Here is a 45371-nt window from a genome sequence, read left to right on the forward strand (position 1 = left end):
CTTCTATATTGTTTGTATCACTTCTTCGATAAATTCTTTGATTGTTGGAATATCTACAACAGGCTCATCTACACCAGCTGCATGCATTTTTCCAGCGATGATCAATCCACTAAAGTTTTCTTTACATTCTTTGATAGCTTTTGCGATCATCTTGTTTGTAACTCCAGTTCCAGGATTTCCTGTAAGACAAATAAACTGAAGACCTAATTCTTCGGCTGCCTTAAATGTTTCGGTTGTTGCCTTTCTTCCTGGGACGATTTCAATTTTTTCAGACATTAAAGAGATAGAATCATCTACTGGCTCTAGATTGGCTCCGACTGGTCTACCACAAAGTTCTCGTAATAATTTAATTGGTTCGTCGGTTTCTGGTAAGCCAGGGATCACAGGATCAAAACAATCCAATCCATTTAATAAGATCATGTCAGATCCAAAAGCAGATGCTACTTCGGCGTTTGTGATATTTCCTAAAAGGCATCCATTAAATACGGTCATTTCTGTCAATACTGTTCTACCTTCACTGGCAAGAATTGCTTGTTTTAGTTCTTTGCCATTCATCGCAAGAATTTCACTTGCTTGACAACTTAATAATCTTTTCATATGTTTCTCCTTTGTATGTTTATATTTTAAATTAACAAGGATGATTCATAACATAAATTCATTTCCTAACAGAGTGGATATTTTGTATTTGCCGTCAGACTTTTGTCACAATTGGTAGCTATAGTAGAAATTGAAGGGGGGTTAGGCATGCAAAACTAACTTCTATTCCATGAATTTTTCATGGCAGAACGTTTATATTGGTGTCGGGGCGTCTATGACTCTCGAAACGATACTTGGATTAATACTTATTTTGATGATGCTTAAAGAATTAAATAAATAACCGTATTATTCTTAAAAGGTATCGGGCATGAAAACAATATAGTCGAAAAAAAAGAGCAATGACAGCTGCTCGTTTTCTGTTGGCCTACTTATGTAGGGCCAGGTCGTCTATGTGCATATATACTAGTATGGTTTATAAATAAATTTAATGAACTCCGGGTATAAAACGCTTGTTATTTCTCTTGATGAATTAAGATCTGCATTTTATGAATCAGAAATAAAAATGCCTGTTGTAAAGTTAAAATGATTCATGTAGAATAAATGTGCAGAAGGAATTCTGTTGCTGTTTTTGGAGGTCTTACTTATGGTCTTAAGAAGATTTACAAAATTGAAAGAACACAGGCTGTTTTAAGCGTGCCCTTGATAGGTGCGCTTTTTTTAATGCAAAGGGAGGATAAAAATGGAAACTAAAGTGTTGGTAGTAATGGGTTCAAGAAGTGATTTACCCGCAATGGAAGGTTGTATGAAACAACTGGATGATTTCAAAATTGGTTATGAAGTACGCGTGTTGAGTGCGCATCGTACACCGAATGAAGTAATTAAATTAAGTTCTGAAGCAAAAAGTCGTGGAATCAAGGTTATTATTGCTGCAGCTGGAGGAGCGGCTCATCTAGCTGGTGTAATTGCTAGTTCGACACCACTTCCTGTAATTGGAATTCCAATGCAGACTAGTGCGTTAGGCGGTATGGATTCATTGTTGTCAACGGTACAGATGCCTCAGGGCGTTCCAGTTGCTACAGTTGCAATTGGAAAAGCTGGTGCAAGAAATGCAGCTATCTTAGCTTGTCAGATGATTGGATTAGCTGATGAAGCCGTTCAAAAAACAATCGAAGATTTCAAAAAAGAACAAGCTGAAAATGTTTTGGCACAATCTATTGTAGAATAAAGGAGAAAAAAATGGATACACGTATTTTTGTTCAGAAAAAAGAACAATTCCAAGTTGAAAGCGAGTCATTAGGCACTGAATTAAGACAGTCTCTATCACTTTCTGATGATTTTAAAGTCTCTTTATATAATATTTATGACATCTTTAACGCAGATGAAAATGATATTCAACTTTTGAAAAAGAATGTCTGCAGTGAAGTGGTAACAGATGTTGTATACGATTCTATCGACCTTGAGGGTAAAAAATATCTTGCCTATGAATATTTACCAGGGCAATATGATCAAAGAGCTGATAGCGCTATGCAGTGTTTGATGTTATTGAATAATAAACAGACAGTTCGTATTCATTCAGGAACATTGTTGGTATTTGATGGTCAAGTTTCAAAAGAAGATCTAGAAAAAATCACGGGTTATATCGTTAACCCTGTAGAAGCTAGAGTAAAAGATTTAAGTGTATTGGAAGATGATCAAGATGTAGAAGTAGCACCAGTTCCTATCTTGAATGGATTCATTAATATGAGTAAAGAAGAATTATCCGCTCTTCGTGAAAAAGAAGGATTGGCTATGTCACAAGAGGATATTGAATTTGTTCAAGATTATTTTAAAACACAGGAAAAACGTGATTGTACGATGACTGAACTAAAGGTATTGGATACATATTGGTCAGATCACTGCCGCCATACCACATTTGAAACAGTATTGGATTCTGTTGCTTTTAAGCTGGATACGCTAAAAGAACAGCTTCAAGAATCTTATGAAAAGTATCTTGCGTTACGCAATGAAGTACATGGTGGAAAAAAAGAACAGACTTTGATGGATATGGCAACGATTGCCGGTAAATATCTTCGTAAACAAGGTAAGTTAGATGATATGGAAGTCAGCGATGAAATTAATGCCTGCTCTGTAGAAATCAAAGTAGATGTCGATGGAAAAGATGAAGACTGGTTATTGATGTTTAAAAATGAAACGCATAACCATCCAACTGAAATTGAGCCATTTGGCGGTGCCAGCACATGTATTGGTGGAGCCATTCGAGATCCACTATCTGGAAGAAGTTATGTTTATCAGGCAATGCGTATTACCGGAGCCGGGGATATCACAAAACCAATTTCACAAACCATGGAACATAAACTTCCTCAATCAAAAATTTCTAAAACAGCTGCTCATGGTTATTCAAGCTATGGTAACCAGATTGGGTTGGCGACTACTTTTGTCGAAGAAATTTATGATGAAGGGTATGTTGCCAAGAGAATGGAAGTTGGAGCTGTTGTTGGTGCTGCGCCTAAATCTCATGTAAAAAGAGAAAAGCCTCAGCCAGGTGATATCATCGTTTTGATTGGTGGAGCAACAGGTCGTGATGGAATCGGTGGAGCAACCGGTTCAAGTAAAGAGCATAATGAAACAAGTCTAGAAAAATGTTCAAGCGAAGTACAAAAAGGAAATGCTTTGATCGAACGTAAGTTGCAACGCCTATTTAGAAACCCTGCCTGCACAAAATTGATCAAGAAGGCCAATGATTTTGGTGCTGGTGGTGTCAGCGTAGCTGTTGGTGAATTGGCTGATGGTCTTGATATTGATTTGGATGCCGTTCCAGTAAAATATCAGGGTCTTGATGGTACAGAGCTTGCGATCAGTGAATCACAAGAGCGTATGGCTTGTTGTATTGAGGCAAAAGACTTTGAGAAATTTAAAGAAGAAGCATATAAAGAAAATTTAGAAGCTATCAAAGTGGCTACTGTTACGGATACAAATCGTCTTGTGATGAAATTTAGAGGCGAAACAATTGTCGATATGTCGCGTGCATTTTTAGATACAAATGGGGTACGAGCTCATCAGGCTGTTGAGGTTTGTGAAAGTGAATACGATGAAAAACCATTTGATAAAAAAGACACAAATCTTGTGGAAGTGTTACATGATCCAAATGTAGCCTGCCAGATTGGTTTAGCAGAAATGTTCGATGCTTCGATTGGTAAGAGTACAGTATTGATGCCATTTGGTGGAAAATACCAGTTAACTCCTGAAGAAGGGTCTGTTCAAAAATTACCAGTATTCGGGATGACAAATACATGCTCAACCATGACATATGGATACGATCCGAAATTAACAAAATACTCTCCGTATTTAGGAGCGAGCTATTCTGTTGTTGAAGCTTTAGCTAAAATAACAGCTTTAGGTGCCGATTATTCAACATGTCGTTTATCAAATCAGGAATACTTTGAAAGAGTTGGAGACGATCCTAAAAAATGGGGAAATCCAATGCAGGCTTTATTAGGTCTAGTCGATGCACAGATTGCCTTTGAAACACCAAGTATTGGCGGAAAAGACAGTATGTCTGGAACATATAAAGATATTCATGTTCCACCTACATTGATCACATTTGCCATCACAACTCAAAAAACAGATTCCGTTGTCAGTGCTTCTTTCAAAAAAGCCGGTAATTATGTTTATTTAGTCAAACATGAAGCATTAGCTGATCATGTGCCTAACTATGAACAGTTAAAAGATAATTTTAAAACCGTTCATGAAAAGATGCAGGAAGGTAAGATCGTTGCGGCAAGCGCCGTTAAATTCGGTGGTATCGGATATGCGATTGCTAAGATGGCATTTGGTAATAAATTAGGTGTTGCGATTCAAAGCGATGAAGATGTTTATGGATTCAATACAGGATCATTGATCGTAGAGGCAACCGAAAGTATCATGGATCCTCATTTCACATTGTTAGGAATTTTGAATGAAGAAGACAAGATCGTTATCAATGATGAGGTGGTTACGATCGAAGATGCTTTAAAAGCTTGGAAAAAAAGATATGATGATATCTATCCAATGAATGTTGATCTAGGAAAAGAAACTTTAGATACACCTCTAACAGTTAAAGAACCTGTTTATTCTAAGGTGAAAGTAGAAAAACCAATTGTCGTGATTCCTATCTTCCCTGGACAAAACTGTGAATATGATACAACGGCAAAATTTGAGCGTGCCGGGGCTGAAGTGCATCAAATTGTATTCAATAACTTGACCGTAGAGAACATCAAGACAAGTATTGATACATTGGCAGATGAAATTGCCAAGGCACAGATCTTGATGATCGTTGGTGGATTTAGTTCAGGGGATGAACCAGATGGATCTGGTAAATTCATTGCCAATGTACTACGCAATCCTAAAATTTCAAAAGCCATTGATACGATGCGTGCTAATGATGGTTTGATCTTAGGTATTTGTAATGGATTCCAGGCTTTGATCAAATCAGGCTTGTTACCTTATGGTGATATTGCAGGATTAAATGAAGAAAATCCTACATTGTTCAGAAACAATATTAACCGTCACGTAAGTCATATTGCACGTACTCGTGTTACATCGAATGCTTCACCATGGTTCATGTCTATGACACCAGGAGAAATGCATTCGGTTGCGATGTCTCATGGAGAAGGTAAGTTTGTCGCATCAAAAGAAGTGTTAGAAGAACTTGTTAAGAATGGTCAGGTCGCAACACAATATGTCAATGAAGAAGGTGTTCCAACGATGGATGGGCTAGATAATATCAATGGTTCTAGCATTGCTATTGAAGGTATCTTCTCTAAAGACGGAAAGATTTTTGGAAAGATGGGACATAGCGAACGATATGAAGAAGGTTTGATGCAGAATATTTACGGAAATAAAGATCAGAATATTTTCGAAAATGGTGTTCGTTATTTCACACATAAATAAAGGAGAAAAACATGGATTATAAAAAAGCGGGTGTAGATATTGAAGCTGGTTATAAATCAGTGGAATTGATGAAAAAACACGTAAAAGAAACGATGCGTCCTGAAGTTTTAGGAGGACTTGGTGGGTTTGCCGGTGCCTTTGATCTTTCAAAGATCAAGGGCATGGAAGAACCTGTTCTGTTATCTGGAACCGATGGATGTGGGACAAAGGTAAAATTGGCTTTTGTTTTGGATAAACATGATACGATCGGTATCGATGCAGTCGCAATGTGTGTAAATGACATTGCATGTGCTGGAGGAGAACCACTATTCTTCCTTGATTACATCGCATGTGGTAAAAACTATCCGGAAAAGATCGCAACAATCGTAAGTGGAGTTGCCGAAGGATGTAAACAAAGCGAATGTGCACTAATTGGTGGAGAAACAGCTGAGCATCCAGGTTTGATGCCAGTGGATGAATACGATCTTGCTGGATTTGCGGTAGGTGTCGTAGATAAAAAAGATATCATTGATGGTTCAAATATCAAAGAAGGCGATGTGTTGGTTGGTATTGCATCTAGCGGTGTCCATTCAAATGGATTTAGTTTGGTTCGTTCTGTATTTGATATGACAGAAGAATCTTTAAATACGTATTATGATGAGCTTAAAAAGACATTAGGAGAAGCGTTGATCGAACCAACACGTATCTATGTCAAAGCTTTAAAAAATGTAAAAGAAGCAGGTGTCACGATTAAGGGATGCAGCCATATTACAGGTGGAGGTTTCTATGAAAATGTTCCTCGAATGCTTCCAGAAAACGCAAAAGCTATTATTAAAAAAGACAGCTATCCAGTTCCTGCCATCTTCGATTTGATTGCCAAGAATGGAAATGTAGAAGAAACGATGATGTACAACACATTTAATATGGGATTAGGTATGGTCATTGCCTTAGATCCAGAAGATGTGGATACAGCTATGGAGGCAATTCAGAAAGCTGGAGATACTTGTTATGTTGTGGGAAATATTGTTGAAGGTCAAAAAGGAGTTGAATTATGTTAAGACTTGCCGTACTGATTTCTGGAGGAGGTACGGATCTTCAATCCATCATTGATGAACATAAAAAAGGAAATATCAACTGTGAAATAGCTCTTGTGATCAGCAATCGTAAGAGTGCATATGGTCTTGAAAGAGCAAAACAGGCAGGTATTCCAACAGCATGTATAAAAGATCAAAAAGAACTTTTGAAAAAACTTCAGGATGAAAAGATTGATTTTATCGTTTTAGCCGGGTATCTAGCGATCTTGCAGGAAGATTTGATCAAAGCATATCCAAATAAGATCATTAATATTCATCCATCTTTGATTCCTTCTTTCTGTGGACCGGGTATGTATGGACTTCACGTTCATGAAGCTGCCTTGGCTAAGGGAGTAAAAGTAAGTGGAGCTACGGTACATTTTGTTAGTGAAGAAGTAGATGGTGGACCAATCATTTATCAGGAAGCGGTATCGATTGCCGATTTGGATACAGCTGAAGCAATTCAAAAAAGAGTTCTTGAGATAGAACATAAGATCTTACCTATGGTAGTTCGTTATTATTGTGAGGATAGAATAAGAATAGAGAAAGGAAGAGTGCATATTTTATGAAAAGAGCATTGGTCAGTGTTTCAGATAAAACAGGTCTAGTGGAGTTTGTTCAAGGGTTAGTTGACTGTGGTTATGAAATCATTTCTACAGGTGGAACTAAAAAAGCTTTGGAAAATGCAGGTATCAAAACAATTGGAATTAGTGAAGTAACAGGTTTTCCAGAAATTATGGATGGTCGTGTAAAGACGCTTCATCCAAAAGTGCATGGAGCTCTTTTGTGTGTTAGAGATAATCCGGATCATGTAAGACAGTTAAAAGAACTAGGTATTGAATATATTGATCTAGTGTGTGTAAACCTTTATCCATTTAAAGAAACTGTACAAAAAGAAGGCGTAAGCCATGAAGAGATTATCGAAAACATTGATATTGGTGGACCAAGTATGTTGCGCAGTGCTTCTAAGAATTATCAGAGCATTCCAGTTCTTTGTGATCCAAAAGATTATGAAAAAGTATTGAATGAAATCAAAGAAAATGGTGAAACGACATTAGAAACACGTGAACATCTTGCCGCAAAAGTATTCCGTCATACAGCTCGATATGATGCGATGATTGCCGATTATTTGACAAAACGCACTCATGAAGAATTCCCTGAAAGTTTAACAATTACATTTGATAAAGTACAGGATCTTCGTTATGGGGAAAACCCTCATCAAAAAGCTGCTTTCTATAAAGGTATGAATCCTAAGTATTCTTTGGCAAACGCAACACAGCTTCATGGAAAAGAACTTTCTTACAATAATATTCAGGATGGTAATGCAGCTATCGAAGTTTTGAAAGATTTTGAAGGTCAGTATGCTGCAGTTGGTTTGAAACATATGAATCCATGTGGAGTGGGTATTGGTGAAAATATTGAAGCTGCCTGGGATAAGGCATATGAAGCAGATCCAGTTTCTATCTTTGGTGGAATCGTTGCTTTAAATGATAAAGTTGAAAAAGGATTAGCTGAAAAATTATCTAAGATCTTCTTAGAAATCATCATTGCTCCTGATTTTAGTGAAGAAGCATTAGAAATCTTAACACGTAAGAAGAATATTCGTTTGATGAAACTGGATACTACATTATCTACATCTACTGCTTTGAAATATACAAACGTTAATGATGGATTGTTGGTTCAGGAAATGGATACACATGTAGTTCGAGAAGAAGATTTACGTTGTGTTACAAACCGCAAACCTACAAAAGAAGAAATTGAACAGCTTTTATTTGGATGGAAAGTTGTTAAGCACGTTAAATCCAATGCCATCGTTCTTGTAAAAGACAATATGACAATTGGCGTCGGTGCTGGACAGATGAATCGTGTCGGAGCAGCTAAAATTGCGATTGAGCAGGCACAGGAAAAAGCTAAAGGTTCTGTTATGGCAAGTGATGCTTTCTTCCCAATGCCAGATACAGTTCAAGAAGCAATCAAAGCAGGTGTTACAGCAATCATTCAACCAGGTGGTTCTATTAAAGATCAGCTATCTATTGATGAATGTAACGAACATGGTATCGCAATGGTATTCACAGGAATCCGTCATTTCAAACACTAAATAAAGTAAAAGAACTTATCGTGATTTCGGTAAGTTCTTTTTTTTGATTTATCAAGACATTAGATAAATAATATGAATAAAGATAATTTCAAAGAAAATAATTGTAAAGGCTTACATTCGCATTGAAAGTAACGCTTAAAAGTGCTTTAATTATATCAGAAAGAATATTGGGGTGAATGTGAATGAAAGAATTACAGGCAATTGATAAAGTGATCGAAGCATACTATGATATTACAGGTTTACATAGTTACTTTATCCAAAGCAAAAATGATATTACAGATAGTGCAAAAGAAAGAAATTTTTTCTGTAAGTGTTTAAAAACAAGTGCATCTGCCTTAAAGCAGTGTGATGAATGTACAGTAGAAAACTACACTATGGCTTTGGAGTCAAAAAAAGTTCAGACATATTCTTGTCATGCTGGCTTAGTTAAATGGTCTGTTCCAGTAAGAATCAATGAAGTAACAGGTGTCATTATTTCTGAAGGTGTTATTTCAAAACGTCAGGTGGAAGAGAGTGAAGATTGGATAAATTATCTAGCAGAAAAGTATAATGTTTCTAAAACAATCTTGATGAAAAATTACTCGAATGTACGTGAAATGACAGAAGAACAGGTTGATCAAGCAATCGCATTGTTGGAAAGCCTTGTTGCGTATTACAAGACAGAAGTTAAGTAAAAGAAATATTGATGGTCATGATCTAATGATTATGATCATCTTTTTTTGTCGTTTTTTCAATTGAATTGTATTGAAAAAACAGGAGGTATTAAAGAATGATAAATAACAGGTTCAATGACAAAATGATTCTACAATGGTATTTAGAAGGTGGGATTGGTCATGAATGCAGAACTTAAAAAAGTTTGATCATGTGATCAATGAATTTTGGAGCGATCCAGAGCATTTTGTGAGTTTTATGAATGCGAATCTTTTTGGCGGAAGCAGGTTAATAAAGAAAGAAGATCTGGTTATCCAATCTAAAACATAGAAAGAGATGTGGTGATGCGTTGGGATAGTGCATATGGGACGTATTATTTAGGCATATAAAATCAATTGAACGAAGATTATTCTATACCGTTTAGAGTGTTAAGATATGATTTTCTTTGGTATCAAAAACAGATGGACGCACTTGCGAAAAAAACATGATAAAGAAAAAGATTTACGTAATGAAGCTTTCTTATCAAAGATACAGCTAGGCGAAAAGATTATCCCATGTATAATAATCGTGGTCTATTATGAAGAACATTTTTGGAAAGGTAATAAAGATTTGTATGATTTGTTTATCAACACAAATGAGCACGTTAATAATTATTCAATGCGACAAGTTGAACTATGTAAAGATTCAACAAATTATGATAATGATGAAGTAAATCTGGTTTTTGAAACCACAAGATTAATGATTCAAAAAGGCAAAGAAGCAGCGATGGTAGTTGCATCAATGGTCAGGAGTGAAAGATTGTTTGATATTGTAGTCAAAGAAACAGAGGGAATGATAAATATTTGTGAGTCACTGGATAAATAGGAAAAAGAGACTTTATTAAAAATGGTTAAGGAAATGTTGGAAAAAGGCTTAAGCGAAGAGTTTATTTTGAGCTTTGCGAACATTAACAAAAGGGTATTAAGCCAAGGAATTGATACAAAGCTAAATGAAAAGGCCAGGATTGAACCTGGTCTTATATATAGATAAATTATTGATTTAAATCGGAGGCTTGAATGTAGCCAACGCTATCTTTTGTATAAGTGCTGTTAATATCGATTTTACCATCTTTAACAGGGGCTTCACTCATGATTTGATACCATCCATTATCTGAGTCGGTGTATACAAAGCTGATGATATCACCCTTTTCATAAGAATATAGGACAGAACCATCTACTTCATCATATACATTTAGGTCGTTTTTAAGTTTTTGTGTGATGATTTGAATCTCATTTAGATCTTTGCCATTATCTAAGCTATAGTAGAAACTTGCCGCCTTTTCACCCCAGTAAGGATCAGAAGCGTATTGAACGTTGATACCACTGGCTTTATTACCAAACCAGGATCCATGATATCTTTCATCTTCAGGATTTGCGTATCCTTGTTGAAGAAAATTATAGGCATGTTGATATACACAGTCTTCTAAAGAGTCATAGCTGTTGGCGTTATCTGGATTTGAATCATATGCAGCATGACCGAACAAGTTGTGATTTTCAATCGCATACTGACTTTGACCATAACCACTTTCATTTAAGGTAACCGCAAACATCATGGTTGCATTGATATAGGTTTGATCTTGCACCTCGGTAAAAATAGATCCATTCTCATAGAGAACACTTTCTGTATCTGCACATGGATAGGCATTGGCTGTGGCACTGATTCCAACACTGCTAAGATATTCGTTATAGTCTGAATCGTCTAAATTCGTTAAAGAGCGATGTGGAACATATTGATAAAAATTAAAATAAGCTTCAGAATTTATGGCGTTATCGTGTACATCATTGAGCACATCGCTGGATAGTTGATCCATATCGGTATAAAACCAGTTTCCATCATAAGAGAAATACGTTGTATTCTCTTTTAAAAAATCAGGAGCCTCTCCAATAGCCAATGTTTGATATTGTGCACTGTCGGCATCAATTAATATCGCATGAATCAAAGATCCGTTATTTACATAATAGTAGGATTGAAGATAATCATCATAATAAAATAATTGAATATCTTCAATAGAAACCCAGGCTTTAACTCCACTCATCATAAAGAGGACTTTAGATCCATCGTTACTAGTTTCAATATATAATCCATCAGTTCCATAACTGCCATTTAAATATCCATCTTCGTTTGTTCCATCAACGACATAAGATGTGTTTTCGGTGACTTCTTTTGTGTTAAAATTAACGATGGCATTATGCAGGGCAACAATTTTTCCGTTTTGATTGGAAATGACGATATTCTCATTTTCTTCAAGTGAGTGCATTTTCCACTTAGCGAATATAAAATGATTGTAGGTCCCATATTGTTCCTGAGTTTTTATATCGTATACTGTATATGTTCCGTTTTCTGTGATTTTAAGACCGATAAAGCCGATGATAAAAAGCGCCAAAAGAGCGCTCAAAAAGACTATTATCGATCTTTTTAATTTTCTTTGGGTTTGCTTCCTTCTTTTTTTCATATGATTATTCTAACATAACAAGAATGAGGTGTCATTTATTTCATTTTCATGGTATATTAGACTAGCGAAAGGGTGATTATATGTCAAAAATGGAAGATAGACTGGATTCTCTTGTTGAAAGATATAACGAAATCAATGAACTGATGATGTCCAGCAGTGTTGTGTCAGATCGAAAACAAATGGCAAAATTAGGACGTGAACAGAATGAACTGACACCAATCGTTGAAACATATGCAGAATATAAACAGGCAAAAGAAGAATTTGAAGAAGCAAAAACACTTCAAAAAGAAGATGATAAGGAATTAAGAGAACTTGCGAATGCAGAAATCGAAAGATTAGAACCTGCCATCAAAGAGTATCTAGATAGACTTGAACTATTGCTGGTACCAAAAGATCCAAATGATTCGCATAATGCATTTATGGAAATTCGTGGTGCAGCTGGAGGTGATGAAGCCAATATCTTTGCGGGTGACTTGTTTAGAATGTATGCGAAATATGCCGAAAGCAAAGGATGGAAAGTGGAAGTTACTGATTCAGAAGATAGCGAAGCTGGTGGTTTCTCATTGATCACATTCAAGGTAACGGGGCAAAATGCGTATGGTACTTTAAAATTTGAATCTGGTTCTCATAGAGTTCAGCGTGTTCCTAAGACGGAAAGTCAGGGACGTATTCAGACTTCAACAGCAACTGTATTATGTTATCCAGAATTGGATGAGGAAGATTTTGATATCGATATGAATGATCTTGAAATTGAAACAATGCGTGCTTCAGGCGCTGGAGGACAGCATGTTAATAAGACCGATTCTGCAGTTCGTATCGTGCATAAACCAACAGGGATCGTGGTTAAATGTCAGGACGGACGCTCTCAACATGAAAATAGAGCGACAGCGCTAGCTACAATTGCAGCTCGTGTAAAAGAGGAACATCAACGTGAATTGGATGAAAAAGCAGGAGCTGAAAGACGTACTAAAATTGGTACAGGAGATCGTGCTGAAAAGATTCGTACATATAACTACCCACAAAACCGTGTAACTGATCATAGAATTGGGTATAGTGTTAATCAGTTGGATCGTATCATTGATGGGCGCTTGGAAGATTTGATGAACGCGTTACAATTGGCTGATCAGCAGGCTAAACTTGCAGGAGAACAACTGTGAAATACAGAGAATATGTAAAAGAAGGAAAAGAGCGTTTATATAAGGCCAATCAGGGCGAACAGGCAGCTTTGTTATTGATGAATGAGCTTTGTGAAAATAAAGGTATAAATCTTTATATTTCTATGGAAGAGGAAGCCGACGAAGTTATTGCCACGGATTATCTTGAAGGTATTCATCAGATGGAGCTGGGTAAACCATTAAGCTATGTTTTAGGATATGAATGTTTCTATGGCTATAATTTTAAAGTTAATGAGGATGTGTTGATTCCTCGACCGGAAACAGAAGAATTAGTTGGTCTTGTCCTAAGTATGTTTGATGATAAATTTTCTGATCGAGAACATGTGAGCGTATTTGATGTAGCAACTGGCTCAGGGGCAATTGGAATCACTTTAAATCTAGAAGAAAGAAAAATGGATGTAATTGCTTCAGATATCTCGATGGAAGCACTAAAAGTAGCCAAAGAGAATAATGATGCACTTCATGCTAATGTAAGCTTTATTTGTGGTAGCATGTTAGATCCATTTGTTGACCGGGATCTACATTGTGATATCTTGGTCTGCAATCCGCCTTATATACCAAGTGAAGAAAAGATGGAGCATAGTGTTGTGGATTATGAACCACATGTTGCCTTATTTGGTGGAGAAGACGGACTGAAGTTTTATCGCGATGTCTTTGAAAAAGCACATCTTGTTTTAAATGAAAAAGCATTTTTAGCGTTTGAAATGGGATATCAACAAGGTGAGGCATTAACTGATCTTGCAAAAGAGTATTTTAAAGATGCAACGATTACTGTGCATAAAGATATGGCAGAAAAAGATCGTATGCTGACAATCGAACTTTAACAGCACAAATAAAATGGTGCTGTTTTCTTTTTGTTGGTGTATAATTCGATTTATGAAGACTAGACAAATAGATTTTTCAAGTGGAAAGATTTTAGAGAATATCATCATGTCAGCTACACCAATGTTGGTGGCTCAACTTTTGAATTTGATGTATAACATCGTAGATCGTATTTATATTGGAAAGATTGAAGATATCGGTGTTGTTGCATTAGGAGGAGTGGGTTTGTGTTTCCCGGTGATTTCTTTGATTACAGCTTTTACAAATTTATTTGGAGCCGGAGGAGCTCCTCTTTGCTCGATTGAAAGAGGGAAGAGGAATTTAGAAAAAGCAGGACGAATCATGAATATTTCTTTTTATATGCTTGTGATTACCGCTGTAATATTAACGATGATTGGATTGGTGTTGAGTGAACCTTTATTATATTTATTTGGAGCCAGTGATATAACGATCCAATATGCATTACCGTATATGCGCATTTATTTTCTTGGTACGGTTTTCTCAATGATTGCCTTAGGTATGAATCCTTTTATTAATGCGCAGGGATTTGCCAGTACGGGAATGATGACAATATTTATTGGAGCAGTTACTAATATTATATTAGATCCAGTATTTATATTTGGCTTAAATCTTGGAGTAAAAGGAGCAGCTATTGCTACGGTTGTTTCTCAAATCATATCTGCGGTTTTTGTACTTTTATTTTTGACAGGAAAGAAACCGGAATTAAAATTGCAGCGCCTAAAGGATGTGGAATTTCGTTTTGATGAAGTTGGCGATGTATTAAGCCTGGGGTCTTCAAGTTTTGTGATGCAGTGTACAAACAGCTTAGTTCAAATTGCTTGTAACAGCATGCTATCGCAGTTTGGTTCAGATCTTTATGTTTCCTGTATGACGGTTATTAATTCAGTGCGTCAGATTTTGGAGGTTCCTGTTCTTGCGATTGGAGATGGATCCAGTCCAATATTAAGCTATAATTATGGGGCAAAGAATTATAAAGGGGTAAAGAAGGCGATACGCATCATTACATGTGCCGGTGTACTTTATACTTTGGTGGCGTGGTTATTTGTCTTTTTATTTCCAAGTTTTTTTATTCATATATTTAATGATGATTCCAAGCTTTTACAGATTGCGATTCCTGCCATACATATGTATTTCTTTGCCTTTGTGTTTCAAGCCTTTCAATACTGCGGACAGACCGTTTTTAAATCATTGAATAAGAAGAAACAAGCCATTTTCTTTTCATTATTAAGAAAAGTGGTTATTGTTGTTCCGCTGACTTTTTTTCTACCATATTTAGGTTTTGGTACGATGGGGGTATTTATGGCGGAGCCTATTTCGAATTTTATTGGAGGTTCGATTTGCTTTATAACGATGTTGGTAACTGTTTATTTTAGACTGGATTAAATAGTTTATTTTTGTGGTTGGAAAAGTGTATAATGGACAAGTAGAAAGAAGTGATAAGAATGATCAGTAAGAATATGCCATGCTGGTGTGGTTCTGGTAAAAAGTATAAACATTGTCATGAAGAATGGGATAACACGATCAATGTCTTGAAACTACAGGGACAACAGGTTCCAAGTCATAATTTGATCAAAAGTCCTGATGATATTAAATGGATCAAAAAAGCCGCCAAGATCAACAATGAAATTCTAGATTTGGTTGAAAAAGAGATTCATGCAGGAATGAGTACAGAAGATATTGATAAAATGGTTTATGATTATACTGTAAGTCATGGAGCTATTCCAGCTTGTTTAGGGTATGAGGGATTTCCTAAAAGTGTATGTACTTCAATCAATAGTGAAGTATGTCATGGGATCCCAAATAAAAATATCATTCTAAAAGAAGGCGATATCATTAATGTGGATTGCACAACAATCGTACATCAACATTATGCAGATGCATCAAGAACTTTCTGTATTGGGCAGGTAAGCGATGAGGCTAAAAAATTAGTTGAAGTCACTAAAGAATGTTTAAGAGTTGGTATTGAAGCGGTTCGGCCTTGGGGTCATTTTGGCGATATTGGAGCAGCTATTCAAGAAGTTGCCCATGCTAATGGATATAGTGTTGTTAGAGATTTCTGTGGTCATGGAGTTGGAAATGCTTTCCATGAAGATCCATATGTACATCATGTTGGAATCAAAAATACAGGTATGGTCATTGCCCCAGGAATGGTATTTACGATCGAACCAATGATCAATCAGGGAACAAGTGAATTATATATCGACAAAAATAATGGCTGGACAGCTTATACAAGAGATGGTAAGTTAAGTGCTCAATTTGAACATACGATCTTGGTTACGGATAAAGGTGTCGAAATTATTGCGTATTAAAAAAGAATTGGTTTTCTATCAATTCTTTTTTTGTGTCTACAGATTGTGCATGCTATACTAATCTAGCTTAGACAAGGAGATCATGAATGGATAAAGAAATTATCAAACGCATCGCTAATGAATTAAATATAGGGGTGGATCAAGTTTCAAATACTTTGAAACTTTTAGAAGAAGGAAGTACGGTTCCTTTTATTGCGCGATATCGTAAGGAAATGACCAAAGGATTGGATGAAGAACAAATTCGTGTCATCCAGGAAGAATATAATTATCAAGTCAATTTACAAAAACGCAAGGAAGAAGTAATCAATCGTATCGAAACTTTAGGTAAATTGACAGATACGATCAAAAAACAAGTGTTAGAGTGTACAAAATTGTCCCAGGTAGAAGATATTTATCGTCCTTATAAACAAAAAAAGAAAACGCGTGCCAGTGTTGCTATCGCAAATGGAATGAAGCCATTGGCAGATTTATTATTGAAATCACCTAGACATTTTGAAGAGAAAGATGTGGAGACTTATTTGAATGATAAGGTGACAAATATTCAGGAAGCTTTGCAGCAAGCTAAAGATATCATTGCGGAAATGGTCAGTGATGATCATGATATTCGAAATAAGATCTATGATTCCATGATGAATTATGGAAGAATCGTAACAAAAGAAAAGAAAGGGCATGACGATCAAGCTAAGGTATATCGTATGTATTATGATCGTGTTGAAAAGGTATCTCATCTAGCCAGTCACAGGATCATGGCGATAGATCGTGCTGAAAAAGAAAAAGTAATCAATGTGCAGATTGAATTTAATGAAGAATATATCGAAAATTTTGTCAAACGTCGATATGTTCGTTATCCAAATAGTCCATGTGCTGTTTATGTAAATGAAGCCATAGTTGATGGATTAAAACGCCTTGCATATCCATCGATTGAAAGAATGGTACGATCTGAATTAAGTGCTAAAGCACATGAAAGCAGCATAGATGTTTTTTCGATGAACCTTGAAAAATTGTTGTTGCAGGCACCAATCAAAAATAAACGCATTTTAGGTTTCGATCCAGCTTTTCGAACAGGCTGTAAACTTGCCGTTATCGATGAGTCAGGAAAAATGTTGTGTGTAGATGTGATCTATCCACACCAGCCAAATGCAAAGATCAAGGAAGCAAAAACAAAACTTGTAAAGTTGATCAAAGATTATGATGTATCAATCATTGCGATTGGCAATGGTACAGCAAGCAGAGAAAGTGAAACCTTTGTCAGTAATGTCATTTCAGAATATGGATTAAATGTGCAGTATACAATCGTATCTGAAGCAGGAGCAAGTGTATATAGTGCCAGTAAGTTAGCGATTGAAGAATTTCCAAATCTGCATGTCGAACAAAGAAGTGCTATTTCCATAGCAAGACGATTAATGGATCCATTATCTGAGTTGATCAAGATTGATCCACAATCCATTGGTGTTGGACAATATCAACATGATCTTCCTGCTGCACGCTTAAAAGAGAGATTGGATTTTGCAGTAGAAAAAGCTGTAAACCTGGTAGGAGTTAATATCAACACTGCAAGTCCAACGCTTTTAAAGCATGTTGCCGGTTTGACAAGTGCCATGGCCAACAGCATCGTTACCTATCGACAGGAAAATGGAAAGATACTATCTCGTCAGGAAATTAAAAAGATTCCTAAAATTGGGACAAAATCATTTGAACAGTCTGCCGGCTTCTTACGAATTGAAGATGGCAAGGAAATGCTGGATCGAACAAGTATTCACCCAGAATCTTATAAGTATGCTAAGATTGTTTTAGATATTCTTGGTCTGGATGAACATGCAATGGGAACCCAGATTGCTCAAAAAGCTGTGGATTCTTGTAATAAAGAGGAATTGTTAAAACAAATGGAATGTGATTCATATACTCTGAATGATATCTTAGATTCAATCAAACAACCTTTGCGAGATTATCGTGATAAAAATGATGGTCCGATTTTAAGAAGTGATATCTTGGAATTAGAAGATCTTCATATTCATGATAAATTACAGGGAACGGTACGCAATGTAGTAGATTTCGGGGTGTTTGTCGATATTGGGTTACATGAAGATGGACTGATTCATATTTCACAGATGGCAGATCATAAAATAGGACATCCAAGTGAAATGGTTTCTGTCGGTGATATTATTGATGTTTGGGTATATAAGATTGATGAGGAAAAACATAAAGTACAGCTAACGATGATACCATAAAGAAAAGACTGCGTTGCAGTCTTTTTATACTTTTGTAGAAAATTAATATTTTACAGAAGTGTGTCGATATGCCATTTTGAACTTTCACTTTGCAAATCAACCATATGATGATAAAGTCCGTTTTGTTTATATAATGATTCAGGTGCTCCCTCCTCTTTGACTCTACCATTTTCTAAAACAATGATCTTATCGGCAGATTGTACAGTTCGCATACGATGAGCGATAACCAATACTGTCTTATTAGCTAACAAGGTTGATAAAGCTTCTTGAACTTTTGTCTCGTTTTCAACGTCAAGACTGGCTGTTGCCTCATCTAATAAAATGATAGGAGCATCTTTTAAAAGTGCTCTAGCAATCGAAATTCTTTGTCGTTCCCCTCCAGAAAGTTTGGTTCCATTTTCTCCTATGAGTGTATCATAACCGTCTGGAAGCTTATGAGCAAATTCATCACAATTAGCCGCTTTTGCAGCTTTATATACTTCTAAGTCTGTTGCGTCTCTTTTACCTAACCGAATATTTTCTTTTATACTATCATCAAATAAAACGACATCTTGAAATACCATAGAATAATCACTTAATAAAACTTCAGGATCAATTGTATTAATATCAATACCACCTACTTTTATAGAACCTTTATTAGTATCCCAAAGACGTGCGGCTAATTTTGCACAAGTGCTTTTTCCAGAACCAGAAGGGCCAACCAAGGCCGTTACCTCACCTTCTTTAGCTATAAAACTAACATCTTTTAAAACATCATGATTGTCATAGGAAAATGAGACATGATGGAATTCAATGTCATACCCTTTTGGCTCAAAAGTTTCTTTACCTGATGCAATAGGAGTGTCGTAGATTTCCATCATGCGATTTGCTGATACTTGAGAGACAAACATCTCTGCAATTAATGCCAAACTCTGATCAAAAGGAGCGTAGATTCTTGTGATAACAAGTAAAAACATAAATAAAATCATGAAATCAATTTGGCCATGAACGATAAGGTTTGCACCAACTAAGATTGTAGTTGCAACACCTAAACGCATGATAACACTTGCAGCATTTACAAATATACCTGATATAAGTTCTCCGCGAATCATCACACTCTCGTGGGCATCAATTTTTTTATACAATCCTTTAAGATAAGTATCTTCTTGGTTTGTAGCTCGGATTTCTCTAATATTTTCTAATGTTTCCTGAATTTCATCTGAAACTCTTATAGCAGATTGTTTAAGCATTTCTGAGGCGTTCGAAGTCCATTTTCTTGAACCAAACAAAAGGCCAAATGCGACAGGCACACCCCAAAGACAGGCAATTGCCAAACGCCAATCATAAATGAACAGGAAAATAGCAATGATAGCAGTAGAGATATAAGAACCATATAAATAACCCAGTACATGTGACCAGACATGTTCCATTCGATTGACGTCGCCCATAATTGTTTCTGTCAAATCTGCAATATCTTTTTTGTTGAAATATCCCAAAGGTAATTTACGAAGTTTTTCAGCTAATGCTATTCGGGTAACCTTTACTTCTCCATAAACAAGACCATAAGTGGTTTTATATTGTTGTAGATGTGTAATAAAAGATAAAATGACAAATAAAGTCAATAGAACTAGTATTGTTATTGTGTTTACTTTGAACTGATTGCCTTTGATAAGATTTACAAAATTATTCATTAATAAATACAATATACTGATACCACTCATAACCACAAGATTAACTATAACTGTCCAAAATGTTCCCTTTTTAACATTTTGAACACCTTTGTCTGTTAAGGCATACTTGCGTTTAAATTCCCTTCCGAACATCTATAAAGCCCCCTTTTCTACACTTGTAATTTTCCATTTTGCGGCTTGATTATAATCAGTCCACATTTTTTGATATAAACCCTTTTTATTTAATAATTCATCGTGAGTTCCTTCTTCAATTACATATCCTTTATTTAAAACAATGATTTTATCCGCGTTTATAACAGTGGATAGACGATGAGCAATCATGATCACTGTCCGATTTTGACATAAGACGTTTAGAGCTTTTTGAATTAAAACTTCATTTTCAGGATCTGCAAAGGCTGTAGCTTCGTCCAATATCACAATTGGAGCGTTTTTTAAAATGGCACGAGCTAAAGCAATCCTTTGTTGTTCACCTCCAGATAAATAAGTGCCTTCACTACCGATGATGGTATGGATGCCATTTGGAAGTTTCTCAATGATATCTTCACATCTAGCTGCTTTTAATGCATACATAACATCTTTGTCTGAAGCATTGGGATTAGAGATTTTAATATTTTCTAAAATTGATGTTTTAAAAAGTTTTGTATTTTGGAAAACAAAAGCAACCTTATCCATTAGAACATGCTGATCAATGTCTTTAACATTGACGTGTCCAATTTCAATAACACCTTTTTTTACATCCCAGAAACGAGGAATCAAGCTAGCAACTGTTGTTTTACCACCTCCTGATGGACCAACGAGTGCAACAGTTTGACCCGGTTTAACTCTAAAAGATATAGATGATAAGGCAGGTGTACTAGATCCTTCATAAGTAAAGCTTACATTTTTGAAAACCACGCTATTATCTATTGGTGTTTTTGGATGAATACATTCTTTTAGCGTAGGGGCTTTCATAACTAGATCAATACGATTTAGAGCTGTGTTCGCTAACATAATACCTGATGAAGCAAACATAATCTTTGCGAGTGCAGTTGAAATGATTGCAGAAAAAATAGCATAAAATACGAAGTTTGTAACAAAATTATTAAAATTGCCATTATTAAGTGCGGATGGAGCTAAAAAAATAACAACAGGTACTAGAAAAATAAAAGCTCCTTCTGTAAATGTTAAGTTAATTGATTGAGGAACACGACAGATTTTTCCCTGATAATATTCAGCTTTATCACTGTATTCTTCAATAGATTTTTTAAACGTTTTAAACGAATAGACTGTCTGTTGAAAAATCTTAACCACAGGAATTCCTCTTACATATTCTGTGCCAGCTTTTGTCATTTTATCTTGTGCAGCTTGATATTCGGCCATAATTTGAGCGTTTTTGCCACCCATCATTGAAAACAATGCGATTATTGATATTATAGATGACAATAAACAAGAAGCTCCCATACGCCAATCAAAAATAAACATTAAGACCACCATTCCGGTAAACAATACAATGGTTCCAACGATATCTGCCAAATTGTGAGCTAATAGTGTTTCTGTGTCATTGGCTGCACTATCTAGTCTTCCTCGAATAAGTCCTGAAGCATTATTGTCAAAATATCCTAATGGTGCCTTCATTAGATGATTCATCCCTATTTTTCGGATGTTTTCAGCAGTTCTAAAAGCTGCCAAGTGTGTACATAATAATCCAATAAAATAAATGATTATTCCACATACAGAAAAACTAAAAGCAACCCAACCGTAAGTTTCTATATTTTGGATATTTGAAAAGTTAGGGATAGCCTCAATCAAATCTCTAACTACAAGCCAAATACAAATGTACGGTACTATACTACAAAGCATTGAAATCGCAGATAGAGTAAGACCGATATAAGTCAAAATTCTAAAGTTTCCTGCATAGTTCAGTAAAGTAGTAATTGCATTTTTTTTCTTTTCTTTCATCTTAACCCTCCATTTTACGAATGACGATATAGTTAGTAATAACTAACTTGAGAGGCAAAAAAATTGCAGTCAGCAGCATCAGTTTATTTTTCTTCAATTAATGCTAACCAACCAGCAGTATAAAATGCACGAAGCTGTCCTACATCACGCATAGCTTGTTTTTTAGGAATATCATGGATGACAACCTCAAAAATACCACCAAACATACCACTTGCAATAATGTGACACAGAGTCTTGTCTAATCTAGGCACAGTATATCCGAGTTCTCTAAGAACATCCATATACTTTAGAGTGTATTCTACTTCGACCTCAACAATATTGTGGACAAAATTTTCGTAGCTTGTCCCTTCAGCCTTCGACAATAATAGTTTTATTGGATCACGGTGCTCACAAATATAGTCAACCATCCAATCTATACAAGAACTCGATTCAATCCCCATATGAGAAGGTTGTTCATTTTTTGGCAAATCGGCAAACCTTAATTGCGCTTCCATAAAATTAGCCATTATAGCCTGTGCATGCGGTTCTACAATTGAAGCAAATAAGGCTTCTTTGCTGGAAAAATATCCATAAAAAGCTCCAGTTGTTACACCGGCGTGTTTTACGATTTGGCGAAGTGATGCCCCACGAAAACCTTTTTCTAAAAATTCATCAATAGCAGCTTGTTGAATTTTATTGAGTGTTAAATTAGAAGTATCTTGCATTTTTTATCCTCTCATAACGGTGTTATATAACACTGTTATAATATACTTAATTTATTATCGTTGTCAATGGATTCTTATAATTAATGTGTTTTTTATGGATTAACATTATAAAATATCATTATTAAAAAAGGCTACATAATGATATAGCCTTTTTATACAGGTATCCAATCGGTTTCCCAACGTCTTTGAGTTGAATTCCAAAGTCTTTTGTATAATTTACCATTAATAAATTTATACTTCCATTCTTTGATGTCGGCACGAACTATGATGTTAGTGGTTTCCGTAGAGGAAATTTCACTAGCGGCAATAGGGGTAGGACATAAAAATGTCAACATACATAATAATAAAATAGTCTTTTTCATAATTAATCACTCCTTTATAATTGGGATTTCAGAAAAAGGTGAAACAGTAGGATCTTCAATGCTGCCTTGTTCTCCATCTATAAATAAGGTATATGTTCCATCTTTGTGTTGGATGATGTATGCGTTGTCGAGCGTATCTTCAGAAACTGTAACATAGGGTGTTTCTGCGGATGGTGCAGGAAAAGATGCTTCGAATATGATGCTGTTGGAAAAGAATACCAAACTACAGATTACCACTAATAGCAAGTAATTGGTTTTTTTCATGAAGGATTCTTCTAAAATATATCTAATTCTATATTCTAGTACATTGGAACTATCGTCAATTAAGAAACTGTAATATTCTTTTGCAAACGGATCTGTTTTATTCACAAGTGATTTCTGTACATGAATCAAAAGTTGTGCATAGTTTAATCGTTCTCTTTCGCTCATTTTCTTTACCACTTTTTCATCGACTCGAATTTCTAAAAATAAATCAATGTTTTTGCGAAGTATATATACTGGAGGAAACCACCAATATGTTATTGTTAGAAAATTTACAAATTGTTTGATGTAGTAATCATGGTTTTCAATATGTTTGATTTCATGCATTAAAATGATTTGAAGCTTATCCTCTTCGAAATGTATGTTTAGAAGAATGATTACTTTTTTTGAACCAAGAACTTTTGGTGAATCACAATAGGAGGTTATAAGCACATCATAATTATTGCCGTTATAGTCAGGTAATAAGTTTTTTATCTTACATATTTCAGATTGTTCTTCCAATTTCTTAAACATTCTGTTTAGATACAATAATTCACGAATATATCGCACTAGATTAAAAAGTATACCTAAGATCCATAATGAGATCAGTATGACATAAATAGGAATATCTAAGATCAATGGATATGTTAGAAATGTCATTAAAGGATTCATTAAAAAGGGAATAGGAATAGTTTTTGTAAATCGATATTCAATAGGAAGACAAAGACGGGCAATAATAATGAATGATAAAGCGATAATGACATTGGATCGCACGAATCGATAATTCTTTTTTGTCGTAAGCAGAAAATTTAATAAAACGATCAATAGTGTTGAGACAATACAAGTAATAAGCAGAGAGGACATTGAAAAATTCATAAATTAATATCTTACTAATTCTTTTTGCTTTGTCTCTAATATATTGATTATATATAGATTAGTGCCTTTGTTGTATTGTCTTTCAAAGGTTTTTTTATTCTGCTTGGATTGGATGTTTTGAGATAATAAACGTAATAAGATTTGCTTAGTAGAATGTGTTCTTGAATCAGGGCTTGTCAAAAATTGGTCTATATGTTTAAGAACATTTATTTTATCATCTTGTTTTTTGTATAGTTTGATCATATTGTTCCCCTTTCTTGAAGATTATATCAAAAATAAAGAAAAAGATTAAATGATAGAAAATAAAAAAATACAGAAAGACATAAAAAAAACTTACCGATCATTAATCGATAAGTTCTATGTTATGTATAACTATAAATTATTGCGATTACGATTTTTACGTTCTTTAACAGCTTTGGTCAAGATATATTCAATTTGCGAGTTAATGCTTCGAAAGTCATCGTTTGCCCAGGTGGCAATATCTTGCCAAAGGCTTGGGGCTAATCGTAAGATAATTTGTTTCTTTTGTTTTTCTTTTTGTTTGAGTGCTTTTTCTTTTTCCTGGATCTCTTTTTCTAGTTCTTCAAGTCGTTTTGCACGTTCTTGTAAAGCTTTTTCTTTGATATCTAAATCATTCATTAGTAGATAGATCCACTATTTACAACTGGTTGTGTATCCTTATTGGAACATAAAACAACTAAAAGATTAGAGACCATAGTAGCTTTTCTTTCCTCATCTAATACCACTACTTCTTCTTCACCTAATTTATCGATAGCCATTTTAACCATGCCCACGGCCCCATCAACGATTTTTTGTCTAGCGGCAATAATGGCAGAAGCCTGCTGTCTTTGTAACATGGCAGCGGCAATTTCTTCAGCATAGGCTAGATGAGTGATTCGAACTTCTTCAATATCTAATCCAGCAATCTGCACACGTTTGATCAATTCATCTTTCATGTCGTTGGCAATTTCTAAAGAACTTGAACGCAGTGTTTTTTCGTTCATGTTTTCATCTTCACAGTCTAAATCGTCATATGGATATTTTCTGGCGATGTTGCGAATAGTAGAATCAGTTTGGATTGATAAAAACTCAGCATAGTTATCAACATTAAAAACAGCTTTTGTTGGATCGGTAACTTTCCAAATCACAACTGCACCAATGATGATGGGATTTCCTAATACATCATTAACTTTTTGTGTTCCATTGTTTAAGGTAATACTTTTTAATGAGACAGTTTTTTTGGGCGTAATATCTGGAATTACGGTTGTTTTGTCATTGTTTTCGATCTTATTTCGATTGATATAAGCTTTATTAAAGATAGGGTTATTATAAGATACAAAAGGATTTACGTAGTAATAACCTGGTTTTAAAATAGTTCCATAATAGTTTCCAAATAAAGTTAAGACCAGGGCTTCATTTGGTCCTACGATTTTTAATCCACCATACATGATTGGGAAAATGACAACTAAAATGATACCTATTGCAAGAATGATTCCTCCTAAGACCGAATTGTTTTGTTCTAATAAAATAGAACCGAGTATAATCAAACCTACAGATAGAATCAATCCAATGGTAATTACGACTAGCATGATCATTCCATTTATTGGATGAATCTCTTTTTGTTCAATGTTTTGTAACATAAGCAATCCTCCTTTGATATTTAAATGATATCAAAACGATATCATTACGTCAAAAATAAATTTAAAAAATTAAAAAAATAATAGTTAATGATGTAAACTATACTTGTTTTATGAAAATATAAGGTATATAGTAAAATTATAAGAAAGGAAGTATTCAAAATGGAAAAGTGGACACAAGAACAGTATGCAGCTCGTTTACAGGAAATGAAACAAGAAGCACACGATAAGATGTGGTTATACATTGAGCTTAATGCAAAAGAGTTTATGGAAGAATGTGAACCTGGCGTTAAGAATTTAACAGCTTGCTGCAAAGCAATGTTGGATGCAATGCTTGAAGGTGATGGATTCATTGTTGAACCTAAATCTCGTTCAAAAGTTGCAGGCGCATTGACTGTTAGATATTATGTAGATAATCTACATCCAGGACGTAGAAAATATTCAGAAGTAAATCAGTAAACGAAAAAGAGGTATTCCTTATTTTGTCGGAATACCTTTTTAGTCGATAAGACCAAAATGTTTAAATGCATTTTTTAATCCATCTTCGTCTATATTTGTTGTTATATAATTTGAAATCTTTTTTACATGATCATTTCCGTTGCCCATCGCAATACTAATGTCTGCTTCTTTTAACATTGTAATATCATTTTCGGAGTCGCCAACAGCCATTGTCTTTTCATCGCTTTGATAATATGATTTTACAAATTGAATGGCTGTAGCTTTATTATAAGTGCAGTTTGTAATTTCTCCGCCAGTGTTTTTAAATGGGGTAAACACCAAGCCTTCTGGTAAGTTATCAATTAAGTTGGAAATATCAGATCCTTCTGGATAATGAATTGAAACTTTCATGATTTGACGGTAATCATCTTCGGTGATTTCACTTAAACGATGATGCATCATCATACCAGCACCGGTTCTATCATCTTTGGCGAATTTTTTGAATATTTCATAATTTACTTCGTTTTGAAAGGTTTTTTGGGATCCTTCTAAAGACATTCCAAGATTCATAGGTTCGATTCGTTCAATTAGTGCTTTTACAATTTGCGGGCGTAAAGGTTTATATAAAACCTGTTTATTTTCAATCAATATTTCACTTCCAGCTGAAAAACAATATCCATCAATAGGGAGACCTTCTAAAGGTTTTAAAGGAACTTCACATTTTGTCCTGCCTGTATTGATAAATATTTTGTGACCGTTTCTGTGTGCTTGAATAATGGACTCTTTGGCGCTGGAACATACTTGGTGCCATCTCCAAAGGGTGTCATCTAAATCTAAAAATACTATCATATCAAAAATCTTCCTTTCGCAAAAATGAGTTTATCATTTATTTTATTGGATTTCCATTGTAGAATATAAATAGAGGAAAAAGATTATGAAGAAAACAATCACGATAACAATTTCTCGTCAATTTGGCTCAAATGGACGAGAAATTGGCAGAAAATTGGCAGAATACTTGGATATTGGTTACTATAATAAAGAAATTATGGAAAAGATTGCCAAGGATATGGGTGTTAGCTCAGATTTTTTTAATGAGGACAATCAAAATGAAGATGGTCTATATTCTATATCCAACCGTAAGCTTAGAAGTTTTGGCAGCATTGCAGAATTAAGTGTGAATTCACAAGTTTTTGAAAGAGCAACAGATTTAATTTGTGGTATAGCTCAAAGAGAGAGCTCTGTCATTGTAGGAAGATGTGCAGATTATATTTTAAAAGATAATCCAGATACGATATCTGTGTTCTGTTTTAGCGATCTCGAGGAGAGAATTCGATTTTCAATTAATGAATATGATGTTCCTGCTAAACAAGCGAAGAAAATCGTTCAGGAAAAAGATATGAAACGTGCTCGCTTTTATGAGTTTCATACGAATCAAAAATGGGGCGATGCGAAAAACTATAGCTTATTGATCAATACTTCAAAAATGAGTACGGATGAAGTTGTAGAAACAATTGCTGCTCTCTATGATAAAAAAGCAGGACTTACTACATTTAAAGGAGCTTTTCAGGATCAATATATTGAACACAAAAGCTTTAAAATATAAGAAAACCGGGTCAATCAATTTGATACCCGGCTTTTTATTGATTTTATATCATGTAAGGAGTCGCGAAATATACCACAAATATGATCATTAATACCCAGACAGTAGGATGGATTGCTTTAGCTTTACCTGCTGCGATCATTGCGACTGTATAAACAATAAAACCACAAGCAATACCATTAGAGATAGAATACATCAAGATCATCATAACAATCGTAACAAATCCACTTGCCGCAAAAATCATATTGTCCCAATCAATGCCTTTAAGCTGCTGAGCCATCATAATGCCCACAACGATCAAAGCAGGGGCGGTCACGGCATTTGTAACAGCGCTTAAGATAATTGGAGAAATGAAGATCGATAACAAGAAACAAATACCTGTAGTAATAGCTGTAAGACCTGTACGACCGCCAACTCCTACACCGGAGCTGGATTCGACAAAGCTGGTAACTGTACTTGTACCAATAGCGGCACCAAATACTGTCCCAATCGCATCAGCTAGAAGAGCTCTTTCAGCATTTTCTAATTCCCCATCTTTGTTTACCAAACCGATACGATTGCCAATTGCAACTAACGTACCAGCTGTATCAAAGAAATCAACAAACAAGAAAGAAAAAATCGCAACGAATGCATTGAAAGGATTCGAAAATAATTCACCAAAACCATTCATGAATGCACCGACAGCCTCCATTTCAAAGCTGGTTGTGAAAAAAGTTTCGGGCAATGTAGGCATGCCTTCAATATGGCCCAAGCTTCCAGCAATGATGCCAATTATAGCAGTGATGACCATTCCAACAAATACGGCAGCAGGAATTTTTTTGATAACTAATGCAATTGTGATCAATAGTCCAAAAACCGCTAATAATACAGTAGGATCTGCAAGATTACCGATTCCTACAAATGTAGATTCATTGGCAACGATGATTCCAGCGTTTTTAAGTCCTACAAAAGCGATGAAGAATCCAATGCCGGAACCAATTGCAAGTTTGAGCTGAACAGGAATTGCGTTGATGATAGCTTTACGAATTCCTGTAACCGAAATGATCACAAAGATAACACCTGAAATAAATACAGCACATAATGCAGCGGCCCAGCTGAATCCCATAGCTCCGCAAATCGTATATGAAAATAAAGCATTGACTCCCATACCGGCTGCCAGGGCAACAGGATAGTTTGCGATAAGTCCCATTACGATAGAAGCGAAAGCAGCTGAAATTGCTGTAGCCATGAAGACAGAAGGTATATCCATTCCGGCATCTGCCAGGATAATTGGATTTACACCTAAGATATAGGCCATCGCAAGGAAAGTTGTGATTCCGGCAATGATTTCTGTCTTGACGGTTGTATGTTTTTCTTTTAGTTTAAATAATTTTTCCATATATTCTCTCCTCTTGTCTATAAAAAAGACCATCTCATTGTACACAATGAAACGGTCGGTTTCAAATGATTTACTGATTTAGATAAATGATTTTTCTTAAATGAAAAGAATAAATATATGTTTTAATTTTCTTGTCGGGCTCAATTGTATGAATAGCTTTTTTATATGCATCAAGTTGAGCATGGTATTTGTCAATCAGTTCTGTTTCGTTTTGAACAGTATCTGTTTTAAAATCTAATATACTGATATGCTCAGGATGCCATGCGATCAAGTCAATAAAACCATGATAGATCTTTTCGTTTTCTCTTATGATGTAGCTGCATTCAAATTCATGTTTATTTTGCATCATTTCTTTATATATGTGACACTCATTTAAACTTAACAGTTGTTTAATGTCTGTAGCTTGTAAAGTGAAGTTATGTTTATGTGCATAATTGATGCAATCTTCTTTCTGGTATGGAAATGCACAGTTGGCGACAATTTCGTGGAATAAAGTACCACGAGTTGTTGAAATTTTTTTGTTTAGATCCATGATAGGCCATTCTAAAGATTGCTTGGCAGCTGAAGCAGTTTGTCCACTTATACTTGAAATACTACCTTGATAGAATTGATTTGTTTCTATGTCATCATCTTTTTTTAGTGGCAATGGACGCTTATATAACTGATTTTTTTTATCTAGCTTGAATAAGGATGAAGGTTTATTTAAATACGTGTGCAAAAGCCATCCTGTATAACTTGATTTTTCTAAAAGCGATGAAGTATTTAACCTTGAGGAATAACTGTTGATATCATCGACGTAATCAACAATAACCAGTTCTTTTTCAGCACGGGTCGTTGCAACATAGAAGACGCGCATTTCTTCTTTTAGATCATCGTGATTTTTCTTGGTGACAAAGGCAAGATGACTTAAAGAAGTTCTTTTGAATTTTAAACTTGGGTCTAATGCGTTTAAAGATATTCCTAAAACAGGATCAACCAAAACAGGATTGTTTGAATATTTATCTTTGGTTGTATGAGAAGAAAGAATATATACGATAGGAAATTGAAGGCCTTTAGAATGATGCATAGTTTTTATTTTTACGACATCAGCATCTTTTCCATAAGGATATGCTTCTCCTACAGCATCCTGATTAGAGTCGTTTATGATTTGTTCAAGAAATAAATCTAAATCATTTTGAGCTTCAAATTGGCTGGCCATTTCTAAGAATTGATCAAGATTGGTCTTATCTTGATTGGTCGTATAATTAAAATAAAAATCATTATGATTATAAATATGACGTATTAAATCACTGATGGGTTCGTTTTTATATTGTCTAAGTTGTTGCCATGATTGCATAAATGGTTTGTCTTTAACTAAAGAATAAAGGGATGTATTTTTTTCTTTATCTATACAACAGCCGGCAATATCATTGTACAAAACATTACCTATTGGAGAACAAAGGCTTGCCATAAGAGCGATATCATCGTTTGGATCATTTAATGAAATAAGAGTAGATAATACAATCTGGATAGCATGATTTGTATAGAATCCATGATCAATTTCAGCAAGTACAGGTATTTCATATGCTTCAAGGACTTTTTTAAGCTCTTCTTGAGGGGAGTGTGTTCTAGTTAAGATGCATATGGAACTATACGGAATTCCCTGTTCATGTTTTGTCAGGATGTCATTGGCAATAAGGTCATAGACATTATTTTTATGAAGACTTTTTGCCTGAATCTTATTGAAACTTTCTTCCTGAGTTTCCATCCAGCTTAGATACTCGGTATAAAGAAAACGGACAGGATGCTGCTCTGCATCTTTTTGCCTGGCTGTTCCAACTTTGGCAATATCGTCTTGGCGAAAGTTTTTCCCTAGTAAAGTTGTGTTCATTATATGATCGTAAAATTCATTATTAAATTCAACAATACTTTGGTTTGAGCGATAATTTTCATCTAGGACGATCAAACAAGAGTTTTCATCTTCTTTGTCCATGTGTCCTTGCATGATTTCTGGTCTAGCTTGGCGGAATCCATAAATAGATTGCTTGATGTCGCCAACACGGAAAACATTGTCTTTTCGTGCAAAACACTGAATGATGTTTTCCTGCAGTTCATTTGTGTCCTGAAATTCATCAACAAGGATCATCTGATATTTATTGCGAACTTCTTCCTGGATCATAGGCTGTTTTAATAGTTTGTAGGCAAAATGCTCCATGTCGGTAAAGTCAATGATTTCCATTTCTTTTTTCTTTTTCGCAAAGATATCCATTGTTAATAAGGATAGAGTACAGAAAGTGTTGATTCTTTCTATATTATTGTTTAAATCTTGATCATATTCTTCTTTTTCATATAAGACGTTAAGAATATTTCCTTCAATCTTTTTAAATTCACCTTGTTCTTTTTCATAGCTCACTTTATTGATCGTTTTCTTAAAACCTGGGGTATTGTTGAAATAAATTTCGAATTGTTTTTTAAAAAAGGCATAGTCCTTTTTATACAAAAAATCTAAACATGTGTTTAAACTTTCTTCTTTTAAAGAAAACAGCTGTTCATCGGCTTCTTTCATATTTTTACATATTTCGATCATCGATTCGATTTGTTCAATAAAATATTGAAAGAACCAGTTAAATGTATCTTCGCTGCAAGGTCTGTTCATCAGTGAACGGATCCATTCATTAGAGTCTGGTTTTGACATTGCAACATTAATTAAATCTCGAATATTTGAAAGGATGTCATCTTCTGTTTTTCCCAATGAACTAAAGAAAAGTTTTAATTTGACAAAGTCATTTGTGTCTATGCTGTTACAAGCTTCATTATAGGCATTTAAAAAAGCTTTATTGGCTTGAGCGCTGCTTGCTACAGATTTAGACATTTTATAAGAAATAGGAATCTTATAATAGTAGTTTTTAACGATGGATAGACAGAATCCATCAATCGTGCATATGCTCGCCGTCTCTAGTAAAGCTAATTGCGATTGGATATAGTCTGTTTGTGTTTCAGCTTGTAGACGCTTTTTTAAGCGATCTTTCATTTCGTTAGCAGCATCTTCGGTAAATGTCATAGCTAAGATACGATCAATAGAGATCTTATCTACCAAAACAAGTTTACAGAGTCTTTCGACAAGTACGCTGGTTTTTCCGCTGCCGGCACTGGCACTGACAAGGATGTTCTTGTTGCGCAGATCAATGGCTTGTTGTTGAGCTTTAGAAAATGGCATTATTGATCCTCCTTGTTCGTTCTATTTGGCTTGATAACTTCATTGCGAGCGTTGCGGCAAATCATGCGGTATGCGCAATAATCACAGGCATTAGCATCATGATCCGGACGGATATTTCCGGAAAGAATATCTTCAGTAAGGTTGGTTACGATTTCAGTGTGCTTATGCTTCAGTTCTTCAAAAGAAGGGCTCTCTTTTTTTGTGGTGAAAAGATTATCCTTGTCACAATATGTCGTCATATCCTGATAGGCCCATCCTTTAAGTTTCTTTTGTTGGGTGAAAGTATCCAATGTTTCCTTGATTTCAATTCTAGTGCTTTCAGGTATCTTTTTCCGATAATTTAAAGATAATGGTTTATGTGAGACAGGGGAGCTTTTTAAAGAGATATAAAAACTACCTGTTGGAATCAAGTTGCTTTGTGCTTGCGTAGCAATTGTATAGGTTGCCAGTTGAAGCGATGTTCCGTTTTCAAAGTCAGCAACTCTAAGGTCTTTATCACTGGATTTATAGTCAAAGATACAAAATGAGGTCTTAGAAGTATCAATACGATCAATATAACCATATAATTCAATGCTCATATCATGCCATGGAATGGAATACGAAAATTTTTGTTCTTGTTTGAAAATATTCATATGCCAATTTTTTTCGAAATAAGCTAATTGTTCTAAAATAAGTTCTGTTTTAGCTTGAAGTTCCTGGATTTGAGCATCGATCCATTTTTCTTTATTTGGGAAAATCATTTTGGCGAATTGAAATTCGTTTTCGATAACTTCGTGTATTTGTTCAACATTTACTTTAACGTAATCTTTTTTATATTTTAATGTCAATGTTTCTAAAATGTGATGAAGGATCGTGCCTCTAATGCGAATATCCTGCCAATCTTGATTTTCTTTAAGATAGAGGCCATAACGAACGAAGTGCTTTAAAGGACATTTCGCAAAGGTTTCGAGTCGAGAAATTGAGCCGACAAATGTTTTATGTTTTAAATAGAGTTTGTCGGCAAACTCTTGGCTTAATTCAAATTGAGGTGTTTTAAATCGTGAATGTTCATGGACGGCTATAAATTCACAAGGCATGTTCATATAGGTTTCAATCTGCATGTTTTTTTCAAGTGTTTTAGATTGATATGTGGATTGAGGAGAGATGACATACAGTTCTGTTATCTGATCAAGCGTTTTGTAAAGCTGTTCAATTTGAAAATCGATACGCTCTCTAAGACTAGGAAGTTTTGTGTCTTGAATGTATGCTTCATCAAAAATGCCTGTTTTTAAAGATAATACGTTTAGATCTTTAGCTTCTGCGCTCAAAATAAATATAGTCTTTTTTAAAGGTGTAATATCCTTTAGTGTGCCGATTAAAACACCTTGATAAGTTTCGGGGGATTCACATTCTTGGATTTTGTTTAGAGAATCAATTAATATATCAAGATCTTTGTCTTGTCTTAAAAAAGGTTTTGCCTGTGTGATCAAATCAATGCTTTGCCTTATCGTGGTAAGGTCTTTAGAAGATAGCTGCGGATACTGCTCTTTAAGCTCGTTGATCATGTCTAGAATGTTTTTGTGATTCCAGGCGAAGATTTGATTATGTTCATTCAGCCATTTTTTAGTATATACTTCTAGATTTTGATAGGTTTGATAAGTAAATTCATCAATCAAAGAGTTTTTGTGGTATTCAATTTGATTGATTGGATATGTTTCTGGATAGGCAAAAGGAAAAAGATCAAAATATTTTTTTACTAGTTCTTCTTGATAGAATTTAAGGACAAAATCTTTAAAATTATCTAACGATTTGTCTTTTAACCAAGTCAAACCAAGAATTAGTTTTTGACTTAGGTTGGAAGGAGTTTTTTTGTTTAGTATGGTGTAAGGTATTTTGTGATGATCAAACATTTGGCACAATACCTGGGTGTCGCTCAAAGAAGTAACAGCTATTTGAATATCATCGGCATTCATCTTGTTTTCAAGGATGACTTTTGCGACAATGGATGCCTGCGTTCTTGCGTTAGAACATGTGAAGTAGTGTTTGTTTGGTAATGAATCGTTTTCCAGCATATGGGCGTTATTTTCCAAAAGAAAACGAATCCAGATGTATTCGGTATCCGTGAACATTCTTCTTAAAATATATACATTAGAGAAATTCTGCTTTTTTAGTTCATTGATCGTTTTGGAGGTGTATGACTCTTTTAATGGAATATCTTTGATTAAATTAATAACCTCTTTTAGGTCTTTTTCTTTTTGGGTCTCATCTTTCAGTGTTGAAAAATCAAAATTGAACGAATAAGCCCATGCGATAAAACTTAAACACGCATTTAAAAAATCAGGCGCCTCTTTGCTAGAGAAAAAAGCATTTTTTTTAGATAGAGATTGCAACCTTTCTTTATACTGGTATAAGATTTCTATATGTGAAGGTAAATTATCTGGGTAATAGTTAGCTGTAAAAGCGTTCAAGCTCATAACTTTTATAGAAAGGGTATTACCTTTCATTTTAAGGATTTTATCGTATAAAGGAAGATGCAGGTTAGCATCGGCTAGAATAATAGAATTATCGACAATATCAAACATAGTAATCACCTTCACTCATTATAACAGAAATAAGCTGCAATAACCTCAGTTAGTCAACAGTTTAAACTCCATAAAGATCAACAACGTATCAATCATTAAAATCGTGATAAATAATATTATTAATATGAAGAGCGATATCCATTTTTTTAACGGTCTATAATCTGAATTTTGGAGCTTGTTTATTGTTTTTAAATAAAATTTTTGATTTTGCTTCATAGTGTTCCCCTTATTTATGGTTAGTAACCAGATTAAAATAAAAAAGTCAAGATAAGTTGATTAAATGGTATGAATTTATAAATTATAGGTAATTATCTTTCAAAAATGTTCGAAATTGTTTGTTAATTTTATTGATTTTGACTGAAATTTTTCTAAAAAAAAACAATTTTTTGACAATTATAGTTCTAAAATTCTTGTTTATGTTATAAATTTTTGTTAAATTAATAGTATGTATTAGATTATAACGTTTTATATACCTAATATGGAAATCGGATTGGAGGTCCTAGATCATGGCAACAAAACATTTAACGGTTCGAGAAAACGAAATTATGGAGATTTTCTGGCATTCTGATAAGCCTTTAAGTGCTAATGACGTATATAATGTTCAACCCGAATTAAGTAAAAATACGATTCAGGCTGTGTTAAGAAAACTTCTTAAAATGAATTATCTAGAAGTAGCAGGCATTGGCTATAATAAAAATTCTTTAACCAGAGAATTTAAGGCTTCTATTTCTCAGAGTCAGTATTTCAGTAATTTCTTAGTAGAAAGTGAGTCTTTTCAATTGGCTTGTCAGTTTGTCAAGAAAACAAAAGACACAAAATCACTTGAAGAACTTGAGAACTTGATTCAGGAAAGAATTAAAAAATTATCTTAATTTATTAGGGTTTGATCTTAGTATCAGATCTTTTTTTGTCAAAAAAAAGCCATAGATTTCTATGACTTTTCGATTTTATAGGTTTTCGGCAATTGTTCTTGCGACATACACCCCAGAAGCACTTGCGTGACTTAATGAGTGTGTAACTCCTGAGCAGTCTCCAATAACATACAAACCTTTATGTTTTGTTTCAAGATGTTTATCTACTTTTACCTGCATGTTATAAAACTTAACTTCAACACCATACAATAAAGTATCATCGCTTGCCGTTGAAGGACACACTTTATCTAAAGCATAGATCATTTCGATGATGTCATCTAATTGACGTTTAGGGATAACTAAAGATAGATCTCCTGGTGTCGCTTTTAAAGTAGGAGTTACAAATCCTGATTCAATACGACTAGGTGTTGATCTTTGGCCTCGAATCAAATCGCCAAAACGTTGTACGATAACTCCGCCTCCTAACATATTAGAAAGACGAGCGATGCTTTCTCCATACTGGTTACTGCTGGAGAAAGGCTCTGTGAAATGATTTGATACCAATAAGGCAAAGTTTGTGTTATTTGTAAAACGCGCAGGATCTTCATAGCTGTGTCCATTTACTGTAACGATACCATTTGTATTTTCGTTAACGACAACACCTTTAGGGTTCATACAGAAAGTACGAACACGGTCTTGATATTTTTTAGAACGATATACGATCTTTGATTCATATAAAGAATCTGTTAATTCACTGAATGTATCAGCTGAGAGTTCAACGCGAACACCAATGTCAACACGATCGCTTTTTGTCTCAATTCCTAGATTAGAGCAGATAGATTCCATCCACTTGCTGCCAGAACGACCGGTAGAGATGATACATTGTTTTGAGGTAAAGGATTTATTTTCACTTTTTACCTGATAGCCATCATCTAGTTTATCAACACTTTGGATTGCTGTATAGAAATGGAAATCAACACAATCTTTTAACTGGTTATAAAGATTTTCTAAAACAATGTAGTTGATATCCGTTCCTAAGTGACGGACTTTTGCTTTTAAAAGATGAAGATCATTTTGCAGACACTTTTTGGCAATGGTTGGATCCTGGTTGGCATAAAGTCGAGTTTTGGATCCTCCGTATTTGCAGTTGATCTCATCAACATATTCCATTAGATCAATGGCTTCTTGTTTTCCAACATAGGCATATAAATCACCACCGAATTCATTTGTGATGTTGTATTTTCCATCACTAAATGCTCCGGCTCCACCAAAACCATTCATGATGGCACAAGTCTTACAATTGATGCAGGACTTAATTTTCTTTCCATCAATTGGACATTTTCTTTTTTCTAATGGTCCTCCGGTTTCGAAGATACCAATTTTCAATTCTGGTTTTAGTTTGATAAGTTCATAAGCGGAAAAGATTCCACCGGGACCAGCCCCGATGATAATGATGTCATAATCGTGCATGTTTTTTCCTCCAAAAGGCCATGTTTTTAATTTTGATCAGTTAGCCGGAATAATTATACGGATGGTCAAACTATTTTACAAGTGAAAAACTATATTCTTAATGTTGTTTCTAATGCCAGTTTGATCATAGTATCAAAACTGTTTTCTCTTTGTTTGCTGGTGAGGTTTTCATCGTGGACAAAGGAATCAGAAACAGTACAGATGCAGGCTGCTTTTTTATTTAAGACATGGGCATTATGAAATAAGGCAAAGCTTTCCATTTCCACGGCTGCACATCCATTTTTAATGGCGATGTCTTGTGCTTGATTTGTTTCATGATAGAATACGTCACTAGAATGAAGGCGATATTCTTTTAGATCGATGTTCATGATTTTAGCAGTATCTTTGATTGCTTGGTTGATTGAAGGGGATGGATATTGAACATCACTTCCTTCACCGGATTGAACTTTGGCAAATGTGGATTCAGACCAGCAGGATTTAGCTAATAATACATCCATGGCATGAAGTTCTGGTATATATCCGCCACATGAACCAACGCGTATGATGGTATCTACATCATAGAATTTATACAGTTCATAGGAATAGATACCAATGCTTGGCATACCCATCCCAGATGCCATAACAGAAATTCTTTTGTTTTTGTATGCTCCCGTATAGCCTAAAACATTGCGTACAGTGTTAAAACAAATTGAATCATCTAAATAGTTTTCAGCAATGAATTTTGCACGTAAAGGATCGCCGGGCATTAATACGATTTTGGCAATTTCATCATTTTGTGCAGTATTGTGTGGTGTACTCATAAAGAACCTCCTCTTAATATAAGAATATCATATTCATTGGTTTTATTGACAGAAAAAGAAACAAAGGATATTATTCGTAATATAAAAGAGGATACCAATCATGGAGCGAAAACAAAACTATCTAAAAGATTTGATTTATATATTAATAGGAAACCTCATTGTCGCATGTGGCGTTTCATTTTTTGTATTACCTAATAATATATTAACAGGTGGGGTATCTGGTGTTGCGGTAGCTTTGGAACCTTTGATTCATATTGATCCAGTATGGATGATCAATGGGTTGACAATCGGTTTATATTTATTGGGGGCTTTGCTGCTGGGTAAGACTTTTGCACTTAAATCACTGGTCTCTGCTATTTGTTATCCTGTGTTCATTACTTTAACTTCATATATCTCTAGTTTGTTGGAACCAGGAACCTTTATTATGGAAGAATACTTAGCTGCTATATATTCTGGATTAATCATGGGTGTAGGCGTTGGACTTGTTTTTCGTGTAAATGCATCTACAGGTGGGATGGATATTCCAGCACTGATTCTGCATAAGTATGCCAAGATTCCAAGTGGAGATGCAGTTATGATCATTGATTGTTTAACAGTCTTGCTGGGAGTTTATACATATGGCTTGAGTGCAGCTCTTGTTGGTGTGATTTCTGTTTTTGTTTCAGGTCAAGCCATAAATAAAACAGTAATGCTGGGGTCTCAATCGGCTAAGAATGTTTTGATTGTTTCAGAAAAATGGGAAGAGATTCGAGACTATCTATTGAATAAGATGGAAAGAGGCGTTACGGTCTTGAATGCAACCGGTGCTTATACTAAAAGTAATCGACCGGTATTGATGTGCGTTATTTCAACAAAACAATATCCTTTATTTGAAAAGGATGTAATGTGTTTTGATCCTAAAGCCTTTATTATCGTGCAGGATGTACATGAAGTAAGAGGTTATGGATTTACTTTTGAGGATGAGGATCTACAATGAAAGAACATATAAAAGAAGTAATTGTCGTGGAAGGTAAAAATGATACCAATGTTTTACAGAGTTATTTTGATTGTGATACGATCGAAACAAGCGGAGACAGTACAAACCCTTTGGTATTAGAAAGAATCAAAGAAGCTCAAAGAGTAAGAGGTGTAATCGTTTTTACAGATCCAGATAGGCCGGGAGAACATATTCGTCGCTGGATCCAGGACAATGTGCCGGGCATCAAGCATGCCTTTATTGCTAAAGATAAGGCAAAAACAGAGAAAAAAGTTGGTGTAGAGCATGCAAATAAAGAAGATTTATGGCAGGCACTAAATCAAATAGTGAGTTTTGAAAACAATGAAGAAAGCCTGTCTTGGCAGGATTATATAGATCTGGGTTTTGTGGGGAATGCAATATTTCGCAATCGCGTGTGTGAAATGGTTCATATCGGTCCGTGCAATGCCAAAACATGCTTTAAAAGATTAAATCAAATGCATATAACACGAGATGAAATTGAAAAATTATTAGAGGATGAAAAGAATGGATAGACCGATTGCGACGATCAAACGAACGAAAGAAATTCAGGAAAAATATAATGTTTTCACAAAAAAAAGCTATGGGCAAAACTTTATCATTGAACCACGGGTGGTTGAGAAAATTGCGGATGCGGCTATAAAATCTAAAGATGAACTGGTGTTCGAAATAGGGCCGGGTATTGGTGCTTTAACGCAATATCTAACGATGAAATCGGATCAGGTCATCGCTTTTGAAATTGATGATCGCTTGCCTGAAGTGTTGGAAAATGAAATAGGGTATGATCACTTAAAAATCGTTTTAAAAGATATTTTAAAAGTAGATATCAACGAAGAGATAAAAAAATATAGAAAACCGGATCAGAAGGTTGTATTTGCTTCAAATCTTCCTTATTATATTACGACGCCAATCTTGTTTAAGCTTTTTGAAGCAACCGAGCCTATTGAAAGAATTACGGTGATGATGCAAAAGGAAGTGGCGGATCGTTTTTTGGCAAGTCAAAACGATAAGGAATATAATGCGCTGAGCGTTATTACTCAATATCGATGCGATATCAAAAAAGTTATGGATGTATCTAGACATGTTTTCTGGCCAAGTCCTAATGTGGATTCGGCTGTCTTACAGTTTACATTTCATCACAAGTACAATTTAAAAGATGAAGAGCTTTTCTTTAAGATGGTAAAAGCTTGTTTTGTGCAACGTAGAAAGACGATCTACAATAATTTCCAGACTTTATTCAAAGATAAAGAAGAAGCTTTGCAGCTACTTGAGAAGGCACAATTAAAAAGTTCAATCAGAGCACAACAATGCACTCTAGAGGATTTTATTAGATTATATGAGGTAAGTTATGAAAGTTTATGCACCGGCAAAAGTTAATTTGGGCCTGGATGTAGTCAGGACCATGGAAAATGGATATCATGAGTTGGATATGATCATGGCTCCAATTTCTTTATATGATGAATTAGATATCGAATATGCAGATCAAGATAAGATCGAAATTGAAAATATGGAACTTAGTGAAGATAATACGATTTCTAAAACACTTGGCTTATTAAGAGATTGTTATGATATTAAACATCACTATTTGATTCGTGTTAAAAAAAATATTCCTAGTCAAGCTGGACTTGCCGGAGGAAGTGCGGATGCGGCAGCGGTATTGAAAACTGTTTTAGAACTTGAAGGGATAGAGGTTGAAATGGAAGAAAAATTGAATTTGGCTAAGCAAATTGGTGCTGATGTCCCATTTTGTCTAGTTAATCAGTTTTCTAGAGTAAAAGGAATTGGTGAGAAGATTGAAATTTTGGATACCAATTGGAAATTCAACATCTTACTTGTAAAACCTGATTTTGGGGTTTCCACACCAGAAGCATTTCGGTTGTGGGAAAATCAGGAGAAATTCCATCCGGATATTGACTATGTTCAAATGGCTTGTGAGAATCAGATATTGGATTTATTGGTGCAGGCTATGGGGAATGCCTTAGAACCCGTAGCATTTGAATTAAGGTCGGAACTTGCCAAAATTAAAGAAGAAATGTTGGATTTAGGTATGGTTCGCGTCATGATGTCTGGATCTGGTTCCAGCATGATGGGCTTTTGTATTGATGAAGATGTCTTACAAAAGGCAAAGAGTGTATTAGAAAAACGATATGGTTTTGTTGAGGTCGTAAGTGTGGGGGCGAAATTATGATAGCTTCTTTGATAAATTATATTGTTTTTTTTGCGTGTTTTGGTTTGAGTTTTTATGCGCTCAGTGTTATTAAGTTTGAAGATTTCTGTAAAGTCAAACAGCCCGGAAAAGTTACCTTGTTGATGTTCTTATTGTCATTGGCTTTGGCATATCTTAGCTCACAGGCTATATTGAGCTTGACGATTTATAATGGGTTAGGGGTGTAGAGATGTTTGCTCACTGGATTGCGCTGGATCCTGGTTCGAATTCCTTACGTCTTTATGATTACTTCAATGATAGAGAAGTTTGTTTAAAGACTTGTATTGCGTATGATAAGCAAAAAATGATTGCCCTGGCTGAACAGGCGCTTGCTTATGTTTACCAGAATAAAAAAGATATAAAAGTAAGATACCCGATCAAACAAGGTGATATATTAAATGATGTTACTCCTTTGATTCGTCAAGCACTCAAAGAGCTAAAGGTCTCTCAAAATGTATTTAAACCGTGTTTTTTGGTGTGCTTGAATGAAGATGTTAGTGATGAACAAAAGTTAAAGTGGCAGCAGCAACTTGCAGCTTGTAAGGTCCGTAAAGTTGAATTCATTACGCCAATGGAGGTTTTACAGACAGAGCAAGCTTGTTTTATCATCCATGCCGGTCATTCTTATACTGAGATGGGGATTTATGCTCATGGACATGAATTTGCCCATAAGATCATTTATTTTGGTGGTATGGGAATGGATGAAAAAATCAAGATGACCATTGCACAAAAACAGAATTGTCTTATTTCCAATGAAGATGCCAGCGCTTTAAAAGAAGCTGTTTCACAAGCTTTTAAGATGAATAAGAATCCTATGCTGCAGTGTATGGCAATGGATCGATATGGAAAACTTGTCAATATACAAATAAGGGCATCTGATTTATGGCCAGCCATGGAAGAGCAGATACTTCAAGTTGTTTTGTGGGCAAAACATTGCTACATGAATATGGGAAGCGAGATGAAGCAACGCTTGATGAATAATGGAATCATGTTAAGTGGTGGATTAGCAAACTGTTTTGGACTCAAGGAAGCTTTAAAACATGAGTTTGACTGCCCAATTATTTGCACAACTAAGCCTGAATGCGATATTATAGAACAAATGAAAGGATTGAAGTAATTTGTTTGATATCACAATGCTGATCGTGCCTTTTTTCATTTCTCTTGGATTGACACCACTCATAAAAAAATACTCAGTGATTGCCAAAACATATGCTAAGGAAAATGAAAGAACGATCCATCATGGAAAAATATCACGTATCGGAGGGGTTGCCATCTATGTCTCTTTTATCATCTCAATGGCTTTGTTTGTGAAGGCGGATATGGCTGTTAATGGAATGATCTTAGGTGGAAGCTTGATGTTTTTTGCAGGCTTGATCGACGATCTGATCGATATGAAACCTTTGGTAAAACTGGCATTTGAAGTATGTGCAGCTTTCATTTTGGTAGCTTTTGGCGTTGGTGTCGATGTTTTACGTTTGCCTTTTGGTATCACAATAGATTCTATTGCTCTTTCTATTGTGTTTACGATCATATGGATTGTGGGTATTACCAATGCGGTCAATTTGATTGATGGATTAGATGGTTTATGTGGCGGTATGAGCGTTGTGATCTTTGTGGTTATTGGTTGTATTGCTATTGTTGAAAGAAGAATGGATATTACGATCATTACTTTTCTTTTGGCAGCCAGTATATTTGGCTTTTTGGTTTATAATGCACATCCTGCCAGCATTTTCATGGGGGATTGCGGATCTTTGTTTTTAGGATTTATGATTTCGGCAATTAGCTTGTTAGGGTTCAAAAGTTCAACAATCGTAACTTTGGCTTTGCCAATGCTTTTATTGATGCTGCCAATCATAGATACTTTATCAGCTATCTTACGAAGGACCTTAAAAGGAAGAAAGTTTTTAGAGGCAGATAAAAGTCATATTCACCATTTATTGATGAAGCAGTTCGGCCATAGAAACACGGTCATTATCATGTGTGGTATTACGACTCTATTTGGCTTTAGTGCTTTTGTCTATATGTTGAATGAGATGTTTGGCTTGTTGGCAATCATGATCATTTTGTTAGCCGTAGAAATATTTATTGAAAAATCAGCGATGATTTCAGAACATTTTCATCCTATCCTGGGGATTTGTCGAAGGGGTCTGAATAGGATAAAGTTGATCACAAAAATAATAAAAGAACATAAAGAGAAGAAATCTGCAAAATAGCAGATTTTTCTTTATTTTGTCAGGATTTTGTCACTTTTTTTTGTTTCAATAAAATTATGGAACCAAAAAAATGGATGAGTGAAAAGGAAATCATATTGAAATCCAAACATCTTGGGCCGATGGTTGAAGATGCTTTCTATCAAGAAAGAATGATGATCCTAAAACTAACTGATAAAGAAAAATTTGATTATATGGTATCTAAGATGAATTACTGTAAACGTAAAGAGTATTCATCAGGGAAGGCTTTGGATCTTAATGTGAATAAGGGCGACCTTGCCTATATAGATTTCGGTCAAGCCTACCAGCATGAAATAGGATATTTGCATTTTGGCTTGGTCATGACAGTAAAAAGAGGGAAAGCCTTTGTAGTGCCGTTAAGTGGAAAATACAAAGCGTATTTAGAAGCTTATGATAATAAGGGAAATCCTACTGGAAAAAGACATTTGATGCGTTTAGGGTATATAGAAGGGTTGACTAAAGTATCTGTGTTGTTTATCAATGATTCAAAATGGATCAATACATCTCGTATTATAGAAATTAAGGCACATATTGATGTGAATGGAGAGATATTTAAAGAAGTTCAAAAACGTATTATAGAGATGATCATTGAATAAAAGATTTATAAGTTTCCTTTGATTTTTTGTTGGGGATGTGGTAAACACTTATCTGTACAACGAGCAGATCAAAACGCAAGTCCAGTTGTTTTGAATCGGCTCGTTTTTTGTTTGATAGGAGGAGAAATATGCCAAAAACAAAATTTCAAGATTTGACTTTTACGGTAATCATGGTATTGATCTTTGTTTATGTCATGACTTTTTACAATGCTGGAATGGAAAATGGAGTTACTTTTTCTACATTTGGGTATGCGCTAAAGAATATGTGGGTGGAAGTAATAGGGGCCTTTATTGCCCAGAGGTACATTGCTTCTAAAATTGTGAAAAAATTAGTTGCAAGAATCTTTGATGAAAATGATAAACCTGTTTTTAAGCTCCTGGCGACAGCGGGATTTACTGTATCTTTAATGGCTCCAATTATGACTTTTTATGTATCGTTTTATCATTTTGGATTTTCGTCTGAATTTCTAGGCCATTGGTTAAGTAAGCTGGTACTTAATTTTCCTTTTGCCCTATGTGCTCAAGTATTTTATGTTGGACCTTTGGTGCGCTGGATATTTAGATCGTTGTTTAAAAAGCAGTTGGCAACCAATTAGAAGATTTATTCAAAGGAGGTGGATCATCCTAATATAAATGCTTCATCTTTTTTTCAAAAAGACTTGACTTAAAGTTAACTTTAGGGATTAGTATAAGGCCTGCGTTATGTAGGAGGTCAAATATGTATATAGAAAATCAAACATTTGATGAAGAAAGAGCTCTATATGGGATAAAAATGCAACTGTTCGAAATTGTCTTTTCGATGGTCCTAAGGATGGGGAGAGTGCATTTAAGGAATGTGAAAATATAACAGTAGAACACACAAAATTTAAGCTGCGTTATCCATTTTGGCATGATCATGGTTTAAAAATCAAAGAATGTGAATTAACAGAAAACTGTCGAGCTGCTTTATGGTATGGAGATCATATTGAAATTGAAAAGACAAAAATGCATGGAATCAAGGCATTAAGAGAATGTAATGATATAGTCATCAAAGATTGTCAAATTAATTCCAGTGAATTTGGCTGGATGTCAAGAAATATCCAGGTAAAAGATGCAAAAGCAATAAGTGAATATTTTATGATGCGAGCAGAAAATGTTCGGTTTGAAAATGTAGAGTTTACAGGGAAATATTCATTTCAATATTTGAAAGATGCATATTTTGAAAACTGTGTACTAGATACAAAAGATGCTTTTTGGCATAGCGAAAATGTATGGGTCAGAAACAGTGTGGTCAAAGGAGAGTATTTGGCATGGTATTCTCATGGTCTGGT

Annotated in this window: 42 protein-coding genes; 26 read left to right on the forward strand and 16 right to left on the reverse strand. The window is 34.9% G+C overall.

Annotated elements, in window-relative coordinates:
* Positions 1–3: 3 nt before the first annotated feature.
* On the reverse strand, positions 4–597 hold the full coding sequence (locus HMPREF0367_RS07220; RefSeq protein ID WP_187365573.1) for a DUF7916 family protein: 594 nt from the start codon (positions 595–597) through the stop codon (positions 4–6).
* 679 nt (positions 598–1276) lie between these two features.
* Here HMPREF0367_RS07220 and purE point away from each other — a divergent pair.
* From purE to HMPREF0367_RS07255, 8 genes are all read left to right on the forward strand, one after another.
* A complete protein-coding gene (purE, locus tag HMPREF0367_RS07225; RefSeq protein WP_035402816.1) occupies positions 1277–1762 on the forward strand; it encodes a 5-(carboxyamino)imidazole ribonucleotide mutase in 486 nt (161 codons plus the stop codon).
* Between the two features lie 11 nt (positions 1763–1773).
* Positions 1774–5466, forward strand: coding sequence for a phosphoribosylformylglycinamidine synthase (locus tag HMPREF0367_RS07230; protein ID WP_035402818.1), 3693 nt, complete (start codon positions 1774–1776; stop codon positions 5464–5466).
* A gap of 11 nt (positions 5467–5477) precedes the next feature.
* Positions 5478–6503, forward strand: a complete 1026-nt coding sequence (gene purM / locus HMPREF0367_RS07235; protein ID WP_022355727.1) for a phosphoribosylformylglycinamidine cyclo-ligase — start codon at positions 5478–5480, stop codon at positions 6501–6503.
* Positions 6497–7087, forward strand: coding sequence for a phosphoribosylglycinamide formyltransferase (gene purN / locus HMPREF0367_RS07240; protein ID WP_015535672.1), 591 nt, complete (start codon positions 6497–6499; stop codon positions 7085–7087). The genes purM and purN overlap by 7 nt, the downstream gene beginning before the upstream one ends.
* The gene (gene purH / locus HMPREF0367_RS07245; RefSeq protein ID WP_015535671.1) at positions 7084–8616 is read left to right on the forward strand and encodes a bifunctional phosphoribosylaminoimidazolecarboxamide formyltransferase/IMP cyclohydrolase; all 1533 of its coding nucleotides are present in this window, start codon (positions 7084–7086) and stop codon (positions 8614–8616) included. Before purN ends, purH begins: the two co-directional genes overlap by 4 nt.
* Positions 8617–8798: 182 nt before the next feature.
* On the forward strand, positions 8799–9290 hold the full coding sequence (locus HMPREF0367_RS07250) for a PocR ligand-binding domain-containing protein (RefSeq protein WP_035402820.1): 492 nt from the start codon (positions 8799–8801) through the stop codon (positions 9288–9290).
* Positions 9291–9453: 163 nt separating this feature from the next.
* Positions 9454–9597, forward strand: coding sequence for a hypothetical protein (locus tag HMPREF0367_RS10480; protein WP_022355730.1), 144 nt, complete (start codon positions 9454–9456; stop codon positions 9595–9597).
* 141 nt (positions 9598–9738) lie between these two features.
* The gene (locus HMPREF0367_RS07255) at positions 9739–10131 is read left to right on the forward strand and encodes a hypothetical protein (RefSeq protein ID WP_148449384.1); all 393 of its coding nucleotides are present in this window, start codon (positions 9739–9741) and stop codon (positions 10129–10131) included.
* Between the two features lie 166 nt (positions 10132–10297).
* Here the strand turns inward: HMPREF0367_RS07255 and HMPREF0367_RS07260 are convergent, their stop codons facing one another.
* Complete coding sequence (locus tag HMPREF0367_RS07260) at positions 10298–11758, reverse strand: glucosaminidase domain-containing protein (RefSeq protein WP_081683659.1); 1461 nt, start codon at positions 11756–11758, stop codon at positions 10298–10300.
* An 80-nt stretch (positions 11759–11838) separates the two neighbouring features.
* Here HMPREF0367_RS07260 and prfA point away from each other — a divergent pair, with 80 nt between their 5' ends.
* The 5 genes from prfA to HMPREF0367_RS07285 all read left to right on the forward strand — a co-directional run bounded on the left by prfA (position 11839) and on the right by HMPREF0367_RS07285 (position 18313).
* Positions 11839–12915, forward strand: coding sequence for a peptide chain release factor 1 (gene prfA / locus HMPREF0367_RS07265; RefSeq protein WP_022355733.1), 1077 nt, complete (start codon positions 11839–11841; stop codon positions 12913–12915).
* Positions 12912–13757 (forward strand): peptide chain release factor N(5)-glutamine methyltransferase, encoded by an 846-nt coding sequence (prmC, locus tag HMPREF0367_RS07270; protein WP_035402826.1) that lies wholly within the window; start codon positions 12912–12914, stop codon positions 13755–13757. The genes prfA and prmC overlap by 4 nt, the downstream gene beginning before the upstream one ends.
* Positions 13758–13809: 52 nt before the next feature.
* Positions 13810–15159, forward strand: a complete 1350-nt coding sequence (locus HMPREF0367_RS07275; protein WP_035402838.1) for an MATE family efflux transporter — start codon at positions 13810–13812, stop codon at positions 15157–15159.
* 59 nt (positions 15160–15218) lie between these two features.
* Positions 15219–16085: a type I methionyl aminopeptidase gene (gene map / locus HMPREF0367_RS07280; RefSeq protein WP_015535668.1), complete on the forward strand. Its 867-nt coding sequence runs from the start codon at positions 15219–15221 to the stop codon at positions 16083–16085.
* An 86-nt stretch (positions 16086–16171) separates the two neighbouring features.
* Entirely contained in the window at positions 16172–18313 is a 2142-nt protein-coding gene (locus HMPREF0367_RS07285) for a Tex family protein (protein WP_035402840.1), read from the forward strand.
* 50 nt (positions 18314–18363) lie between these two features.
* Here the strand turns inward: HMPREF0367_RS07285 and HMPREF0367_RS07290 are convergent, their stop codons facing one another.
* The 8 genes from HMPREF0367_RS07290 to HMPREF0367_RS07325 all read right to left on the reverse strand — a co-directional run bounded on the left by HMPREF0367_RS07290 (position 18364) and on the right by HMPREF0367_RS07325 (position 25743).
* Positions 18364–20115 (reverse strand): ABC transporter ATP-binding protein, encoded by a 1752-nt coding sequence (locus HMPREF0367_RS07290; protein ID WP_035402842.1) that lies wholly within the window; start codon positions 20113–20115, stop codon positions 18364–18366.
* The gene (locus tag HMPREF0367_RS07295; protein ID WP_035402845.1) at positions 20116–21921 is read right to left on the reverse strand and encodes an ABC transporter ATP-binding protein; all 1806 of its coding nucleotides are present in this window, start codon (positions 21919–21921) and stop codon (positions 20116–20118) included. It abuts the gene before it with no gap.
* A gap of 83 nt (positions 21922–22004) precedes the next feature.
* On the reverse strand, positions 22005–22625 hold the full coding sequence (locus tag HMPREF0367_RS07300; protein WP_022355739.1) for a TetR/AcrR family transcriptional regulator: 621 nt from the start codon (positions 22623–22625) through the stop codon (positions 22005–22007).
* A 152-nt stretch (positions 22626–22777) separates the two neighbouring features.
* Positions 22778–22987 carry a hypothetical protein gene (locus tag HMPREF0367_RS07305; RefSeq protein WP_035402848.1) on the reverse strand — a complete coding sequence of 70 codons (210 nt, stop codon included), beginning with the start codon at positions 22985–22987 and terminating at the stop codon, positions 22778–22780.
* Between the two features lie 6 nt (positions 22988–22993).
* Positions 22994–23887: a M56 family metallopeptidase gene (locus tag HMPREF0367_RS07310; RefSeq protein WP_169815944.1), complete on the reverse strand. Its 894-nt coding sequence runs from the start codon at positions 23885–23887 to the stop codon at positions 22994–22996.
* A gap of 219 nt (positions 23888–24106) precedes the next feature.
* A complete protein-coding gene (locus tag HMPREF0367_RS07315) occupies positions 24107–24346 on the reverse strand; it encodes a hypothetical protein (protein WP_035402851.1) in 240 nt (79 codons plus the stop codon).
* 129 nt (positions 24347–24475) lie between these two features.
* The gene (locus HMPREF0367_RS07320; protein WP_015535660.1) at positions 24476–24742 is read right to left on the reverse strand and encodes a type II toxin-antitoxin system antitoxin; all 267 of its coding nucleotides are present in this window, start codon (positions 24740–24742) and stop codon (positions 24476–24478) included.
* Positions 24742–25743, reverse strand: coding sequence for an SPFH domain-containing protein (locus tag HMPREF0367_RS07325; RefSeq protein WP_015535659.1), 1002 nt, complete (start codon positions 25741–25743; stop codon positions 24742–24744). The genes HMPREF0367_RS07320 and HMPREF0367_RS07325 overlap by 1 nt, the downstream gene beginning before the upstream one ends.
* 159 nt (positions 25744–25902) lie before the next feature.
* Between HMPREF0367_RS07325 and HMPREF0367_RS07330 the strand changes: the two genes are divergently transcribed.
* The gene (locus HMPREF0367_RS07330) at positions 25903–26199 is read left to right on the forward strand and encodes a hypothetical protein (RefSeq protein ID WP_015535658.1); all 297 of its coding nucleotides are present in this window, start codon (positions 25903–25905) and stop codon (positions 26197–26199) included.
* A gap of 39 nt (positions 26200–26238) precedes the next feature.
* Here HMPREF0367_RS07330 and HMPREF0367_RS07335 read toward each other — a convergent pair whose 3' ends face one another.
* Positions 26239–27027: an HAD-IIB family hydrolase gene (locus HMPREF0367_RS07335; RefSeq protein WP_035402853.1), complete on the reverse strand. Its 789-nt coding sequence runs from the start codon at positions 27025–27027 to the stop codon at positions 26239–26241.
* Positions 27028–27112: 85 nt separating this feature from the next.
* On the opposite strand from HMPREF0367_RS07335, the gene HMPREF0367_RS07340 reads away from it, so the two are divergent.
* Complete coding sequence (locus HMPREF0367_RS07340; protein WP_035402855.1) at positions 27113–27781, forward strand: cytidylate kinase-like family protein; 669 nt, start codon at positions 27113–27115, stop codon at positions 27779–27781.
* 43 nt (positions 27782–27824) lie between these two features.
* Here HMPREF0367_RS07340 and HMPREF0367_RS07345 read toward each other — a convergent pair whose 3' ends face one another.
* The 3 genes from HMPREF0367_RS07345 to HMPREF0367_RS07355 all read right to left on the reverse strand — a co-directional run bounded on the left by HMPREF0367_RS07345 (position 27825) and on the right by HMPREF0367_RS07355 (position 34913).
* A complete protein-coding gene (locus tag HMPREF0367_RS07345) occupies positions 27825–29156 on the reverse strand; it encodes an NCS2 family permease (protein WP_035402857.1) in 1332 nt (443 codons plus the stop codon).
* Between the two features lie 70 nt (positions 29157–29226).
* A complete protein-coding gene (locus HMPREF0367_RS07350) occupies positions 29227–32352 on the reverse strand; it encodes a UvrD-helicase domain-containing protein (RefSeq protein WP_035402858.1) in 3126 nt (1041 codons plus the stop codon).
* Positions 32352–34913 carry a PD-(D/E)XK nuclease family protein gene (locus tag HMPREF0367_RS07355; protein WP_035402859.1) on the reverse strand — a complete coding sequence of 854 codons (2562 nt, stop codon included), beginning with the start codon at positions 34911–34913 and terminating at the stop codon, positions 32352–32354. The genes HMPREF0367_RS07350 and HMPREF0367_RS07355 overlap by 1 nt, the downstream gene beginning before the upstream one ends.
* Before the next feature lie 506 nt (positions 34914–35419).
* On the opposite strand from HMPREF0367_RS07355, the gene HMPREF0367_RS07360 reads away from it, so the two are divergent.
* Positions 35420–35785, forward strand: a complete 366-nt coding sequence (locus HMPREF0367_RS07360) for a BlaI/MecI/CopY family transcriptional regulator (RefSeq protein WP_022355747.1) — start codon at positions 35420–35422, stop codon at positions 35783–35785.
* Between the two features lie 75 nt (positions 35786–35860).
* Here the strand turns inward: HMPREF0367_RS07360 and HMPREF0367_RS07365 are convergent, their stop codons facing one another.
* Together HMPREF0367_RS07365 and deoD are read right to left on the reverse strand one after the other, a co-directional pair.
* A complete protein-coding gene (locus HMPREF0367_RS07365) occupies positions 35861–37234 on the reverse strand; it encodes an NAD(P)/FAD-dependent oxidoreductase (protein WP_035402861.1) in 1374 nt (457 codons plus the stop codon).
* A gap of 89 nt (positions 37235–37323) precedes the next feature.
* Positions 37324–38034: a purine-nucleoside phosphorylase gene (gene deoD / locus HMPREF0367_RS07370; protein ID WP_035402862.1), complete on the reverse strand. Its 711-nt coding sequence runs from the start codon at positions 38032–38034 to the stop codon at positions 37324–37326.
* A gap of 100 nt (positions 38035–38134) precedes the next feature.
* Between deoD and HMPREF0367_RS07375 the strand changes: the two genes are divergently transcribed.
* From HMPREF0367_RS07375 to HMPREF0367_RS10315, 10 genes are all read left to right on the forward strand, one after another.
* Positions 38135–39010: a YitT family protein gene (locus tag HMPREF0367_RS07375; protein WP_035402864.1), complete on the forward strand. Its 876-nt coding sequence runs from the start codon at positions 38135–38137 to the stop codon at positions 39008–39010.
* The gene (rnmV, locus tag HMPREF0367_RS07380) at positions 39007–39543 is read left to right on the forward strand and encodes a ribonuclease M5 (RefSeq protein WP_022355750.1); all 537 of its coding nucleotides are present in this window, start codon (positions 39007–39009) and stop codon (positions 39541–39543) included. Before HMPREF0367_RS07375 ends, rnmV begins: the two co-directional genes overlap by 4 nt.
* Complete coding sequence (gene rsmA / locus HMPREF0367_RS07385) at positions 39527–40405, forward strand: 16S rRNA (adenine(1518)-N(6)/adenine(1519)-N(6))-dimethyltransferase RsmA (RefSeq protein ID WP_428829654.1); 879 nt, start codon at positions 39527–39529, stop codon at positions 40403–40405. The genes rnmV and rsmA overlap by 17 nt, the downstream gene beginning before the upstream one ends.
* Positions 40377–41216 carry a 4-(cytidine 5'-diphospho)-2-C-methyl-D-erythritol kinase gene (gene ispE, locus HMPREF0367_RS07390; RefSeq protein ID WP_035402869.1) on the forward strand — a complete coding sequence of 280 codons (840 nt, stop codon included), beginning with the start codon at positions 40377–40379 and terminating at the stop codon, positions 41214–41216. Before rsmA ends, ispE begins: the two co-directional genes overlap by 29 nt.
* A complete protein-coding gene (locus tag HMPREF0367_RS07395) occupies positions 41213–41422 on the forward strand; it encodes a DUF1146 family protein (protein WP_015535650.1) in 210 nt (69 codons plus the stop codon). The genes ispE and HMPREF0367_RS07395 overlap by 4 nt, the downstream gene beginning before the upstream one ends.
* Before the next feature lie 2 nt (positions 41423–41424).
* Positions 41425–42351 (forward strand): rod shape-determining protein, encoded by a 927-nt coding sequence (locus HMPREF0367_RS07400; protein ID WP_015535649.1) that lies wholly within the window; start codon positions 41425–41427, stop codon positions 42349–42351.
* A 1-nt stretch (position 42352) separates the two neighbouring features.
* Positions 42353–43447, forward strand: coding sequence for an MraY family glycosyltransferase (locus HMPREF0367_RS07405; RefSeq protein WP_248660674.1), 1095 nt, complete (start codon positions 42353–42355; stop codon positions 43445–43447).
* A 56-nt stretch (positions 43448–43503) separates the two neighbouring features.
* Complete coding sequence (locus tag HMPREF0367_RS07410) at positions 43504–44061, forward strand: hypothetical protein (protein WP_022355755.1); 558 nt, start codon at positions 43504–43506, stop codon at positions 44059–44061.
* A 128-nt stretch (positions 44062–44189) separates the two neighbouring features.
* A complete protein-coding gene (locus HMPREF0367_RS07415) occupies positions 44190–44657 on the forward strand; it encodes a DUF2798 domain-containing protein (protein ID WP_015535646.1) in 468 nt (155 codons plus the stop codon).
* 163 nt (positions 44658–44820) lie between these two features.
* A partial coding sequence (locus tag HMPREF0367_RS10315; RefSeq protein ID WP_211237384.1) for a DUF3737 family protein occupies positions 44821–45371 on the forward strand: 551 nt, incomplete at its 3' end.

Origin of the sequence: Faecalitalea cylindroides ATCC 27803 (assembly GCF_000469305.1) — a bacterium.
Classification (GTDB): Bacteria; Bacillota_I; Bacilli_A; order Erysipelotrichales; family Erysipelotrichaceae; genus Faecalitalea; species Faecalitalea cylindroides.

Excerpts from the sequence above, each read along its gene's own strand:
- HMPREF0367_RS07415 (WP_015535646.1), top strand. The coding sequence starts at position 44,190 with ATGCCAAAAACAAAATTTCAAGATTTGACTTTTACGGTAATCATGGTA.
- HMPREF0367_RS07220 (WP_187365573.1), bottom strand. The coding sequence starts at position 597 with ATGAAAAGATTATTAAGTTGTCAAGCAAGTGAAATTCTTGCGATGAAT.
- HMPREF0367_RS07300 (WP_022355739.1), bottom strand. The coding sequence starts at position 22,625 with ATGCAAGATACTTCTAATTTAACACTCAATAAAATTCAACAAGCTGCT.
- HMPREF0367_RS07335 (WP_035402853.1), bottom strand. The coding sequence starts at position 27,027 with ATGATAGTATTTTTAGATTTAGATGACACCCTTTGGAGATGGCACCAA.
- HMPREF0367_RS07330 (WP_015535658.1), top strand. The coding sequence starts at position 25,903 with ATGGAAAAGTGGACACAAGAACAGTATGCAGCTCGTTTACAGGAAATG.
- purM (WP_022355727.1), top strand. The coding sequence starts at position 5,478 with ATGGATTATAAAAAAGCGGGTGTAGATATTGAAGCTGGTTATAAATCA.
- rnmV (WP_022355750.1), top strand. The coding sequence starts at position 39,007 with ATGAAAGAACATATAAAAGAAGTAATTGTCGTGGAAGGTAAAAATGAT.
- purH (WP_015535671.1), top strand. The coding sequence starts at position 7,084 with ATGAAAAGAGCATTGGTCAGTGTTTCAGATAAAACAGGTCTAGTGGAG.
- deoD (WP_035402862.1), bottom strand. The coding sequence starts at position 38,034 with ATGAGTACACCACACAATACTGCACAAAATGATGAAATTGCCAAAATC.
- HMPREF0367_RS07375 (WP_035402864.1), top strand. The coding sequence starts at position 38,135 with ATGGAGCGAAAACAAAACTATCTAAAAGATTTGATTTATATATTAATA.
- HMPREF0367_RS07325 (WP_015535659.1), bottom strand. The coding sequence starts at position 25,743 with ATGTTACAAAACATTGAACAAAAAGAGATTCATCCAATAAATGGAATG.
- HMPREF0367_RS07340 (WP_035402855.1), top strand. The coding sequence starts at position 27,113 with ATGAAGAAAACAATCACGATAACAATTTCTCGTCAATTTGGCTCAAAT.
- HMPREF0367_RS07310 (WP_169815944.1), bottom strand. The coding sequence starts at position 23,887 with ATGACATTTCTAACATATCCATTGATCTTAGATATTCCTATTTATGTC.
- HMPREF0367_RS07410 (WP_022355755.1), top strand. The coding sequence starts at position 43,504 with ATGGAACCAAAAAAATGGATGAGTGAAAAGGAAATCATATTGAAATCC.
- HMPREF0367_RS07365 (WP_035402861.1), bottom strand. The coding sequence starts at position 37,234 with ATGCACGATTATGACATCATTATCATCGGGGCTGGTCCCGGTGGAATC.
- HMPREF0367_RS10480 (WP_022355730.1), top strand. The coding sequence starts at position 9,454 with ATGCAGAACTTAAAAAAGTTTGATCATGTGATCAATGAATTTTGGAGC.
- HMPREF0367_RS07315 (WP_035402851.1), bottom strand. The coding sequence starts at position 24,346 with ATGATCAAACTATACAAAAAACAAGATGATAAAATAAATGTTCTTAAA.
- HMPREF0367_RS07355 (WP_035402859.1), bottom strand. The coding sequence starts at position 34,913 with ATGTTTGATATTGTCGATAATTCTATTATTCTAGCCGATGCTAACCTG.
- ispE (WP_035402869.1), top strand. The coding sequence starts at position 40,377 with ATGAAAGTTTATGCACCGGCAAAAGTTAATTTGGGCCTGGATGTAGTC.
- HMPREF0367_RS07230 (WP_035402818.1), top strand. The coding sequence starts at position 1,774 with ATGGATACACGTATTTTTGTTCAGAAAAAAGAACAATTCCAAGTTGAA.
- map (WP_015535668.1), top strand. The coding sequence starts at position 15,219 with ATGATCAGTAAGAATATGCCATGCTGGTGTGGTTCTGGTAAAAAGTAT.
- HMPREF0367_RS07275 (WP_035402838.1), top strand. The coding sequence starts at position 13,810 with ATGAAGACTAGACAAATAGATTTTTCAAGTGGAAAGATTTTAGAGAAT.
- HMPREF0367_RS07305 (WP_035402848.1), bottom strand. The coding sequence starts at position 22,987 with ATGAAAAAGACTATTTTATTATTATGTATGTTGACATTTTTATGTCCT.
- HMPREF0367_RS07400 (WP_015535649.1), top strand. The coding sequence starts at position 41,425 with ATGTTTGCTCACTGGATTGCGCTGGATCCTGGTTCGAATTCCTTACGT.
- HMPREF0367_RS07360 (WP_022355747.1), top strand. The coding sequence starts at position 35,420 with ATGGCAACAAAACATTTAACGGTTCGAGAAAACGAAATTATGGAGATT.
- HMPREF0367_RS07295 (WP_035402845.1), bottom strand. The coding sequence starts at position 21,921 with ATGAAAGAAAAGAAAAAAAATGCAATTACTACTTTACTGAACTATGCA.
- HMPREF0367_RS07250 (WP_035402820.1), top strand. The coding sequence starts at position 8,799 with ATGAAAGAATTACAGGCAATTGATAAAGTGATCGAAGCATACTATGAT.
- HMPREF0367_RS07290 (WP_035402842.1), bottom strand. The coding sequence starts at position 20,115 with ATGTTCGGAAGGGAATTTAAACGCAAGTATGCCTTAACAGACAAAGGT.
- HMPREF0367_RS07395 (WP_015535650.1), top strand. The coding sequence starts at position 41,213 with ATGATAGCTTCTTTGATAAATTATATTGTTTTTTTTGCGTGTTTTGGT.
- rsmA (WP_428829654.1), top strand. The coding sequence starts at position 39,527 with ATGAAAAGAATGGATAGACCGATTGCGACGATCAAACGAACGAAAGAA.
- HMPREF0367_RS07320 (WP_015535660.1), bottom strand. The coding sequence starts at position 24,742 with ATGAATGATTTAGATATCAAAGAAAAAGCTTTACAAGAACGTGCAAAA.
- purN (WP_015535672.1), top strand. The coding sequence starts at position 6,497 with ATGTTAAGACTTGCCGTACTGATTTCTGGAGGAGGTACGGATCTTCAA.
- HMPREF0367_RS07285 (WP_035402840.1), top strand. The coding sequence starts at position 16,172 with ATGGATAAAGAAATTATCAAACGCATCGCTAATGAATTAAATATAGGG.
- HMPREF0367_RS07260 (WP_081683659.1), bottom strand. The coding sequence starts at position 11,758 with ATGAAAAAAAGAAGGAAGCAAACCCAAAGAAAATTAAAAAGATCGATA.
- HMPREF0367_RS07350 (WP_035402858.1), bottom strand. The coding sequence starts at position 32,352 with ATGCCATTTTCTAAAGCTCAACAACAAGCCATTGATCTGCGCAACAAG.
- HMPREF0367_RS07345 (WP_035402857.1), bottom strand. The coding sequence starts at position 29,156 with ATGGAAAAATTATTTAAACTAAAAGAAAAACATACAACCGTCAAGACA.
- purE (WP_035402816.1), top strand. The coding sequence starts at position 1,277 with ATGGAAACTAAAGTGTTGGTAGTAATGGGTTCAAGAAGTGATTTACCC.
- prfA (WP_022355733.1), top strand. The coding sequence starts at position 11,839 with ATGTCAAAAATGGAAGATAGACTGGATTCTCTTGTTGAAAGATATAAC.